Origin of the sequence: Streptomyces sp. NPDC102270 (genome assembly GCF_044766405.1) — a bacterium.
Classification (GTDB): Bacteria; Actinomycetota; Actinomycetes; order Streptomycetales; family Streptomycetaceae; genus Streptomyces.
In genome coordinates this window covers 222,360-270,986 of record NZ_JBIWLX010000003.1, presented here as the reverse complement: position 1 = coordinate 270,986, position 48,627 = coordinate 222,360, and the positions used below count along the sequence as shown (strand labels likewise).

Genomic DNA, 48,627 nt, shown 5'->3' with positions numbered 1-48,627 from the left:
CGCACTCACCGCCAGAACCCGGCGGCCGACGGATCACCTCCTACGACACGCGCGCCGAACCGGAGCGGTTACGGGGACAGAGGCCCGGCCCACCCGACCACGCCGCCACCCCCGAGAGCCGGTCAAACTGCGGGCCCCCGGGCGGCAGCCGCTGTTCGCACTCACCGCCAGAATGCGGCGGCCGACGGATCACCTCCTACGACACGCGCCCCGAACCGGAGCAGTTGTGGTGCGACGTGCGGCCCGCTCGGCCGGGTCAGCTGACTGTCTGCGACACGGTGATGGCGGCCACGGGGCAGGCGCGGGCGGCCTCCCGGACCATGGGGTCGCCGCCACCGTCCGCCCTGCCGGGCAGGAGCGTGCTGAAGCCGTCGTCGTCCTGGGTGAAGACGCCCGGGGCGGCCAGCGCGCACTGGCCCGCCCCGATACAGGCGTCCTTGTCGATGTCGATGTGCATCGCCGGAGCCTCCTACCAGGTCACGGGGAGTTCCAGCATCCCCTGGATGGTGTCGCCGGGTTTGAAGGGGATCTTCTCGGCGGGGGCGGCGAGTCGCAGGGTGGGCAGCCGGTCGAAGAGGGTGCGCAGGGCGATCTCCAGTTCGGCGCGGGCCAGGTTCTGGCCGAGGCACTGGTGGATGCCGAAGCCGAACCCGATGTGGTGCCGGGCGGGCCGGTGCCAGTCGAGGGTGTCGGGGTCGGCGTAGACGTCCTCGTCGCGGTTGACGACCGAGGTCGAGAAGACGACGCCCTCACCGGCGCGGATCGTCGTCCCGGACATCTCGATGTCCTCCAGGGCCATCCGCAGCAGTCCGTCGGCGATCGACAGCATCCGCATGAGCTCCTCGACCGCGTTCGGGATCAGCGCGGGGTCGGTGCGCAACTCGGCCAGTTGTTCGGGGTGTTGGAGGAGGGTGAAGGTGCCGAGCGAGATCATGTTGGCGGTCGTCTCATGGCCGGCGACCAGCAGGATGATCGCCAGCGCGATCAGATCCTCACGGTTCAGCTCCCCGTCCCGCAGTTGCCCGTGGACGAGCTCGTCGAGCACGCCGTCGCCGGGCTCCGGTTGTCTCTGTTTCCGGTTGATCAGTTCGTCGACGTACTCCTCGAGTTGGTCGCGGGCGTCCATGACGTCGTCGGCCGTGGGGCCGCGCAGCAGGCGCCGGGACTGTCCTTCGAAGAAGTCGTGGTCGGTGTAGGGAACGCCGAGCAGGGCGCAGATCACGGTCGAGGGGACGGGCAGCGCGAAGGCGCTCACCAGTTCGGCGGGCGGCCCCAGGGCGATCATCGCGTCGATGCGTTCGTCGACGATCTCCTGGATGCGGGGGCGGAGTTCGGTGGCCCGGCGGAGCGTGAAAGCGGGGACCATCATGCGTCGCTGGACGCGGTGTTCGGGGTCGTCGACGCCCAGCAGCGCGGTCCTCCGGTTCCTGATCCCCGCGAAGCGTGCCGTGGGCGCGGGGAAGCCTTCGCGGGTGCGGTCGGTGGACAGCCGGGGGTCGGCGAGCAGGGCGCGCGCGGTGCCGTGTCCGGTGACCAGCCAGGCCGGACGGCCGTCGAAGAGGGTGATCCGGGACAGCGGGCGGGCGGCGCGCAGGGGGTCGTAGGCGGTGGGCGGGTGGTAGGGGCAGGTCCTGTCCTGGGGGAAGGCGACGGGTTCCGTTTCCGTCATGGAAGACCTCGCAGACGAAGGGTGCGTCGTGCAGATCTTCATTAGATGCCCCAGGCATCTATAGGGCGACGAGAAGTTCGGCCAGATCGGTGGCGGCGTCGATCTGGCCGGAGATCGTCGCCGTGGGGCGGGGAGGCGGAGGGCTGTGTTGGCGGCGGGGCGGCCGTGGCGTGGAACTTCGGCTGCCGCGGTTCGCCTGCCGACCTCGGTATCCGGCCACGCCGAGCCCGGAGGGTCCACTTCCCGGTGGCCATGAAACGCGCTCTGCCTCACCCGCGCGGCGACCGATTGCCCGACACGTAGTGCCGGTCGGGTCTCCCGGGGAACCCGTTGGGGATGATTCCCGTTCAGGACGGTGTTGAAATCACCTGCGGGAACCCGTAGCACACAGCGAGGAGACGACGACCATGCCTCTTGAGGGCGAGTACGAGCCCAGCCCGACCCAGTGGGTGCGCGAGCAGGTGGAGTTGTACGAGAGCTCCGGCGGCACCAAGGGGAACACGCTCATGGACACGGGGATGCCGGTCATCATCCTGACGACCCGTGGCGCGAAGAGCGGCAGTATCCGCAAGACGCCGCTGATGCGGGTCGAGCACGAGGGGCGTTACGCGGTGGTCGCCTCGCTGGGCGGCGCGCCCAAGCACCCGGTCTGGTACCACAACGTCAAGGCCGACCCGCATGTCGAACTCCAGGACGGCGCGGTCAAGCGGGACTTCGTCGCCCGCGAGATCACCGGCGCGGAGAAGGACGAGTGGTGGGAGCGGGCCGTCGCGGCGTACCCGCCGTACGCCGACTACCAGAAGAAGACGGACCGGGTGATTCCCGTCTTCGTTCTGGAGCCCGTCGACGGGGACTGACCCGCCTCGAAGAAATCTTCAGCCACTTCGCATGATCCGGCTCCGGCCGGGCACCCGTGCGTCAGGCCCCGCCGCGTTCCCCCGTCGCGGCGGGGCTTTCTCGTGCCTCCTCGGCCGGCCGGTCGGTCACGTCGAGGAAGATCTGGTCCGCCTCGGCCACGGTCCGGGAGACGGACCGCTTGATGCGTACGGCGACCTCCTCGACCCGCTCGCTGTCCAGGCCCGGCACCAGGTCGACCCGGGCGGCCACCAGGACCGAGTCCAGCCCCATCTTCATGGTGAACAGCGCCTCCACGCTGTCGATCTCGGGCTGCGCGTCCAGTACGGCCCGGATCTTGGCACTGGACTCCGGGTCGGCCGCCTCACCGATGAGCTGCCCCTTGGCCTCGCGGCCCAGCCGGTAGGCCACGTAGACGAGCAGCACGCCGATGGCCAGTGAGGCGGACGCCTCCCACACCACCTGCCCGGTGACCATGTGCAGCGCCATGCCGATCATGGCCAGCGTCACCCCGAGCACCGCCGTGCCGTCCTCGGCGACGACCGTGCGCAGCGCCGGGTCACGCATGCCCTGCGCGACCCCACCCTGCTTGTGCACCTGGTGCAGCGCCCGCAGCAGCGAGACTCCCTCGGCGAGGAGGGCCACGCCCAGCACGATGAGGCCGGCCACATAGCCGCTGAACGTCTCCTCGGCGCCGTTGCGCAGCGCCTCCACGCCCTGGAAGAAGGAGAAGCAGCCGCCCATCACGAAGATCCCGACCGCCGCGATCAGCGACCAGAAGAACCGCTCCTTGCCGTAGCCGAAGGGATGGCGCCGGTCGGCTGGGCGGCGGCTGCGGCGCAGCGCGGCCAGCAGGAAGACCTCGTTGAGGCTGTCCGCGACGGAGTGCGCCGCCTCCGACAGCAGCGCGGGCGAGCCCGCGAGGAGGCCGCCCACTGCCTTGGCCACGGCGATCACCAGGTTCGCCGCGAGTGCCACCAGTACGGTGACGCGTGTTTTCCGGTCCGCTTTGTCGTTCGTCGTTGTCCCGCTCACCCACGGCGACTGCCCGCCTACCGGGTACTCACACCGTGCCGATTCCGGAAAACGGGGAACGCGTCCAGGACAGGCGTCAGACAGGAGGAAGCATGGGCAGCGCCGACGACGGCAACAGCGCGTACGGCCACAAGGCGTTCAAGCGGTCCAAGAGCCACTTCGCGGACCGGGTCACCGCCGACGGCCGGGACGGCTGGCCGGTGGAGGCCGGCCGCTACCGCCTGGTGGTCAGCCGCGCGTGCCCCTGGGCGAGCCGGGCGGTGATCTCGCGACGACTGCTCGGGCTCGAGGACGCGCTCTCGATGGCGATCGCCGACCCGATCCAGGACGACCGCAGCTGGCGTTTCACCCTGGACCCGGACGGCCGCGACCCGGTGCTCGGCATCCGCTACCTCAGCGAGGCCTACGACAAGCGGGAGCATGGCTATCCCGGCGGGGTGAGTGTGCCCGCGCTCGTGGACATTCCCAGCGGAAAGCTCGTCACCAACGACTACCAGCAGCTCACCCTGGACCTCGCCACCGAGTGGACGGCCCTGCACCGGGAGGGAGCGCCCGATCTGTACCCGCGGGCGCTGCGCGACGAGATCGACACGGTGATGGCGGACGTCTACGAGGACGTCAACAACGGCGTGTACCGGGCGGGTTTCGCCAGCAGGCAGGAGGAGTACGAGGAGGCGTGCGCGGGCGTGTTCCGCCGGCTCGACCTGCTGACACCGCGGCTGGCTCGGCAGCGGTATCTGGTCGGGGACACCATCACCGAGGCGGACATCCGCCTGTTCACCACACTGGTGCGTTTCGACGCCGTCTACCACGGTCACTTCAAGTGCAACCGCTGGAAGCTGGCGGAGAACGAGGTGCTGTGGGCGTACGTCCGCGACCTCTACCAGACGCCGGGCTTCGGTGACACCGTCGATTTCGACCACATCAAGCGGCACTACTACCAGGTGCACACCGGTATCAACCCGACCGGCATCGTGCCGCTCGGGCCGGACCTGGCGGGCTGGCTGACGCCGCATCACCGTGAGGAGCTCGGCGGCCGTCCGTTCGGCGACGGGTCCCCGCCGGGCCCGGTGCCGACGGCCGAGGCGGTCCCGGCGCACCACCGACCCACCACTGAGCAAGGAGATTGACGTGGCAAAGAAGAAGAAGCTGCCCCTCGCCTACAAGCCTCTCGGCTTCGTACTCGGCTGGACGAGCGGAACGCTGGCGGGACTGGCCTTCCAGAAGACCTGGAAGGCCATCCGGCACGAGGACAACGCGCCCGACGCCCTGGACCGTGACCGCGGCTGGGGAGAGATCCTGCTGGCTGCGGCGGTCCAGGGCGCCATCTTCGCCGTGGTTCGCAGCGCGGTGGACCGCGCGGGCGCCACAGCCATCGAACGCTCCACCGGAGTCTGGCCGGCCGACGACAAGGGCGGCCGCGACTGACTCAGCCCTGCTTGGGCGCGGTCGGGGTGACCAGGCGCACGGTGAAGGAGTGTCCGGCGGGGTCGGCGTAGCCGCGTTCCTCGAACGGCCCCGCCACGTCCTTCGTCTCCAGCGGACGCCCGCCGAGCTCCACCACCTTGCGTTCGACCGCGTCCAGGTCCTCCACCACGAAGTCGATGTGGGCCTGGAGGGAGTTCTCGGGGCGGGGCCAGCTCGGCGGTGTGGCGTTCACGTCACGGCGGAACGCCAGCCGGAAGCCGTCGGCTCCCCTGATTTCCACGCGGTTCGCAGTCGCGTCGGTCTGCTCGGCCGCCAGCAGCTCCTTGTAGAACACGGCGAGCTTCTCGGGCTCGGCACAGTCGAGCACGACGACCCCCGCTTTCACCAGTGCCATGTCTCCTCCGAAGGGTATGGCCACGGGGTGTTGGCGCCCCGCGGCCCTACCTTGCGGATATCCCGGCACGGCCGATTCAGTCGGCGACCCGCCACTGTCCGTCCCGCATCAGCTCACGCCCGGTGAGCTCGTCGGCCTCCCGCCAGGCCTGCACCCGCCGCGGGCGGACGCGGAAGTACAGGTAGGGCGTGGTGAGCTGTCGGGGGTCGAAGCCGGTCCGCTCGGCGAACCGGTCCCCCTCCTCCTGGCTCAACTCGGCCTGGGTGATGGTCTCGACGGTCCCTTCGATCATCGCGACGTCCCGGGTGGGCCCGAGACCGAGCCGTACTCTGCCGGTCGCCTTAAGGTTCCGTCCGGTGGGGCTGGCGGCCGGGGTGGCGAGGAGGAGGGTGGAGCCGTCCCAGAGGAACGAGAGCGGGACGAGGTACGGCACCCCCGAGGCGTCGTCCGGGGCCGTGGCGACCCAGACGTCCTGATCGTGCTCCAGTCGGTGCAGGGTGTCCTGCTTGCGCTGCTTGGCGGGACGTGGCGACTGCTCGGCCATCGGTGTGCGTCCTCCTGCTGGCTGCCGGATCATCAACTGACGGTGTCAGTCTGGCCGTTCAAACCGGTTTCCACCTCCGCCTCTCGACCTGGGACGTGCCGCAGCGTCACGGTGTGGGCCCCGAATCCCTGGCGCTCGTAGAAGCGGATCGCCTCGGCGTTGGCCGCGTAGGCGGCGACTTCCGCCTGCACGGCGCCCTGCGCCCCGGCCCAGGCCAGGAACTCCTCCACCAGGCGGGCACCGAGCCGCGCGCGCCGCTGGGCCGGGCGGACGTACAGGCCGTTCAGCATGGCCGACTTCACCGGCCGCACGGCCGTGGGCTCGGTCAGGGATCCGGTCAGGTGTCCGACCACGTCGCCGTCGTGCTCCACCACCAGAACGAGCCGTGCCGGGTCGGCCAGGGCCGCCGTGAACGAGGCGGCTCCGTGCTCGCGCGGCCAGCCGGCGTCGACGCTCGGGTCCCTGGTTCCGGCGTCCTCGGCGAACAGACCCGCGCTGGAGGCAACCAGCCCCGGGACGTCGTCGGGGCGGGCGCGGCGGACGGTCAGGGCTTCCTCGGTGGTCATGGCGCTCACGCTAGCGTTCGGCACCGACAGGGCGACTTCCTGGACGGATGTCCAGCTATAGTGGGCACCTGTCCAAGAAGTGGGGAAAGCTGATGGAGATCCTGGCGAACGTGCTGGTCGGTCTGGTGGCGGCGCTGCATGTGTACATCCTGGTGATGGAGATGTTCCTGTGGCAGAAGAAGCCGGGGATGTCCTTCCACGGGTTCGACCGGGAGATGGCCCGGGCCACCGCCCCGTTGGCCGCCAATCAGGGGCTCTACAACGGGTTCCTCGCGGCGGGGCTGGTGTGGGGGCTCGTCGCCGGGGATCCGACGGGGTTCCGGGCGCAGGTGTTCTTCCTCGCGTGCGTGATCGTCGCCGGCGTGTACGGCGCCGTCACCGCCAACGTCCGGATCCTCGCCGCCCAGGCGTTGCCCGGCGCTCTCGCCCTGACCGCCGTCCTCGTGGCGCAGTGACCCGCCCCGCCCCCGAGGACCCGCGGGCGGCCCGCACCCGGGCGCGGCTGCGGGAGGCGCTGCTCGCGGAGTGCGCCGAGCGGCCGCTGGAGGAGGTCGGCGTGGCCGCGCTGGTCCGGCGGGCCGGGGTCGGCCGGGCCACCTTCTACGTGCACTACGACGGCCTGGAGGGGCTCGCCGTCGACGCGTGCGCTGATGTCGTACGGGATGCCGTGGAGGCGCTGCACGCTTGGCGCGGGCGGCCCGACCCGGTGCACGCGCCGCCCGCGCTCGGGGAGTTCTTCGCCTCGCTCGCCCCGCACGCCGCCCTGTACCGGTCCCTGCTCGCCCCGGGCGGCGGCGGACCGCTCGGCGCGGTCCTGCACCGGGATCTGAGGGCCTACAGCCTGCGGGAGCGGGAGCTCGCCGGGGCCGCCGACGCCCCGCTGGTCGCCTCCGCGGTCGCGGCCACCTTCGCCGGTGTCCTCGCCGACTGGCTGCACGGCCTGCTCGACGCCACCGCCGCCGAAATCGCCGACCAGGCGTGGCAGTTGCTGGTCGCCCTGCACGCCAGCCGGTGAACTCGCCTCACTTGCAGGCCACATGCTGCTTGAGCAGGGGCCATGCCTCGACGCCGTCAGGTGTGCGGACGTACGCCGTTCCGCGGTCACCGGTCAGCCACAACTCCCGGTCCTCGTAGCGGTATCCGGTGTCGTGGGCGTTCACCGGCAGGGCGACCGAGCCGTCGTAGGCCGCGGTGAGCATGCCGGGTTCGAGCAGGCCCTGCGGGTCACGGCCGTACCTGCGCCCGCCGAGGTCGAGGAAGTGCACCTTCCGCCAGCCGCAGTGGTCGTCCCCCGCACCGCTGCTCACCACGGTGGTCGGCACCCGCCGGCCCGCGCGGTCGGTCCAGATCTCGTAACCGTGGGAGGCGGTCCAGCCGGCCGGGAGTTCGGACGGGTCGCAGGACGCGCTGGTCTCCGGGCCCCAACCGGGCCTGTCCTCCTGCTCCTTGGCGACCACGACCGCCACCTTGGTCCGGCCGTCGACGTCGTAGGAGTACAGCAGGCGGTCCGCCTCCCGGCGCTCGACGCGGTAGCCGGATCGGGGGTCGCCCGGGTCGAACAGGTCGAAGTACAGCTTCAGCCCTTCCTCCGGGCTGTCCCCGCCGTCGTCCCTGCTCCAGCCGTCGGGGCCGTTGCCGTTGTGGATCTCCCCGGCGCACTCCAGGGCCCGGCCCGCGGCCCCGGAGGCGAGCCGCAACGCCTGCGGTGTGTGCTCGTCGAGTTCTTTCGTGGGAAGGTCCATCGGCCCGTCGTAGGGCCTGGCCGGTGCGGTGCCCTCGACCACCACGCCCTCCCTGGACTCGCACCCCACGACCGTCATGGCCACGGCCGCCAGCACCGCCCACAGCCCTCTGCGCATTCCCGCCCCCTGCACCCCGCCCGCCTTCATGATCCTTCGACGCCGGGGCGGCCGGGAACGTTCAGCGCGCCGCCGTCTGGAACGTGCGCCGGTACACCTGCGGTGACACGCCGATCGCCGCGTGCAGGTGCTGGCGCAGGGACGCGCCCGTGGCGAAGCCGACGCGGCCGGCGATCTGGTCGACCGACAGATCGCTGGACTCCAGGAGGTGCCGGGCCCGGGCGACGCGCTGCTGGATGAGCCAGCGGCCGGGGCTCATGCCCACCTCGTCGTTGAAGCGGCGGGCAAAGGTGCGCAGGCTCATCCGGGCGTGGGCGGCCAGGTCGCCCAGGGTCAGGGGCTCGTCCAGGCGTTCCAGCGCCCAGGAGCGGGTCCCGGCCGTGCTCGCCGCGCCCTGTTCCGGGACCGGCTGCTCGATGTACTGGGCCTGGCCACCGTCCCGGAACGGTGGGACCACACAGCGGCGGGCGACGGTGTTGGCGAGTTCGCTGCCGTGGTCCTTGCGGACGAGGTGCAGGCAGACGTCCACGCCGGAGGCGGCCCCGGCCGAGGTGAGAATACGGCCGTCGTCGACGAAGAGCACGTCGGGGTCGAGGTCGACGTGCGGGTATGTGATCCGGAACACGTCCGCGAGCTGCCAGTGGGTCGTCGCCCGGCGGCCTTCCAGGAGACCGGCCGCGGCGAGGACGAAGGCGCCCGTGCAGATGGAGACGATCCGGGCGTCGGGGCGGACGTACGCGAGGGCCTCACGCACCTCCTCCGGGAGCTCGGCGGGCATCCGCTCGGGCGAGACGGGCGCGATCACCACGGTGTCAGCGGTGGCGAGGATCTCGGGTCCGTGCTCGACGCCGATGGTGAAGTCGGCGTTGCTGCGCACCGGTCGGCCGTCGACCGTGCAGGTCATCACCTCGTACCGGCCGTCGGCGGCGCCGAGGATCCGGCTGGGGATGCCCAGCTCGAAGGGGTACACGCCGTCCAGGGCCAGCACCACGACCCGCTCGGTCCGCTCCACATGTCGCATGGCACGATCCTATCGAAGCTTGGCAATCGTGCCATTTCCCGAACGGGCGGGGCCGGGCAGGCTGGACGACCATGAGCACTGTGAACACCATGCGAGCCATCAGCCAGGACATCCTCGGCGGTCCCGAGGTCCTCAAGGAGATCGAGGTCGAACGCCCCGAGCCGCGGCCCAACCAGGTACTGGTCCGGGTGCGGGCGGCCGGTCTGAACCCGACCGACTGGAAGCACCGCGCCACCGGTGGTTTCCTCGGCGAGCCGCCGTTCGTCCTCGGCTGGGACGTCTCCGGCGTGGTCGAGGCGGTCGGCATCGGCGTCGCCACCTTCGAGCCCGGCGACGAGGTCTTCGGCATGCTGCCCTACCCGTGGGGCCACGGTTCGCACGCCGAGTACGTGATCGCGCCGGTGCGGGCCCTCACGCACAAGCCGGCGTCGATCGACCACACCCAGGCGGGCGCGCTGCCCCTCGTGTCGCTGACCGCGTGGCAGGCGCTGGTGGAGAACGCCGAACTGCGGCCCGGGCAGCGGGTGTTGATCCACGCGGCGGCCGGCGGGGTGGGTCATGTGGCCGTGCAGATCGCCAAGGCGCGGGGCGCGTATGTGATCGGTACCGCGAGCGCGGGCAAGCACGACTTCCTGCGCGAGCTGGGCGCAGACGAGGTGATCGACTACCGGGACACGGACTTCGCCGAGGCGGTGAAGGACGTCGACGTCGTACTGGACACGCTGGGCGGCGAGACGTCCGTGCGTTCGCTGCGGGTGCTGCGGCCGGGCGGGATCGTGGTGTCGATCATCCCGGTCGGCTCGGACGAGTTCGGCGAGGAGGCCGAGCGGCTCGGCGTCAGGGCCGTGCGGATGCTCGTCGACGCGGACCGCGCCGGGATGAACGCGATCGTGGACCTGGTGGAGAAGGGCGAGCTGCGGGCCACGATCGCGGGCACGTTCCCGTTGGCCGATGCCGCCGAGGCCCACAGGCTCGGCGACACCGGCCGTACCACCGGGAAGCTGGTCCTGGTGGTCGACTGACGGACCCCTCAGAACGTCAGCACGGGCTTGATCGCCTTGCCGGCGCGCATGTCCCGTACCGCCTGGTCGATGTCCGCGAACGGATAGGCGCTGATCAGGCGGTGCAGCGGGAGGCGCCCCTCCTTCACCAGGCGGACCAGGGCGGGGATGAAGCTCTGTGTCTCGGCGTCGCCGAGGGTGAGTCCGACGACCCGCTTGCCGCCGAGCAGCCCGTTGACGTCCAGGGAGACCTCGGTGCCGAACGGCGGGGCGCCGACGACGACCAGCGTGCCGCGCGCGCCGAGCGCGTCGACGCCCTGGCGCAGGACGCTCACGTTGCCCGTGGTCTCCACGATGCCGTCCGCGCCCTGCCCGCCGGTGATCGCGGCGAGCGCCTCGCCGAGGTCCTCCGCGTCGGCGTCGACGGTGTGGGTGGCACCCAACTCCTTTGCCAGGGCGAGTCGTTCGCCGAACCGGTCGACGGCGACGATCGTCGTGGCGGGGGTGAGGGCGGCGGCCATGACCGCGGACAGGCCCACCGCTCCGGCGCCGAGCACGACGATCGTGGCACCGGTGACCGGCTTCAGTACGTTCCACACGGCGCCGACGCCGGTCTGGACACCGCAGCCGAGCGGGGCGATGGACTCCAGCGGCACGTCAGGGTCGACCTTGACGAGGCTGCGCTCGTCGACCAGGGCGCGCTCGGCGAACGAGGACTGGCCGAAGAAGTGTCCGCCGAGCGGCTCACCGTCGCGGCTGATGGTGCTGGTGCCGTCGGCCCGGCGGCCGCCGAGGAGGTTCAGCGGCAGCCAGGTGGCGCAGTAGGCGGGGTGGCCGCCGTCGCAGTTGCGGCAGTCGCCGCAGGACGTGAACGACAGCACGACATGGTCGCCGGGAGATACGCCGGTGACGGCCGAGCCGACCGCCTCGACGACTCCCGCGCCCTCGTGCCCGAGGACGCCGGGCAGCGGGAAGGGCAGTCCGCCGCTCGCCACGCCGAGGTCGGTGTGGCACAGGCCGGTGGCGACCATGCGGACGAGGGCCTCACGGGGGCCGGGCTCGTCGAGGATGACGTCGGAGAGGGTGAAGGGTGCGCCGCCGGACTCGACGACCGCGGCACGGGTGGTGAGGGACATCGCGGGAACTCCTTGGTAGTGCTCAGTCGAGCGAGACGACGACGGACTTGACCCTGGTGTAGGCGTCGAGCGCCTCGGGGCCGTACTCGCGGCCGTAGCCGGAGTCCTTGACCCCTCCGAAGGGCACCGCGGGATCGAGCATCGCCCAGTCGTTGACCCAGACGATGCCCGCCTGGAGGCGGTCGGCGACCCGGTGCGCGCGGGCCAGGTTGGTCGTCTGCACGCCCGAAGCCAGTCCGTACGGCGTGGAGTTGGCGAGGGCGACGGCCTCGTCCTCGGTGTCGAAGGGCTGCACGGTCAGGACCGGACCGAAGATCTCCTCCTGCACGACCCGGGAGTCGTTGGAGAGGTCGGCGATCACGGTGGGCTTGTAGTAGAAGCCCCCGTCGAGGTCGAGGCGTTCACCGCCGCAGACGATCCGGCCGCCCTCCTTGCGGGCCAGGTCGACGTACTCCTCGACCTTCTTCAGGTGCTTCTCCCCCGCCATCGGACCCACGACGGTCCCGGGGTCGCGCGGGTCGCCGACCGGCACGCCGGGCACGGCGTCGGCGAGGATGCCGAGCAGGGTGCTGTGGACCGAGCGGGCCACGAGCAGGCGCGGACCACCCATGCAGAACTGGCCGGTGTTGAAGACGAACGCCTTGATGATCGCGCCGACCGCCTTCTCCAGGTCGGCGTCCTCGAAGACGATGTTGGCCGCGTTGCCGCCGAGCTCCATGGTGACGGGCTTGAGCGCCTCGCCCGCCGTCGCCGCCACGTGCCGGCCGATCGCGGTGGAGCCGGTGAAGGCGACCTTGTCGACCCCGCGGTGGCGCAGCAGGGCCTCGCCGGCCACCGGCCCGGCGCCGGTGACCACGTTGACGACACCGTCCGGGACGCCGGCCCGCTGGAACAGTCCGGCCATGTAGAGGGCGCTGAGCGGGGTCTCGTCGGCCGGCTTGTGCACGACCGTGTTGCCGGCGGCGAGCGCGGGACCGATCTTGGAACCGGCGAGGATCAGCGGGAAGTTGAACGGGGTGATCGCGGCGACCACGCCGAGCGGCTCGCGCTTGGTGTACGCGAGGGCGTTCATGGGCGTGTTGCGGACGGAGCCGTCCAGGGAGTGGGCGAGGGCCGCGAAGTGCTCGTAGTCGTTGGCCGCGTTGGTCACGTCCACCGCGTGGCACAGCGAGATCGGCTTGCCGACGTCCAGGCTCTCCAACTGGGCGAGTTCGTCGGCGTTCTCGCGGATCAGCTCGGCGACCCGGTGCAGGATCCGGCCCCGCTCGCGACCGCTGAGGCCGGACCAGGCGCCGTCGTCGAAGGTCTCCCGGGCGGCGCGCACGGCCGCGTCCACGTCGGCGGCTCCGGCCTCCGCGACGGTGGTGACGACCGCGCCCCGGGACGGGTCGACCACCTCGGTGCGCGCACCGTCGGCGGCCTCACGCCACTGGCCGCCCACAAACAGCCGTCCGGGTTCGATCTCGATGGGGGACATCGCGGCTCCTCAGCTTCGTCGCCAAGATTTCAACAAACAGGATTCCTGTTGGTTCGCAGTCTCTTTACAGACAGGTTTCCTGTCAATGGTCTAGCCTGAACCCATGCTCGACACACAGCTGACCAAGGCGCCCCCGTCACTCCTCTACATGGTGAAACAGGTGGAGCTCGTCGTCCGTTCCCATCTGGACGACCTGGTCAGACCCTCCGGGATCACCGCCCTTCAGTACACGGCCCTCACGGTGCTGGAGCGGCACGACGGACTGTCGGCGGCGCAACTGGCCCGGGACTCCTTCGTCACCGCCCAGTCGATCGCCGATCTGGTGCGCTCCCTGGAGACCCGCGGACTGGTGCGCCGGGAGCGCAATCCGAAGAACCGGCGCGAACTGCTGATCCTGCTGACCGAGGAGGGGCGCGCGCTGCTCGCCCAGCACGAGGGTCCCGTGCGGGAGCTGGAGGAGCGGATGGTGCGGGACCTCACCGCGCACCAGACCGAGCAGTTCCGTCAAGCACTGACCAGGGCCTGGCACGCCCTGTCGTGAGCCGGGCGCGAGCCCCGCGTGAACCCGGTGCGAACCGACGGTCGCAATTCGAAGACATATGTCAATCGAACATGCTCAAATTCGCTCCACCGAGGGTAACTTGCAGTGCGGGGAACGGATTCGCGCGCCCCCGGGCACGGTCGGTTGGAGGCGATGTCGTCGTGCAGCAGGAACCCGCACCGCCGTCCCGGCATCTGCGCATCCACCAGGACCGCGGTCACACCGTGCTGGAGTTCCGCGGGGAGATCGACATCGCCGCGACCGTGGAGCTTCTCCCCCATATGGACCAGGTCACGGGGCAGCCCGACGCGCAGCTCGTCATCGACCTCAGTCGCGTGGAGTTCTTCGACTGCTCCGGCCTGCGGCTGCTGTACCGGGCCCGCGCGCGCGTGCTCGACAACCACGGCAGCCTGCTCCTGGTCTGCACGCACCCGCTCACGCTGCGGATCATCAAGGTGACCGGCCTGGCCCGGCTGCTGCCCCCGCTGCCGTCGCTGGACGCGGCCCTGGGCCAGCCCGAGACGACGTCCGAGACGTTATGACCGTCCGCTACTCAATGATCGTCCGCTACTCACTGCGGGGCGAGTCGAACAGGGCGCTGACGGACTCGCCGTTGTGAATGCGCCGTACGGCCTCGGCGAGCGCCGGGGCGATGGACAGGATCCGCAACTTGTCGGTGCGTTCCTCGACGGGGACCGGCACGGTGTTGGTGCACACGATCTCCAGTACGTCGGGCTGCTCGCCGATCCTCTTGAGGGCACCGTCGGCGAAGAGCCCGTGCGTGCACGCGACCCGGATGGAGCGCGGGCCCAGCTCGCGCAGCCTGTCGAGCAGTTCCAGGACCGTGCTGCCCTTGGCGATCTCGTCGTCCAGCACGATGACGTCCCGTCCGGCGACCTCGCCGATGACGTCGCTGATGCTGACCCGGTCGTCGGCGAACCGCTGCTTGGCACCCGCGGCCACCTGCGCGCCGATGAGCCGGGCGAAGGCGGCCGCCTCCTTGGCGTTGCCGAGGTCCGGGGAGACCACGGTGGTGCGGGTCAGGTCGTACTGCCGGAAGTGCGCGGCCAGCTCCCGCAGGGCGTGCAGATGGTCGACGGGCACCGAGAAGAAGCCGTGCACCTGCGGGGAGTGCAGGGTCATGGCGAGAACACGGCTCGCGCCGGCCGACACCATCAGGTCGGCGACGAGGCGTCCGCCCAGTGAGATGCGGGGCGCGTCCTTCTTGTCGGAGCGGGCGTAGGAGTAGTGCGGCATGACCACGGTGATCCGGCGCGCGGAGGCACCACGGGCCGCGTCGCACATCAGCAGCAGCTCCACCAGGTGCTCCTGGACCGGCCTGACCAGCGGCTGGACGAGGAAGACGTCCCGCTCCCGGCAGTTGGCCTGAAGCTGCACCTCCAGGCAGTCGTTGGCGAACCGGCTGACCCGGGTGGGACTGAGCGGCACCCCCAGATGCGCGCAGACCTCAGCCGCCAGCTCGGGGTGGGCGCTACCGCTGAACACGGCGATGTCTCGCACGGACCTGCTCCTATGATGATCATCTCGGGTTGCCCGGCTCATGCTACTGGCCCGCCCGCCGACCGCCCGGCCGGCGAAATTGGGTTGCGGTGCCCCGACCGGCGGATGCCATCATGGCCAGGTCCGAGTTCCCTCACGTCAGGATCCCTCGCATGCGCCGACTCCTCGAATCGACCCAGCGCCCCCTTCGGCCCACGGTTCTCGAGGACTCGACCGCGTATGCACACCCTGAACATCGGAATTCTGGCCCACGTCGACGCCGGTAAGACCAGCCTCACCGAGCGGCTGCTGTTCCAGCACGGCGCGATCGACCGGCTGGGCAGCGTCGACACCGGTGACACCCGCACCGACGACGGTGCGATCGAGCGGCAGCGCGGCATCACCATCCGCTCCGCGGTCGCCTCGTTCACCGTCGGTGACACCCGGATCAACCTCATCGACACCCCGGGGCACTCGGACTTCATCGCGGAGGTCGAGCGCGCCCTGGAGGTCCTCGACGGGGCGGTCCTGCTGCTGTCCGCCGTGGAGGGCGTACAGGCACAGACCCGGGTGCTGATGCGGACCCTGCGCAGGCTACGGCTGCCCACGCTGATCTTCGTCAACAAGATCGACCGGTCCGGTGCCCGCGACGAGGGCCTGCTCGCCGACATCCGGCGCAGGCTGACGCCGTACGTCGCCCCGCTCACCAAGGTGACGGGCATCGGCACATCCGCCGCCGGAGTGACCGCCCTGCCCGGGGACAGCGGGCTGGCCGAGGCCCTCGCCGAGGTCGACCCGGACATCCTGACGGCGGTCGTGGACGGCCCCGCGCCCACCCCGGACGACCTGCGCGGGGTCCTCGCCGCCCGCACCGCCGACGGCTCCTTCCACCCGGTGTTCTTCGGTTCCGCCCTCGGCGGCCAGGGCGTGCGCGACCTGGTCGAGGGCGTGATCCGGCTGATCCCGGCCGGCCCTGCGACACGAGACGGCGAACCGCGCGGCGCGGTGTTCGCCGTACGCCCCGGACCCGGCGGTGAGCGCACCGCGTATCTGCGGCTGTACGACGGCGAGGTGACGGAGCGTCAGCGGCTGACGTTTCTCAGGCGCGAGGCCGACGGCGCGACCAGCCGGGTCTCCGGGCGGGTGACGCACCTGAACGGACCCCTCACCGCCGGAACCATCGCGGCGCTGACCTTCTCCGCCGGCCTCCGCGTGGGCGACCGCCTCGGTGCACTCACCGACCGCGCGCCGCAGTTCGCTCCCCCGACCCTGGAGACCCTGGTCACCGCCCGCCACCCCGGTCAGGCGGTCCGGCTGCGCTCGGCCCTGCTGGCCCTCGCCGACCAGGACCCCCTGATCCACGTGCGCCCCGCGTCCGCGGGCGCCACCTCGCTGCTCCTGTACGGCGAGGTGCAGATGGAGGTGCTCGCGGCGACCCTCGCCCAGGACTTCGGTGTCGAGGCGGACTTCGAGCCGGGCCGGGTGCGGTACCTGGAGCGGCCGCGCGGCACCGGGGAAGCGTGCGAGGAGTGTCCCTGGCATCTGGGGACCCGTTACTGGGCGACGATCGGACTGCGGGTCGAGCCGGGTGAGCGCGGCTCCGGTGGGGTCTTCGCGTACGAGACCGAACTCGGCGCGCTCCCCCGGGCGTTCCACCAGGCCATCGAGGAGACCGTCCACGCGAGCATGGGCACCGGTCTGAGCGGCGCGGCGGTGACGGACTACCGGGTCACCCTCGTCCGCTCCGGATTCGTCGGGCCCCTCAGCACCGCCGCCGACTTCCGCGGGCTCACGCCGATCGTGCTGCGCCGCGCCCTGGAGCGGGCGGGGACCCGGCTGTTCGAGCCGTACCACGCGTTCGAGGCGGAGGTGCCGCTGGACGCACTGGCTGCGGTCACCGGGCAACTCGCCGCCTGTGGAGCCGAGTTCACGGGCACCACGGGTGGGGCCACGGCATGGGTGATCACCGGCGGGCTCCCGGCGCGGCGGGTGCGGGAGATCGAGCTGCGGCTTCCCGGGCTCACCCGCGGGGAAGGAGTGTGGTGGTCCAGGCCGTCGGGCGACCGTGAACTCAAGCCTCACCAGTAGCACTCACCACGACACCGGCAACCGGCGCGGTCCCCGTGTCATCTGTCCCTCCCGCCAGTCGATCGTCTCCGGCGTGAACTCGGCCCGCAGCCCCGGGAACCGGACCGCGAGCCGGTGCAGGGCCAGCCCCAGCTCCAGGCGGGCCAGCCATGCGCCAAGACAGTGGTGGGGACCGGCGCCGAACACCACGCTCGGTGTCGTCAGCGGGGCGAACAGGTCGGTCTCCTCGGGCCGCGGAAAGACATCCGGGTCTCTGTTCGCCGCGTTGGTCTGCACGGCGACCACGGCCCCCGCCGGGATCGTCACCCCGCCGACCTCGACCTCCTCTACGGCCCGGCGGATCAGCCCGGGCAGCACCCTGCCCTCACTCAGCGGGATCGTGCGCAGCAGCTGTTCGACGGCGGTCTCGGCCGACTCCTGGCTCTCGGCGAGACCGGGCCAGGCCTGCCGCCCATCGGTGAGGAGGTGGACGACGATGTTGCCGAGGGCGGTCATGGTCGTCTCGTGACCGGCGACGACCAGGCCCAGGACCAGCATGACCAGACGGGGCTCGTCGATGCCCTGGTCGTCGCCGGCGCCGACCAGGGCGCTCACCAGGTCGTCGCCCGGCTCCTTGCGCCGCTCGGCGATCAGTCCCGCGCAGAAGTGGCCGAACTCCCGCATGGCGGCGCCGACTTCCTCGGCGGTGTGCGCGCCGCCGGACAGGGCGTGGTCGGCCCAGTCGCGGATGCGCTCCCAGTCGGCGTGCTCCAGGCCCATCAGCCGGGAGATCACCGAGACGGGCAGCCGGCGGGTGAACCCCTCGACGATGTCGGCGGGCTGCGGCTGCCGTGCGAGGTCGTCGAGGAGGGTCTCCACCACGGAGGCCGTCCAGGGCCGCCAGCGGGCGATCGCGCGCGGGGTGAAGGCCCGCTGGACGGTACCCCGCAGCAATTGATGGGGCGGCCCGTCCTGGTTGAGGAGGCCGTCCGGGGAGTCCAGCAGGTTCGGTACGAGGAGCAGCGGCGGGGCGTCCTCGTCCCTGAGGGACTTCCGGTTGAATCGGGGGTCCATGAGCACCTGGCGCACGTCGGCGTAGCGGGTGACGAGCCATACCGGGGTGCCGGTGGCCAGGGTGGTGAGCCGGGGCGGGCCGTTCTCGGGCAGGGGGATACGGTGCATGGGACAAAGGGTCCGGGACGTGCTGTCTGTGCTCATCCAGGTCTCCAGACACGCCGGTACGCGGAGTTCCCCACGCTAGTGCGCCCCGGTGTGTCCCGTCAGTGTCCCAATCGGCCAACAAGACGGTCTCCCAGGGCTTTTGGGGGTCATCCGTGGGCATCCGTGCAGTAGGAAGGAGGGCCGTCGCATGACGACTCCCATCAGGCGAGTGTCCAGGCGCATGCCCGGCTGGGCGAAGATACTGACCGCCGTCGTGGTGGTGCTCGTGGTGTTCTTCGCCGGGATCCGGTTCAGCGTGCTCCCTGGCCTCAAGGACCTGTTCGGCACGGAGACCCACGACCGTTCGGGTCCCGCACTTCTGGAGTCCATCCAGGACATCAGCCGTTACGACGCCGCCTCCGGCAATTTCCAGGTCGTGGTGGACCTGGAGAAGGACACCAAGTTCCTGCCCGACGCGATCCGCGGCTCCCGCACCCTGTACGTGGGGGCGGGCGCCGTCGACGCCTACGTCGACCTCGGCAAGGTCGCCAAGAACGACGTGACGGTCAACGAGGACCGCACGGCCGCCACGCTCCATCTGCCGCACGCGCAGCTCGGCAAGGCCACGCTGGACGCCGACCGCTCCTACGCGGTCTCCAAACAGCGCGGTCTGCTCGACCGGCTCGGCGACTTCTTCTCCGACAACCCGAACAGCGAACAGGCCGTGCAGAAGCTCGCGGTGAAGCACATCACCGAGGCGGCGAAGGAGAGCGAGCTGACCAAACGGGCCGAGACCAACACCACCAACATGCTCAAGGGACTGCTGAACTCGCTCGGCTTCAAGAAGGTCGAGGTCACCTACGGCACCTGATCAGCCGCCGAGCATGCCCGGCAGGGTGAGGGCGCCGAGCACGGTGGTGCCGACCAGCACCCACGCCACGTAGTCGCCGATGTGCCCGGACTGCAGGCGCCGTAGCCACAGCGCCCGGTCCGGTGCGGCGAACGGCTCGGGGCGGGTGACGGCGAGGAGAGCGAGGACCCCGGCCAGCAGGGTCGACACCAGGCCCAGCAGGACTCCGGCCGGGGTCCAATGCACGGAGGTGAACACGCCTGCGGATCCGGTCTCGTTCACGGAGTGCGCGACCACCCTGGCGAAACCGGGGGCCACGCCGACGGCGACGGCTGCGGCGAGCAGCACGGCGGGCACCGCCGTCATGGTGTCCGGGATCCGGCTGAGCCGGTGCCGGGTCTCGGGCCGCTCCCCGGAGCCGGTCGTCTCGTACCCGGAACCGACCTCGGGGCGGGGGCCCAGGCCCAGGAACACCCGAGCGGCGACCCGCAGCACGGCCGCCGCGGTCACCGCGCTCGCCGCCACGTAGAGCACGGTGAGCGGGCCTCCCACGGCTTCCTCCGTAACCGACTTGCCGAGTGCCGTGCCGAAGGGCGGCAGGCCGGCGAGGCCGAGGGCGCCGAGGACGAACAGCACCGCGACGCCCTTGAGTTCACGGGCCCTGCCGTGCAGCGCGTGCTCGTCGACACTGCCGTAGCGGTCGAGGAGAATGCCGGTGCAGGCGAACAGGGCCGCCTTCACTCCGGCGTGGCCGAGGACGTACAGGGCGATACCGTCGTCGGCCTCCGGCTTCAGGACGCCGATGCCGATGAGGAAGAGCCCGGTGTGGGCGACCGTCGAGTAGGCCAGCAGCCGTTTGATGTGCCGCTGGTACCAGCACATCACCGCGCCGATCACGGCCGTCAGCGCGCCCAGCGTCACCAGGGCCCGCTCGAACTCGGGAGCCGGGACGCCGCCGGGACCGGAGAAGACCGTGCCGTAGACGCGCCAGACACCGAAGGTGCCGAGTTCGACCATGACACCCGACAGCAGCATGCACACCGGGGTGGGGGCGACGGCGTGCGCGTCGGGCAGCCAGAAGTGGAAGGGGACGGCGGCCGACTTGACCAGCAGTGCGGTCATGACCAGGACGAACGCGGCGAGGACCAGGGCGTCGGGGCGTCCGTGCGCGTCCAGTCCCCGGCCGATCGGGTGCATTCCCAGCTCGCCGGTGCGCGCGTACAGCAGTCCGATGCCCATGAGCATGGCGTACGCGCCGAGCGAGGTGACGACGGCGAACGTCAGCGCGCCCTGCACGGCCCTGGCCTCCTCGACCCGGTGGCCGGTCAGGGCGTACGCCACGACGCTCATCAGCTCGAACCACACGAACGCGTTGAACAGGTCGCCCGCGATCGCGAACCCGCACATGCCGCCCTGGAACAGCAGCAGGAGCGCGGGGAAGGACCCGGCGTGGCCGCTGGGCGGTTCGTCGAAATAGTGCCAGGAGTACGCCAGTGCCGCCAGGGTGAGCAGGGAGGCGAGCGCGGCCATGCCGAGGCCGGCCCCGTCGCCGATCAGGACGATGCCGACGCTCTGTCCCTGCACGGGGACCCAGCCGCCGGCCCACTCCAGGAAGGGCGGCGAGGAGTTCAGCAGGAGGACGAGGGCGAGGCCGGCCGTACCGGCGGAGACCGCGCAGCCGACGGTCTCGGCGACCGGGCGGGGCACCAGGCGGCCGCCGGCGACGAGCAGGGCGGCCCCGAGCAGCGGTACGGCCACCAGCAGGGGCAGCAGGTCGTCCATCAGCCGCGCAGCTCGGAGAGTTCGTCGGGGTCGACCGTGCCGTGCCGTTTGGAGATCTGCACGACGAGGGCGAGCAGCAGGGCGGTGACGGTGGCGCCGACGACGACGTCGGTCAGCGTCAGGGCCTGGACGACCGGGTCGACGACGGGGCGCGAGCCGGGTTTCAGGTCGGAGAAGACGGGGGCGGTGGCGTGGTCGCGGTAGCCGACGGCCAGCAGCAGGACGTAGGTACCGGCCTGGCACACGGACAGGCAGCCGACGGCGTGGATCAGGTTGCGGCTGGTGGCGAGGCCGTAGCAGCCGGCCAGGAAGACCCATCCGGCCACCAGATAGGGAAAGACATCCATCACTTCGCGTTCCCCTCCTCGATCTCGACGGTCTGGTCCAGGAAGCGGGCGAGCAGGACGACGACCGCGCAGGCGACCTCCATGCCGACGGCCGCGTTCAGCAGGGGGACGGTGCCGCCGGAGGACAGCGTGTTGAAGGTGCCGTACGGCAGCACGGTGTTGGCGAGGAAGGCCGAGCCGCCGATCAGTCCGGCGAGGCCGGTGACGACGTAGGCGGAGGTGGCGATCGCGTCGCCGGTCTCGTACAGGCCGACCGGCCTGACCCGTTCCAGGGCCCGGTAGTCGGCGCCCAGGTAGAGCAGGTGCAGAGAGGTCGCGGCGACGACCCCGCCCTGGAAGCCGCCGCCGGGGCTGAGCTGCCCGTGGGCGATCACGTAGAGGCCGGTGAGGAGGGCCACGGGGAGCACGAGGAGGGCGTAGCGGCGGACGGGGCGGGCCAGCTTCTCGGCGGCGGCGCGGGCGCGGTGTTCGTCGTGGGTCTGCCGCAGCAGGATCACGCAGCCGATGACGGCGGCGAAGAGGATGGTCATCTCGCCGAGGGTGTCGAAGGCGCGCTGGTCGAAGTTGACGGAGGCGATGACGTTGGCGGTGCGCCGGGCCAGGGAGGCGTGGACGGCCCGGTCGCCGTAGGGGTGGTGGTCGCCGCCGAAGGCGGGCAGGTCGAGGGCGGCGGCCACGAAGAGGGCGGCCAGGCCCGCGCCGCCCACCGCCAGGAGCCACAGCCGGGCGCGGCGGCTCACCGGCGGTGTCCTTCCTTCTTTCCGCGCCGCCTGACCTTGTGGACGGCGAGCAGCAGCAACAGCGGGGTGAGGGCGGAGCCCACGGCCAGCTGCGACAGGGCCACGTCGGGTGCCTGGAGCACGGTGAACAGGACTGCGAGGACCAGGCCGAGCACGGACAGGACCAGGGCCTGGCGTACGGGGTCGCGGACGGCCACCGCCGCGGTCGCGGACACGGCGACCAGGAGCAGCGCGACGACGATCACCGCGTCAGCCACGGCGGACCCCCGGGAACGCGCCGGACAGGGCGCGGGAGGCGACGACGTTCCCGCCGATCAGCAGGGCCCCGACGACCAGGAGCTTGGCCGTCGCCCGGCTCGGGCCGGTGGCCGCGCACAGCGCGGTGACGACCACCGCGCCGACCGCGGCGGCCGCGTAGGTCAGGCCCCAGGCGCTCGGCGGGTCCTCGGCCAGTTCGTCGGCGAGCAGCCGGGCGAAGACGAGGGTGCCGACCGGGCCCAGCAGGGCGAGGACCAGGGCGAGATCGACGTAGGAGGGGCGGTCGTAGCCCTGGGAGAGCAGCAGGAGGGCGGGGCAGGCGAAGGCGGTGCACAGGTTCTGTGCCACGACCCGGCGTCCGAGCGGCCCGGTGGCGACGCCCCACACGGTGGCGCCCACTCCCCCGCCGAGGACGACGGTCGCCGCGAGGATCCAGCCGTTCACCGTCCGGTCACCGCCCGTCGGGCGGCCCGGGCGGCGAGCGCGCCGAGGCCGGCGACGGCCGCGCCGACCGCGAGTTCGAGGGTGTCCACGGTGCTGATGAACATGAGCCAGAGCACGGCGAGCGCGGTCCACCAGCCGAGGAGTTCGGCTGTGGCGAGGAGTGTCGTACGCCCGGTCGTAGGCCCGGTCATGCGCCACCTCCTCGCAGCCGCGGCCTGGGGAACGTTCGTCGCGCGCCATCCAAACACCGGTCCGAGGGCGTGCGGGGGCGACGCGCGCGGTACTCCAGCCCGCGTGCCCCGACCGTACGAAGGGAAACCGGAGGCCGACCGGTGTGCGGCGGCATCCTCGGACCGTTCAGGGGTAAGCGCCTTTCGACACTGGGAAGTTCGAGAGTGGAGGATCCAATGGCCTGGGCGCCGTCACGTTCGCGAGCGGGGTCAGACACCGGCACCGCCAAGAACGAGCGCGCGGTGAAGCCCGCCCGCCCCCGGCGAGATCCGCTCTCCCTCGTGGTCCGTTTCGTGGCGATGGTGTTCGCGTTCGTGTTCATGGTGGCGTTCGCCGTCGTCCTGGCCCGGCTCACGCTCGAACCCTCACCGGCGTCGGTGGATCTGACGCACACCAACCTGCATCCGGGCGCCTCCCTCAAGGCTTATCTGAACCAGCCCGAGCTGCGGGACGCCTTCAAGCAGATCGGCGGGAACATCCTGCTGGGCATCCCGTTCGGCATCCTGGTTCCGATCATCGCCCCGAAGACCCGCGGGCTGCTGCGGATCGCGCTGCTGACTGCCTTCGTGATGCTGCTCGTCGAGTTCGCGCAGGGCGCCCTCGTGGAAGGCCGGGCCTTCGACATCGACGACGTCATCCTCAACACCTCCGGCGCTCTGATCGGCTATCTGCTGCTGGGCAGGCGGCTGAGCCGGGCGGTGCACAAGAAGCCGCGGGACAAGTCGGCGAAGAAGGCGTAAGGGATCCGGGGTTCGCTCAACTTCTGGTCTGTACCAGAGTATTGACTGGTGCTTAGTTCACTCCTTAAATCAAGAGGCGACACCATCCCCCCCACCCCGGAGGAAGAGCCGTGGCCGCCTCACGCCTGCTGCGCAGATGTCTCCTCGCCGCACTGTCCGCCGTGCTGATCTCGTCCGGTACCGCCCAGGCGGACCCGCCCACCGTCGTCGCCGCCGCGGTGACGTTCTCCGACACCTTCGACGGGCCCGCCGGAGCCGCGGTCGACTCCTCGAAGTGGCAGATCGAGACCGGCGACAACGTCAACAACCACGAGCGGCAGTACTACACCTCGGGCAACAAGAACGCCGCCCTCGACGGGCAGGGCCATCTGGTGATCACGGCCCGGCGCGAGAACCCCGCGAACTACCAGTGCTGGTACGGCACCTGCCAGTACACCTCGGCCCGGCTGAACACCTCCGGGAAGTTCACCGCACAGTACGGACACGTCGAGGCGCGGATGAAGATCCCGCGTGGGCAGGGCATGTGGCCGGCGTTCTGGATGCTCGGCACCCCGGTCAACTGGCCGGCCTCGGGGGAGATCGACATCATGGAGAATGTCGGCTTCGAGCCCTCGACCGTCCACGGCACGATCCACGGCCCCGGCTACTCCGGCTCGGGCGGCATCGGCGCCGGCTACTCCCTGCCGAACGGCCAGGCCTTCGCGGACGCCTTCCACACCTTCGCCGTCGACTGGGCACCCGACTCGATCACCTGGTCGGTCGACGGGGCCGTCTACCAGCGGCGCACCCCCGCCGACCTGGGCGGCCGCACCTGGGTTTTCAACAAGCCCTTCTTCCTGATCCTCAACCTCGCGGTCGGCGGCTACTGGCCCGGTGACCCGGACGGCTCCACCACCTTCCCGCAGCAGCTCGTGGTGGACCACGTGTCGGTGACCACCGGCGAGGCGCCAACGGGGGCGGCGATCCGGGGCCTCGCGGGCAAGTGCGTGGACGTCGCCGGGGCGAACCCCGCGAACGGGACCGCCGTACAGCTCTACGACTGCAACGGCAGCGCCGCCCAGCAGTGGGCCGTCGGTTCGGACGGCACGATCCGCGCGCTCGGCAAGTGCCTGGACGTCACGGGCGGCGGCACCGCGGACGGGACGGCGGTCCAGCTCTACGACTGCAACGGCTCCGGGGCCCAGCGGTGGACCGTCACGGGCGCCCGCGACATCGTCAACCCGCAGGCCGACAAGTGCCTCGACGTGACCGGCAACAACTCGGCCAACGGCACCCGGCTGCAGCTGTGGACCTGCACGGGCGGCGCCAACCAGAAGTGGACGGTCGGCTGAGCCGACGGGTCAGTGCCGGGTCCAGGTGAACTTGTCGCCGCCCACCCAGCGGACCACGTCCGGGTCGTCCAGGTCGTGGACCGTGATACCGAAGGCGGCGGCCGCCTCCAGGACGTCGGTGACGGCCCTCGCCTCGCCGACCACCTCCCCGTCGATCTCCACGATCCGGAACGGCGGTGTGGTCGGCTGGACCCCGAGCACGATGATCCGCGGGGTGGCGATGTGCGGGCTCGCGATTTCGGTCATGGTTCGAGCGTAGAACGCATCCCGCGGCGGGGAGAGGCGTGCGTCACCCGCCGAGGAGCTCGAGGACCGCCGCCTCGACCGCGCCCTGGGTGGCCGGCCGCCCGAAGTCCCGTGCTCGCCCAGCCGGGTGAGGGCGGGGGCGACGGTCCTCCCCTGCTCGAACAGCTCGAAGACCCGCGGGTCGATGTACGAGGCCCGGCACACCGCCGGCGTGTTGCCCAGGTGGTGGCTGACCTCGCGCACGCTCCTGGCCATCTGCCGGCGGCGGGCCGTCGGGGTGGTCCGGGCCTCCTCGGCGGTGACGGCGAGGGCGACCGCGGCCAGGACCGTGGCGTGCCAGGTCCGGAAGTCCTTGGCGGTGATGTCGGTGCCGGACAGCCGGCGCAGCGCCTCGTTCAGGTCGGCGCCGTGCAGATCGTGCCAGGCGCCCCGCTCCCAGTGGGCGAGCAGTCGGTCCCCGCCGCTCCTGCGGCGGTCGAGCGCGCGTACGACGGTCAGGGCGTCCTCGTCGACCAGCGCGCGGACCAGCTCGATGCCGCCCTTGGCCGGGTAGGCGAAGGTGAGCTCGTCGCGGCCGCAGGTGACGTGCTCGCGGAGCGTGGTCGTCAGGCCGTAGGTCTCCGTCTGGCGGGTGTGCCGGTCGCTGCCGATCCGGAAGAAGCCGAGGTCGAGCAGGCGCACCGCGCAGGCCGTGACCCGGGGGCGGCTCAGGCCGCGCCCCGCGAGGTCCTCCGCGACCCGCTCGCGCAGCGTGGGCAGGGCGCGGGCCACCTCCCGCACGTGCTCGTGCTTGGCCTGCTCCTGCTGGGCGCGGAACCGCTCGTGGTACAGGTACTGGCGGCGTCCGGCGGCGCCGGTGCCCACGGCCTGGAGGTGCCCGTTGGGCCAGGGGCAGATCCACACCTCGCGCCAGGCGGGCGGGAGGTCAGGGCGCGGATGCGGGCGAGCACGTCCGGGTCCGTGACCGGCTTGCCCTCGGGGTTTCGGTAACGGAAACCCCGGCCGCAGCGGACCCGGGTGAAGCCTGGACGCTCGCAGGAACTGGTGCGCAGTCTCAAGGGCGCCGCCATTCGTCGTCGCCGAGGTGCGAGCCGGCCTGCGGGCCCATGCGGAGCATCCCGCCGTCGACACTCCAGGACGCACCGGTGACGTAGGTGGCCTCGGGGCCGGCCAGGAAGGCGATCACGGCGGCGACCTCGCGTGCGTCACCCGGGCGGCCGAGCGGGACACCGGGACGCTTCTCGGTGTGGACGTCGGTGTCCTTCTGGCCCGTCATCGGGGTGGCGATCTCGCCGGGCGCGACCGCGTTGACGGTGATGCCGTGCTCGGCGAGTTCCAGGGCCATCACCTGGGTGAGCAGTCCCAGGCCGCCCTTGGCCGCGCAGTACGGGGCCGCGCCGACCCGCGGCTGGTGCTCGTGCACGGAGGTCACATTGACGATCCGGCCGCCGTCGCCCTGCCGGATCATGTGCCGGGCCGCCCGCTGACCGCACAGGAACGGTCCCAGCAGATCGACGTCGAGGACCTCGCGGACCGTGTCGAGCTCCAGGTCGAGGAAGGGCGTCATGGTGCCGGTGCCCGCGTTGTTGACCAGGACGTCGAGGCGGCCCAGCCGGTCGCACAGCTCGTCGACGGTGTCCGCGGCGGCGGGCAGCCGGGTGAGGTCCATCCGCGCCACCTCGGCGCGTCGGCCGAGGGCGCGGACCTCCTCGGCGGTCTCCTCGGCGCCCTCGAGGTCGGTGTGCCAGGTGATGCCGACGTCCATCCCCGCCCGGGCCAGCCGGACGGCGGTGGCCCTGCCGATGCCGGAATCGGCTCCGGTGATCACGGCCGCCTTGGTGTCGGGTGCGGTGGGGGCGGACATCTCAGCCTCCTCGTAGGGCGGGGGTCTCGTCGGGCACGACGAGGCGGTTGCCGGACGACCGGGGCCCGGGGTCCGAGATCCGGGGGACGTCCGGCGAGGCATCGCAGTACCCGGCGCGCTGCCCGACAAACCGCTCGTCCGTCGTGCGGCGCCCGGGCGCCTGGGGAACTCTGGAGGAGCCGGGCAACTCTGGAGGAGGTGGCGATGGATCCCGTCGAGGCCCTGGAACGGATCGCCTTCCTGCTGGAGCGGTCCCTGGCACCGACGTACCGCGTCCGTGCCTTCCGTACGGCGGCCCGGGTACTGACCGAGCTGCCCGCGGACGAGGTGCGCGAGCGCGCGGAGGCCGGGTCGCTGGAGTCACTCAAGGGCATCGGCCCGAAGACGGCCCAGGTGGTGCGCGAGGCGCTGGCCGGAGGCGTACCCGGCTATCTGCAGAAGCTGGAGGAGGAGTCGGCAGCGCCCCGGGCCAGGGGCGGCGAGAAGCTGCGGGCGCTCCTGCGCGGCGACTGCCATCTGCACTCCGACTGGTCGGACGGCGGCAGCCCGATCGAGGAGATGGGCCGGACCGCGGCGGAGCTCGGCCACGAATGGGCGGTGCTGACCGACCACTCGCCACGGCTGACCGTGGCCCGGGGGCTGTCACCGGAGCGGCTGCGGGAGCAACTCGACGTGGTGGCGGCACTCAACGAGACCTGGGCGCCCTTCCGGCTGCTCACCGGCATCGAGTGCGACATCCTCGACGACGGCTCCCTGGACCAGGAACCCGAACTCCTGGACCGCCTGGACGTCGTGGTCGTGTCCGTGCACTCCAAGCTGCGCATGGACGCCCGTTCGATGACCCGGCGCATGGTGGCCGCCGTGCGCGACCCGCACGCGAACATCCTCGGGCACTGCACGGGACGGCTGGTGACCGGGCGCGGCCGGCCCGAGTCGCAGTTCGACGCGGACGAGGTGTTCGCCGCGTGCGCGGAGTCGGGCACGGCGGTGGAGATCAACAGCCGCCCGGAGCGCCTCGACCCGCCGCGCCGGCTGCTGCGCCGGGCGGTCGAGGCGGGCGTGCTGTTCTCCGTCGACACCGACGCGCACGCGCCCGGCCAGCTCGACTGGCAGATCCTCGGCTGCGCGCGGGCGGAGGAGTGCGAGGTGCCGGCCGAGCGGATCGTGACCACCTGGAACCTCGGGGAACTGCTGGCCTGGTCCCGGGAAGGCCGGGTACCGGACCGAGTGGCGGGCCCTTGAGGTGGTACCCGTGCGGCACGACAGGACAAGGAGCGGTACATGGAACGGGCTGCAGTGTTCGACGTCGACGGCACCCTGGTCGACACCAACCACCTGCATGTGACGACCTGGTGGGAGGCGCTGCGGCAGGCGGGCCACCAGGTGCCGATGCACGCCGTCCACCGGGCCATCGGGCTCGGTTCCGACGACCTCGTGGCGCATCTTTTGGGCGAGGACCGAGACAAGGACCAGGACGCCGAGCTGAGCGCCGCCCACAAGGCGCTCTACGGGCAGTACTTCGACCGGCTGCCCGCCCTCCAGGACGCCGGCCGGTTGCTGCGGCATCTGGACCGCGAGGGCTGGCGGGTCGTCCTCGCCACCTCGGCGGGCGGGGCGGAACTGTCCGCGCTGCGCCGGGCGATCGCCGCCGACGACGCGATCATGGCCACCGCCAGCGCAGACGACGTCGAGGAGGGCAAGCCCGCCCCCGAGCCCGTCGAGCACGCGCTGGAACTGGCGGGGGTGCCCGCCGAACGCGCGGTCTTCGTCGGCGACACCGTCTGGGACATGCAGGCCGGCAGCCGGGCGGGCGTCCGCTGTGTCGGCGTCCTGTGCGGCGGAATCCCCCGCGCCGACCTGGAGGAGGCGGGTGCGCAGGCGATCTACGACGATCCGGCCCACCTGCTGGCGTCCCTGGCGGACAGTCCCCTGGCATGACGTGCCGGACGACCGGAACCCATAGCAGATGACTGGTGTGACGGAAGCTCTACGTCGACAGCCCCGCCCGACGCACGCGATACGGCAGGGGGCACATGCCTTCGGCCGGGCGGCCCGTGCCGCCTTCCGTGGCCCGGGGCGGGAGCGCGATCTGCTCGTGCAGTCGCTCAAGGCCTCGGCCGCCGCGATCCTCGCCTGGCTCGTGGCCGGTGTGTGGATGGGCGATCCGATGGCCCTGATGGCGCCCTGGGTGGCGGTGGTGCTCGTGCAGGCCACCGTGTTCAGCTCGCTGATGCAGGCCGTACGGCAGCTGGCGGCGATCTGCTGCGGGGCCGTACTGGCGTCGGTGGCGCTGGCCGTGACCGGGAGCACGCTGGGCGCCGTGGCACTGTCCGTGCCGCTGCTGGTGCTCCTCGCGAACTGGCCGCGCTTCGGCGACCAGGGGATCTACGGCGCGACCACCGCGCTGTTCACCCTCTCCACCAGCACGGTCGGGGTGGCGGAGGTCGGCCACCGGGTGGGACAGGCCGCGCTCGGCGCGGTCATCGGCCTCGCCGTGAACGCGTTCGTGCTTCCGCCGATCCATCTGCGGGACGTGCGGGCGAACCTCGCGGCGCTGGCCCGGGAGGCGGGCGATGTCCTGCACACCCTGGCCGGTGATCTGCGGGACGGTGAGTGGGACGTGCAGGGCTGGTCGCATGCCTCGGCCCGGCTGGAGCGCCGGCTGGGGGCACTGCGGTCCGCCCGCGGCTGGAGTCGGGAGAGCCTGCGTCTGACGGCCGGTCCGCGGCGTGCCGTACGGCGGCTTCCCGCGTCGATTCCCCCGGAGCAGGACGACGAGCGCTGGAGCCGCGTCACCGGTCACATCCGCGCGCTCACCCGTACCCTGGTCGTCGCCGCCGACGAGGACCGCGCCCCCGTCGCGCCCGCCGGGCCGGTACTGGACGCGTACGCCGACCTCCTCCAGCTGATCGGCGACGCCTGCCACGCGGAGAGCGAACGGCTGCTGGCGACCGGCGGTGAGGATCGTCCCGACGACCATGCCGAGGCGGCGATGCGGGAGCTGCGCGGTCAGCTCCAGGACGGGCTGCGAGAGCACGCCGGGCAGGGGGCGGAGGGCACGACGGTGCTGGGGACCCTGCTGCTGCAGGCCGAGAACCTGTGGAGCGAGACCGTTCCGACCGGTCGGAACGGGTGACGCGGCTCACCCCGGGGCGGGCCGCAGGGCGGAACACCAGCGGGTGGTTGCCCGTTGAACAGACCGTGGGTACGGATGGGACAGTGTCCCCGGGCCTCACCCTTTGCCCACAGGGACGATCGTTCGGCTGAAGCCCTGTGGCGCCTTTCGCCGAGAGGCGACCGCCATCCGTGCCCACCCCTTGACCGCCCCGACCGTGATTCCCCCGTCCGGTCGGGGCTTCCTTTTGTCCCGGCTTGACTTCGAGAGCACTCCAATTCGTAGCGTTCCCGTCATGAGCACTGCACAGCACAAGATCGGTTCGGGGTTCGGCGCCCACAGCACGGCCGACGACGTCCTCGCGGGCGTCGACCTGTCCGGCAAGCTCGCGATCGTCACCGGCGGCTACTCGGGGCTCGGTCTGGAGACCACCCGGGCGCTCACCAAGGCGGGCGCGCGGGTCGTCGTCCCGGCCCGGCGTCCCGACACCGCCTGGAAGGCCCTGGCCGGCATCGACCGTGTCGAAGTGGACGAACTCGACCTGGGTGACCTGGACAGCGTGCGGGCCTTCGCCGAGCGGTTCCTCGACTCGGGCCGCACGGTCGACCTCGTCATCGACAACGCCGGGATCATGGCCTGCCCGGAGACCAGGGTCGGGCCGGGCTGGGAGGCGCAGTTCGCGACCAACCACCTCGGGCACTTCGCGCTGGTCAACCGGTTGTGGCCGGCCATCGAGCCCGGCGGCGCCCGCGTGGTCTCGGTGTCCTCACGTGCCCACCACTTCTCCGGCATGCGCTGGGACGACGTCCACTGGCGGACCGGCTACGACAAGTGGCAGGCGTACGGCCAGGCGAAGACGGCGAACGTCCTGTTCGCCGTCCACCTCGACAAGCTCGGCGCCGATCGCGGGGTGCGGGCGTTCTCGCTCCACCCGGGCGGCATCCTCACCCCCTTGCAGCGTCACCTCCCCAAGGCGGAGATGGTGGAGCGCGGCTGGATCGACGAGCAGGGCAACGTGCTCAACCCCTCGGGCTTCAAGAGCCCGGAGCAGGGCGCGGCCACGCAGGTGTGGGCGGCGACCTCGCCCCAGCTCGCGGGAATGGGCGGCGTCTACCTGGAGGACTGCGACATCGCCGAGGGCGCCGTCGACGGCGACGAGAGCGGCGGCGTCAGGGCGTGGGCGACCGACCCGGACCAGGCGGAGCGCCTGTGGACGCTGTCGGCGGAGCTCACGGGCGTGAACGCGTTCGCCTGACGCTTCGCGGGACCTGCCTCGCACGCGTAGGCCGGCTCGCTGCGGCCGGCCGGGCAGTTGCCCACGCCCCTGAGAGCGAGAGGCGCAGGGCAACCCCGCACCAGGGCCCAGGCCGAGGCCGCTGGGCTCCGGGGACGGTCGGTGCGTCACGGGGGGACTCGGGGCCCTGGTCTCTGCGGATCTCCGCGCCGTCGCCAGGCGCTACCGCGCGTCGAGTTCCTTCGTTGCGTACAGCGCGGCAGGCGCCCCCGTCTCCAGGGCCCAGTAGCGGTCGCCGTAGGACCAGTGCCACCACTCGGTCGGGTAGTTGACCAGGCCCGCCGCGCTCAGCGCCTCGCCCAGCAGGGCCCGGTTGGTCCTCGCCTGGTCGGTGATGTTGGCGGCGCCCGTGTAGCAGGCGCCGTCGCTGTCCTCCGGGTTGGCGTTCATCGCGGTGCCCAGGTCGAGTTCGCGGCCGTCGGCGTCGGCGAGGGTGAGGTCGACGGCCGCGCCGGCGCTGTGCGGGGCTATCCCGGGCGGGGAGACATAGCGGCTGGCCGCGGTGTGGATCCGGTCCGCGTTCCAGTCGGGGTGGGCGGCGCGCAGTTCACCGGCGTACGTCTCGAAGTAGTGCCGCTGCAGCGCGGGCGGCCGGTATCCCTCCACGAAGAGCAGGCCCAGGCCGCCGGGCAGCAGGGCCTGCGCCCGGAGCAGCCGGTCGAGGACACCCTGGCGCAGATACACCTCGGCGCCCAGGGAGTCCTCGTTCTTGCGGTCGTCGACGAGGAGGTGGCCGCGGACGTCCACGAGAGGCTCCCCGTTCTCCTCGACGGGGACGGCGGCGACACGGGCGTCGGACATCAGGATGATCTCACTCATGCCGTGATCCTCTCGTGGCCGCGGACCGTGCCGTGCACCTGCCACACACCTGCCGCACACCGCGTGCATCGCCGGAGGCCGGGTACTCGGGCGGCTCCCCGCCCCAGCGGACCGAAGGAGCCGAAGTGAGCACTTCAACCGGCAGCAGGATCGTGGTCACGGGCGCCACCGGCAACGTGGGAACCAGCGTGGTGCGCCTTCTCTCGGAGGATCCGGAGGTCGGCTCCGTACGGGGCCTGGCCCGGCGGATCCCGGACTGGTCGCTCCCGCGAACGGAGTGGTCCGCGGTCGACCTGTCATCGGAACAGACCGATCTGGTCGAGGAGTTCACGGGCGCCGACGCGGTGATCCACCTGGCGTGGGCGTTCCAGCCGACGCACGACCCCGCGGCGACCTGGCGCACCAACGTCCTCGGCTCGATCCGGGTGTTCGAGGCGGTGGCGGCGGCCAAGGTGCCGACGCTGGTGCACGCGTCGTCCGTGGGCGCCTACTCCCCCGGCCCGAAGGACCACGCGGTCGACGAGTCGTGGCCGACGCACGGCTGGCCGGACGCCGCGTACTGCCGGGAGAAGGCGTATCTGGAGCGCGCCCTGGACACCTTCGAGCGCGACCACCCCGCCGTCCGGGTCGTACGGATGCGCCCGGCGTTCCTCTTCAAGCGGGAGTCGGCGAGTGAGCAGCGCCGTATCTTCGGCGGCCGCTTCCTGCCGGGCCAGCTGGCCCGGCCCGACCTGCTGCCCTTCCTGCCCGACATCCCCGGCCTGCGCGTGCAGGCGCTGCACACCGACGACGCCGCCAAGGCCTACGCGCTGGCGGTGCGCTCGGACGTGCGGGGCGCCTTCAACCTGGCGGCCGAGCCGACGGTCGACGCCGAGCTGCTGGCCGGGATGCTCGACGCCCGTCCCGTACGGCTGCCGCGCACCGCGGCCCGCTCGGCGATCGCGGCCGCGTGGGGCCTGCATCTGCTGCCCGCGTCCCCGCATCTGTTCGACGCGGTCCTGCGGCTGCCGCTGATGGACTGCACGCGTGCGCGTACGGAACTCGGCTGGCATCCGGAGCACACCGCGACCGAGGTCCTGGAGGAGTTCCTGCACGGGATGCAGCAGGGTGCGGGGGCACGGACGGAGCCGATGAAGGGCCGCAAGGTGGGCTGAGACCCGGCGGGCCCACGAGTCGGCCGCCGGCCGGCGCTCAGCCGGAGGACTCCTCGGCTCCCGGGTGCTCGGGGTGCACGGTGTCCGACCGCTGCTCCCCCTGCCGGCCGGTCCCCGCCTCGTCGGTGTCCGGGACGTCCTCGGACTCGTCGGTGCCGGGCTCCCCGCCCGGGACGGTGGCGACCTCCCAGGGGTCCTCGCCCTCGCCCGCCTGCTGGTCCGGCAGGTCCCGCGGGACGGGGTCCCCGTTCTCGCCCGGTCCTTCGTTGCGGTGGTCCACGGCATCCTCCCTGGCGTGTTGCTGGCGGGAGCGCGAGTACCTCCGCGCAGCTCGGCGAAACGTCAGTGCGGTGCGCGCTCCTCCAGGGCGGTCCGCCAGGCCGGTGCCGGGCCCTCGGGAGCCGGTTCGGGGCGCCGGCCGCCGCGGGCGAAGAAGTCGGCGAGCGGGAGGATGGCCGCGCCGACGGTGACCGCGTCGGGCCCGAGGCGACCGAGGTCGACGGTGACCTTCCCGGCCGGGTACCGCAGCGCGTACGCCGTCGCGTGGCGCCGTACGGCGGGCAGGAACCGGTCGCCGAGCTGGAGCCCGGCCCAGCCGCCGACGATGATCCGCTCGGGCTGGAAGAGGTTGATCAGGTCGGACAGGCCGGCGCCCAGATACTCGGCGGTCTCCTCCAGGACGGCGAGCGCCACGGGGTCGGCCGGGGTGCCCTCGGCCGGGTGGGCGGCGGTGAGCATGGCGGTCAGCGCGGTCTCCTCGTCGGTGCCCTCGGGCGGGCGGCCGCCCGCCTCCCGCCAGCGCTCCAGCAGCGACTCGGCACCCGCGTAGGCCTCCAGGCAGCCGAGGGCCCCGCAGCGGCAGCGGCGCCCCCTGACCCGTACGGTCAGATGCCCCCACTCGACCGCCCGGCCGTGTTCCACCTCGGGCGTCACCAGACAGGCGCCGACACCGGAGCCGAAGAGGACCACGACGGCGCTGCGGGCACCGCGCCCCCCGCCGAACCACATCTCGGCCTGGCCGAGGGTCTTGGCGCCGTTGTCGATGAAGTACCGGACGCTGCCGGGCAGCGGGGAGCCGGTGCGCAGCAGTGCCTCCAGCGGGACGGCGTCCCAGCCGATGGTCTGTCCGTGCACGACGGCCCCGCTCTCGGGGGTGTGGGCGACGATGCCGGGCACTCCGATGCCGACGCCGAGCAGCGCTTCGGGCTCGACGGCGGCGCTGGCGAGCACTTCGGTGATGCCGTCGCGGATGTGCCCGACGATGGCCTCGACGTCGTAGCCGTGCTGGGTCAACGGGCGTTCGGCGCGCGCGAGTTCGGTGAGGGTGAGGTCGAACAGCTCGACGCGCACCCGGGTCTCGCCGACGTCGACGCCGATCATGTGGCCGCTGCCGGGCGCCACCCGCAGCAGGGTGCGGGGGCGTCCGCCGTCGGAGTCGACGCTTCCCGCCTCCTCCAGCAGGCCGTCGGCCACCAGGTCGGCGACGACGTTGCTGACGGAGCCGGAGCTGAGCCCGGTGACGGGCCCGAGTTCGAAGCGGCTGAGGGGTCCGTCGAAGTAGAGGCGCTGCAGTACGGCCGTGCGGTTGGCGCGTCTGAGATCGCGTACGGTGCGTCTGTTCAAGGGAGTTCAGGCTCCTGTGACCCGGGCGAGGGCCTCGATCTCGTCGAGGGCGGCGACGAGTTCCGGGGCCACCGCCGACTGGACCCAGCGTTCCTTCTCGTCGTCGACCGCCCGCGGGACTGTCTCGGTGAGCATGATCAGGTAGAGGTAGGCACGGTACAGGGCGAGGCGCACCCGGGCCGTGACGTCGAACTCGGCCTGCCCGCCCGCCTCCCGGTACCCCGCGAGGAACGCCTCGTCCTTCTTGATGTCCCCGAGCAGCGCCAGGGAGGCGAAGTCGGCGAGGGGGTCGCCCCAGAACATCCGCTCCCCGTCGATGAGCCCGCCGATGCGCGGCTCCCCGCCGGCCGGGCGGTGCAGCAGGATGTTCCCGTCCCACAGGTCGAAGTGGACCAGCGCGGGGACCGTGACCTCGTCGAGAGCGGGATATCCGGCCCGGAGCGTGCCCTCCACCTCCTCGACGGAGCGGGGAAGTCGCGCCCCGTAGTCCCGGGCGTCGTCCAGGATGGCCTCGATCATGGCGGTGAACGCGGTCCGCCAGTCACGGGCGAGCGGGCCGAGGGCTCGGGAGGGATAGCCGAAGCCCGGCCCGGTCACCGTGTGCAGCCGGGCCACCTGACGGCCCAACTCCCTTCGCAGCGGCCCCCGTTCGGCTTCGGACACCGACCGGTCCCAGGGGTCGCCGGGACAGGCCGTCATCAGCAGATGGGGTACGAGGGTGTGGTTGCCGACGGCCACCACGTGGGGTGCCGTGACCTCGGCCACGGCGGCTCCGCGGTAGAACTCCGCCTCGGAGACGAGGAGTTCACGCTCGTAGCGCAGGCCCGGAACGGTGGTCGCGGGCGGGACCTTGAGGACGTACCGGGTGCCGTCGGTGAGGAGGAGCTCCTCGACGGTGTTGTAGGTTCCGCCGCTCAGAGGCCGGACCCCGGCAAGGCGGCCGGGGTCGAGGCCCGCGTCCTCCAGCACCTGCCGAGCCCATTCCCAGGAGTCCACCAACGTCCCGCCCCCTTCTCTCCGCTCGGCAGCCGTCCGGTCGGCGTCGGGCGTGTGTTCCCGGAACAGGGTACGGAACGCGTCCCGCGCACCGGGGGCCATTCGCGGGCCTACGCGCTCGGGGTGCTCACCACGGGCGTCCGGCCCCCCGCCGACTCCCCTCCGTGAGCCGTCCCCTCCGGCGCGCCGAAGCGGGCCAGCGTGTGCCACACCATCTTCAGGTGCTGGAGTTCGTAGCGGCCCGTCCTCGCGGCGTCGCCGATGATGCGCGGGTCGACCAGTCCGTCCTCGGCGATGCTCGCGCCCAGGTCGGCGTACTCCTGCCCGCGGTAGTCGGCGTGGCGGTGCAGTTCGGCGACGGTGATCCGGTGGCCGGGGTGCCACTCGACGGGGACGGGCAGCAGGTGTGCCGCCGCCTCGACCGGCGTGTTCCGGTAGCTCGCGTCCAGGACGAGGGCCGCCACATCGCGGGCCAGGTCCACGCCGCCGTGCACCTGGGCCTCGATGTAGTCGTCGAGGGCGTCCTGCTGGTCCGCCTCCGCGAGGGCGATCAGGGACATGCCGGCGGCGACGCCGAAGTGGACCGGCTCGGCGGCGGTGTCGGGGTAGCAGAAGGTGGCGCGGGCGAGGGCTTCGCCGGTCAGCCGGAAGTGCGAGGAGCCGAACCGCGGGGCGGCGCCCGCCACTTGACGGCGGAAGTTCAGGGCGCCGTACACGGGCCGCTCGTGCGCGCTCGCGTCGTCGTAGGCGCCGCCGAAGATCCGGCTCTCCCAGCGCCACCGGTCGCCGCCGGGGTGCGCGGTCAGCCCGCCGTTGCTCGTGCCGGTGACGAACTGCGAGTGGTAGACGCCGTCCTGGGCCAGCGCCTCCAGGAGGGGCAGGCCGCGTGCCAGGCGGTCGGGGTGGAAGTTCAGCGTGATGCGCACGTCCGGGGCGACAGCCGGCCCCTCGGACACGGCCGCCACATGGTTCAGCGCCGCCCGCGCTCGTGCCGACCCCACTGGATCCACCGGCGTCACTTCCCCCTGACTCACCCACGACTCACCCCATGATCACCCGGCGAGGAGGGCGCCCGCATGTCATTTGCCGAACTCCGGTCCGGCCGAGAGCACGATCTTGCCGCGGTTGGCACGCTCCTCCAGCCGCTCGTGCGCGGTCCGCGCCTCTTCCAGGGGTACGACGGTCTCGATCGGCACGCGATAGCCGCCGGCGGCCACTCGGTCGGCCAGTTCCCGCAGGTCGGGGCGGGCGTCGTAACCGTGGATCTGGAGGTTGGTGAGCTGGAAGCCGAGGATCGAGGCGTTCTTGGGATAGAAGTCGCGGGTGTCGACGGTGCTCGGTTCCAGGGCGACGTTGGCAAGGGCCACGACCCGGCCGCCGTGGCCCACTTCCCGAAGGCTACGCCCGAATGCCCGGCCGCCGACGGTGTCCAGGACGACGTCGGCGCCCCGGCCGTCGGTGAGCCGGAGCACCTCCTCGACCTCGGCGTCGTCGGGATGGGCGGAGGTGTCGACGGTGACGGCGGCGCCGAACTCCCCCGCCCAGGCGGCCTTCTCGGCCGAGCCTGCGAGGGCGATGACCCGCGCCCCCGCCTCGGCGGCGATCTGCACGGCGGCGGTGCCGACACCGCTCGCCGCCGCCTTCACCAGCACGGTGTCGTCCTTGGAGACCCGGGCGAGGTGCCGCACGCAGTACCAGGCACTGAGCCAGGCGATCGGCAGGGCGGCCGCCCGGGCGAGGTCCACGCCGTCGGGGAGCACGACGACCTGGGTGGCGGACACCGTCGCCAACTCGGCGTAGAAACCTGATGACTTGCCGCCGTCCAGGGCCATGACCCGCTGTCCCGGCGCGAAGCCGGTCACCCCCTCCCCCACCTCCACGACGACCCCGGCGGCCTCGGCACCCGGGATGAGCGGCGGGCGTCCGGCGCGGTGGTAGAGGCCGGCGCGGAGCAGGGCGTCCGCCCGGTTCACCCCGGCCGCGGCGACCCGCATCAGCACCTCTCCAGGGCCGGGCACCGGGTCGGGGACGTCGACCGGCACCAGTACCTCCGGTCCGCCGAACCTGTCGATCCGCACCGCACGCATACCGCACCTGCTCTCTGCCCGGCCACCCGAGCGACTGACACCGATTGAAGAGGTGTCGCAAAGTGGTGCCACCATCCGACACCTCCTCAACCGGTGTCAAGAGGACCGATGCACCGACTCGACACCTCATGAACCGGTGTACGCTCGACGCATGACCGGCAGCCCCGCCCCCGCCGACCCGGCACTCGCGTTCCCGTTCATCGGCGGCCGCCCCTGCCTGGACTTCGCGGCCACCCTCGGCAAACGGCACGCGACGCCGCTGGAGCGACTCCCCGACACCGCGGCCCTCGCGCGCTGGTTCACGGAGGCGGAGCTGGCCACCGACGCGCCCGCGGTGCGGGTCACCGCCCGGGATCTGACGGACGCCCGCCTCCTGCGCGAGTCCGTGTACGGCCTGGTCCGCGCCGCGATGGCCGGCCGGGAAGCCGACCCGGCCGACGTGGAGCGGGTCAACGCGGTCGCCGCCCAACCGGACCTCGCGCCCCAGCTGGGTCCGGTCCGCTGGGCGGCGCGCAGTCCGGCCCGCGCGGCCCTGGCGACGGTGGCACGGGACGCCGTACTCCTGGTGCGGGGCCCGCTCCTGGAGCGGGTCAAGGAGTGCGAGAACCCGGACTGCTCCCTGCTGTTCCTGGACGACTCGCAGGCCCGCCGCCGCCGTTGGTGCTCGATGGACCGCTGCGGCAATCTCGCGAAGATCGCCGGTTACCGGTCCCGCAGCCGGGCAGCCGCCACCCGTTGAGGGTGGGTCCTGAAGGTGGATCCGATGTCTTGGGTGCGGGCCTCGGGGTAGGCGGTGCCGATCCGGCGGGCCGGGCGGGCCTCGCGGAGCCAGGTGGGAGTCTTCCCCCACAATGGGTGCACTCCTCGCGGACAGCCACCGTCCGCACGGAGTGCACCGAACGCTTATGTGGAAGAGGAACACACTGAGGATGCGAGATGTACGTGAGTTGAGGGTGTCCCTGGTGCGCTCTGTGAAGCGGCGCCGGGACCCCGTGGTCGTGCAGACGCTGCGGTCGGCGGCCGCGGCGACGATCGCGTACGTGATCGCGCTGCGGCTCAGCCCCGAGGCGGCCCCGCTCACCGCGCCCCTGACCGCGTTGCTCGTCGTCCAGGTCACCCTGTACTCCACGCTCACCACCGGCGTCCGCCGCGTGAACTCGGTGGTGACCGGCGTTCTCGTCGCCATCGCCTTCAGTCTGCTGGTGGGTCTGACCTGGTGGAGCCTGGGCCTGCTCATCGTGGCCTCGCTGGTGGTAGGACGGCTGGTGCGGGTCGAGGAGTTCGTGCCCGAGGTGGCGATCAGCGCGATGCTGGTGCTCGGGGTGACGACGGTCGGGGACACCGCCTGGGCGCGCGTGGTGGAGACGCTGATCGGCGCGGTCGTCGGCCTCGCCTGCAATCTGCTGCTCGCTCCCCCGGTGTGGGTGGACGAGGCGGGCGAGTCGATCGAGGGGCTGGCCCGCCGGCTGCGGAAGCTGATGCTGCGGATGGGAGAGGAGGCCGCGGGCCGTACCCCCGTGGAGCTGGCGACGGCCCGGCTGTACGAGGCGCGCGAGCTCGACCACGACATCGTCGAGGTGGACGCGGCCCTCCGGCAGGCCGAGGACAGTCTCAAACTGAACCCCAGGGTGAAGGAGGGCCTGCTGCACCGGGTGGTGCTGCGTACCGGCCTGGACACCCTGGAGATCTGCACGGTCGTGCTGCGGGTCCTCGCGCGCACCCTCACCGACCTCGCGAAGGAACGCGACCCCCTCGCCGACGAGCCGTACCCGGTCGACGAGGAACCGGCTCCCGAGCCGCTGTTCGGGCCGGAGACCGGTCGGGCCGTGGAGCAGCTGCTGTCCGAGATCGGTGATGCGGTGGTCAGCTTCGCGGTCCTGGTCACCACTCACGTCAGTGTGAGCGCCGAGTCCGCCGAGGCCCGGCTCACCGCCGAGCTGCGCCAGGCCACGACGACCCGCGACAAAATGGCCCAGCTCCTGCTGGAGGAGGTTCAGCGCGACTCCCGCCACTGGCAGCTGCACGGGGCGGTTCTCACCGAGGTCAACCGCATCCTCGACGAGCTGGACACCGAGCACCGCTCCCGCCGTCTGCTGGAGGAGCTGGACCGTGCCTCCCGTGAGCAGCGCGAGCGGATGCCGCACCTGACCCGGCTGCAGGAACGCTGGCGCCGGAACCGCCCGGCCCTCTCCCGTCGTTCAAGGTGACACAGGCACAACGGACCATCACAGGGGGCGGCCGATGACCGACACGGGCGTACGGATCGACGGGAACACACTGCGGCTGCCGGGCGGTGCGGCGGTGCGTTTCGTCCGCACCCTGCGGCTGCCCGAGACGGGCACCCATCCGCTGCCGCCGGGGCTCGGCGAGTTCCCGGTGCGCCGCGTCTCCGACTACCCGGACACCGTGCCTGAGCAGTGGCGGGCCCGAGGTGGGGTGATGCTGCCGGTGTATCTGCGGGAGGCCATGTGGCTGAGCTTCGGGGGCACCACCGAGCCCGCCGCGCTCCAGGTCGGGGTGGGCAAGGTGTGCGCGGTCTCCGGGAAACCGTGGAGCGACCGCCTCGCCCGTGATCCGCAGAACTACGTGGTCCTGCCCCGCCAGCCGTGGCTGGACGGCATCAACTCCGGCAAGGGGACGGTCCGCCAGTTCGTCGCGGTGCCGCTCGGTCTCGGCGCGACCGTCGAGGGGCAGGTCACCGGCGAGGAGGTCTGGGGCGGCGTACAGCTGCAGTCCTTCCCGCTGGCCGAGGAGCGGCTGGCCGAGTGGCGGGAGGCACAGCGGCGGCTACAGTCGGTGAGCAGGCCCGCCATGAGCTACGGCGCCGCCGTACCCATGGCGATGGCCGCGCCCGCCGCTCCGGCGGGGGGCCCGCCCAGCGCCCCGTCGATGGGACTCGGCGTCGGCGGTTCCATGCGCCAGGAGGTCTACCGGGACGACCGGCCGCTGTCGGACTGGGCGGACACACCGGCCGGGCGGGTCTTCGTGCACCTGGTGACACCGCCCGAGTGGCGCCGCATCACCGGCGAGGCTCCCCCGCCGTCGCCCGTGGACCGCGCGGCATACACCGCTGCGGGGCTGCCCTGGTTCGACTACTACGACCAGGACGCGGAGGACCTCGCCCCGACGGACCCGCTGGAGGGCGTGAAGCCGGTCGGTGACTGGCTCGGGGACGATCACGAGCCCTGGCAGCCGCCGGGATCGCACCAGGTCAAGAAGCTGGGGGACGCGCCGGGCAAGCCGGTGGAGGACGGCGACTGGTAGCGGGCGGCCGGGCTCGGGTTGCACCGGCCGGGCGATCCGGGTGAAGGTGGCTGTCCAGGCCGAGACGACCGATCACCAGGGGTGCGCAGGAATGGGCAGTGCGAACGGCGGCTGGAGCAGGCGCCGGTTCGTCGGCGCCCTCGCGGGAGCGGGCTCGGGCCTCGTCGGCTGCTCGACGTCGTCCAAACCGTCGTCGGCAGCGGCGCCCTCGCAGGCTCCCGGCTCCCCCGGGACCGTCTCACCGAGCCCGGCGAAAACGCCGTCCGCTGCGGCCCCGACCGGTCTCCGCCCCCTCTACCTCGGCACCTACACCTCCGCCGAGGGCGGCGGCACCGGCATCGGCGTCGCCGCCTACGACGCCGGGAGCGGCCGGGTCACCGGCAAGGGCACGATCACCGGTGTCACCAACCCGTCGTATCTCGCACCGCACCCCGACGGCCGCACGCTGTACGCGGTCGCCGAGCAGGACGCCGGTGCCGTGACCGCCGTACGCCTGTCCGACCGCAAGGTCCTGGGGAGCCGGAGCACCGGTGGGGCGGGGCCGTGTCATCTGTCGGTGCATCCGGGCGGGCGCTGGCTGCTCAGCGCGAACTACGGCTCCGGCAGTGTGGCCGTGCATCCGATCGACTCCTCGGGAGCCCTCGGTGGACTCAGGGACTCGATCACGCACTCCAGTCCGGCGCCGGGGCCCGGCCAGGAAGGACCGCACGCCCACCAGTTCCTCACCGGTCCCGACGGGAACCATGTGCTCTCCGTCGACCTGGGCACCGACACCGTCTACAGCTATCGCCTGAACGAACGCACCGGCGCCCTCACGGAGGTCTCGCGGGCGCAGACCCGGCCGGGTGCCGGACCGCGCCATCTCACCTTCCATCCCGGGGGCCGGTACGCCTATCTGGCCAACGAGGTCGACAACACGGTGGCGGTCTGCGCCTACGACCCCGGGAGCGGCCGTCTCTCCGTCGGGGCGCCGCAGTCCACGGGGACGGGTTCGGGCACGAACTACCCGGCGCAGTTCCTGGTCACCGCGAACGGCTCGTACGCCTATCTCGCAAACCGGGGCCACAACAGCCTCACGCGGTACGCGGTGGAGGCGGACGGCGCCCGGCTGCGGCTGCTCGACACCGTGCCGGTGGACGGCGACTTCCCGCGCCAGATCGCGTTCTCCCCGGACGGCGGGCTGCTGTTCGCGGCGAATCAGAGGTCCGGCACCGTCAGCGTCTTCCACGTGGACACGGCGAGCGGTGCTCTGCGTCTCGCAGGCAAGCCGTTCGCCTCACCCGTCGCCGTCTGTGCGCTGCCGCTGTAGGGCACGCGGGCAGGACGCCGCGCTCGCCCGGGTCAGCAGGGCGTGCATGCGCTCCGTCAGCTGGGCCACGTCGTCGGCGGGCGCGTGGAAGGGCAGACGTACGTCGCCGTGGGCGCGGGCGCGCTCGACGCGCAGGGTCAGTCCGTGCCGGTCGACGGCGAGGGGCTGGACGCGGACCACGCCGTGCAGCGTGTCCGGATCGACGAGCCGGGTGAGCCGTTCGACGGCGTCCGGGTGGCAGTCGGCGAGGTGGGTGAGCAGCCGGGCCTCGGCCGTGGCGAGCGGGTCGGGCTCGGCGGCGGCGAACTCGTCGAGGTCGACGACCACGGCGCCGGAGGGGCGGCGCAGCACGACGCGCGTGGCCTTGAGCTCCAGCCGGCGGTCCCCTGGGAGGAACCAGCCGGCGATCCACAACCGGGTGCGGATACGGCTGCGCACGGGGACGGGTGCCACGTCGGCGAACTCCAGGACGGCGGACGGCTCCCCGCGGGGCGCGCAGATCGCGGCCGCGATCAGGGTGCTGTCCTCGGGCACGTCCAGCGTCACCCGCCCGTCCTCGGTGACGGTGTGCGCGCCGACCAACTCCTCGCGGCCGCCCTCGGCGGTCACCGCGCAGGACCACGAGGCGGCCAGCACCGACCGGGCGTGTTCCGCCGCGGACGGCGCGGCCGTCCACGTCTGGCTGTCACCCATCGCTTCCTCCTTAGGTAAGGCTTGCCTAACCTAGCGAAGATCGGCGATGAAGCCAACCCGGGACAGATGACGGACGTGCGAATTCCGGTCAGGGCCTGAGAACACCCAGCAGTGCCCGTGCGCACAGGTCGCGCACCTGCTCCCGGGACAGGTCCGCGCCCCGCAGCCACTCCAGGCAGACGGCCGTGGTGAAGGCCAGCCAGCCGCGGACGGCCAGCTGAAGGTCGGGGCGCTCCTTCGCCGGCTCACCGAACTCCGGGTCCGCCGCAAGCGCCGCGAGGATCTGCCGCTCCTGTGCGGCCAGCGCCCGCTGATAGACCCGGCGCACGGCCTGGTCCCCGGCGGCGTCGGCGCGATGGAAGGCCCGGAAGCCGTGCGCGTGGGCGTGGACGTATTGCAGATAGGTGTCCAGCCCCGCCGTCAGCTGCTCGCGGACCGGGACGCCGGGCACAGCCGCGGTCATGGCCAGCATGCGCTCGCTCTCGCGCTCGACGACCGCGGCGAAGAAGTCCCGCTTCGTCGGGAAGTAGTGGTAGAGCAACCCCCGCGAGACGCCGGCGATCTCGGCGACCTGCTCGATCCACACGTCGTCGTACGGGCTCTCCGAGAAGAGCCTCGCCCCCACCGAAAGGAGCTGCTCCCGGCGCTCCTCGGTGCTGAGCCTGCGGCGCGTGCGCCCGCCCTGCTTCCCGGCCATGCCCGCACTTTACTTGACGCCGGTTCAACAACGGGATCAGACTGAGGCGCGTTATTGAACCCACGTACAACGCGCTCAACTGCCGCTGGATCGAAGGAGATCTCGTCATGGCGGAGACGACGGACACGCGGCCGACGGGATTTCGCAGTGCCGAGCTGGGCTGGCCGGAGCTGGACCGCATTCCGCATCCGCCGCGTCGGCTCCCCCTGCTCGGTGACGTGCTGGGCGTCAACCGGGCCACCCCGCTCCAGGACTCGCTGCGCTTCGCCCGCCGGTTGGGGCCGATCTACCGGCGCAAGGCGTTCAACCGAGAGTTCGTGTTCGTCTGGGGCGCCGAGCTGGTCGCGGACCTGGCGGACGAGTCGCGGTTCGCCAAACACGTGGGCCTCGGGGTGGCCAATCTGCGGCCGGTCGCCGGCGACGGGCTGTTCACCGCCTACAACCACGAGCCCAACTGGCAGCTGGCGCACGACATTCTGGCACCGGGCTTCAGCCGGGAGGCGATGGAGGCCTACCACCCGATCATGCTGGCCGTCGCCGGGCGGCTCACGGACCACTGGGACCACGAGCAGGCTGCGGGCCGGTCGGTCGACGTGCCCGGGGACATGACCAAGCTGACCCTGGAGACCATCGCGCGCACCGGGTTCGGCCATGACTTCGGCTCCTTCGAGCGGGACCGGCCGCATCCCTTCGTGACGGCCATGGTGGGCACCCTGACCTATGCGCAGCGCCTCAACTCCGTGCCCTTCCCGGCTCTGCTACGGCGTGCCGCGCGGCGCAACGCGGACGACATCGCCTACCTCAACCGCATGGTCGACGACCTGGTCCGGGCCCGGCGCGCGGCGGCCGGGGACGGTGACCTGCTGGACCGGATGCTGGAGACGGCCCATCCGGAGACCGGTGAGCGACTGTCGCCTCAGAACGTCCGCCGGCAGGTCATCACCTTCCTGGTGGCCGGCCACGAGACCACGTCGGGCGCGCTCTCCTTCGCCCTGCACTACCTCTCCCGCCACCCCGAGGTCGCGGCTCGCGCACGTGCCGAGGTGGACCGGGTCTGGGGCTCCACCGACATGCCGGGGTACGACCAGGTGGCGAAGCTGCGGTATGTGCGCCGGGTGCTGGACGAGTCGCTGCGGCTGTGGCCGACGGCGCCCGCGTTCGCCCGGGAGGCCGTCGAGGACACCGTGCTGGCCGGACAGCACCCGATGCGGCGGGGTGCGTGGACGCTGGTGCTCACGCCGATGCTGCAGCGCGATCCCGAGGTGTGGGGCGCCGACGCCGAGCGGTTCGATCCGGACCGCTTCGACCCCAAGGCCGTACGCGCGCGTCCCCCGCATGTCTTCAAGCCGTTCGGCACCGGGGCCCGGGCCTGCATAGGGCGGCAGTTCGCGCTCCACGAGGCCACGCTGGTGCTCGGTCTGCTGCTGCGCCGCTACGAGCTGCGGGCCGACCCCGGCTACCGGCTCAGCGTGACCGAGCGGCTGACGCTGATGCCGGAGGGGCTGCGGCTGCACCTGGAACGGCGGACGGGCGGTGGTGCTACGGCCGCCCCCGTGGCGGAATCCGACGAGGACCGGGCCGCCTCGGAGTCACGCTGCCCAGTGTCCGGGGCGGGTGACTGACTCCGGCAGCCGGGTCCCGGCGCTGCCCCGGGCCGCGTTCACTTGCGGCTGGGTGAGGAAGAACGCGCCGGTCAGGTCCGCGTCCGTGAGGTCGGCGTCGCGCAGGTCGGCCCCGATCAGATCCGCGCCGCGCAGGTCGGCGCCGGTGAGGTCGGCCGCGATGAGGTAGGCGCCGCGGAGACTGGCCCCGCGCAGGTCGGCGCCCTTGAGCCGGGCGCCCATCAGGTCGGCGCCCCGGCGGTTCTTCTTCTTGCCGCCGATCCCTGCCCGGACGAGGTCACTGGTCCGCAGGAGGAGGACGTTGACCTCCTGCCGGTGCGCGGGGACGTCCAGTGCGGCGAGTTCCTCGGCGGTGCCCCGGGTGAGCGCCTCGGTCCGCTCCAGCATGCGGCGCAGGTCGGCGTGGACCGGGCGGGCGGCGGGCAGGGTGAGCGCCTCGGTGAGGTACCAGAGCAGTTCGTGGAGCTGGCGCACGACCGGGAAGACGTCGAACATCCGGCGGGCGTCCTCACGCGGGGCCTGACGCCAGTCCCGGCCGCCGAAGGTGACCTGCGAGACCTTCTGCCCGGCGCCGAAGCAGTCGTAGACCGTGCATCCGGTGAAGCCCTCGTCCCTCAGCCTCGCGTGGATACCGCACCGGTGGTCGTCACGCAGATTGGTGCAGGGCTTGCCGGCCGGCTTGTCGCGGGCGAAGTCGGCGGAGGCGGTGAAGGGCAGGGCGACACAGCACAGGCCGAAGCACCGCGCGCAGTCACCGCTGAGGTCGATCAACTGTTCTTGCATCACGGAAAGCCTAACGGCCCCCGCCGGCCGTCCCGTCTGACGGGAACTCACCGATGGCCTTCCGGCGATGTGGGGGTCTCCTCATCCAACGGAAAACAAGTTCGGCTACCACAGAGATACCGGCCGAACGAGGCAGGAGCCGAACGCATCGAGGAGACGTCGTGTGCAGCCACCAGCCCCCGTGCCCCAGCGTCGACAGCCCCGACCACCACACCGCGGTCATTGTCTCGGCCCATCCCGAACAGGGCTGGAGCCTGCTGTGCGACGGCACCATCGTCTTCGACGACACCGGTGAGCTCCTGCCGGACGGACGCGTCGTGAGCCCACACCGCACGCCCGGCGCGCTGGCCACGGCCTGAGTCAGTACCGTTGCGCCTTCGTCAGCCTGGGCGTCAGCGCCGGTTCGGCAGGCTTGCGGCTGATGGCGACCGGCTGCACCTTCTCCCCCGGCTTCAGGTCCTCCGCGCCGACGTACCGGGTCTCCACCACCTTGCCCGACGCGTCGAGGAAGTCGACCTGGACGGCGTACGAGGCTGTCTTGTCGGTCTTGTTGGTGATGGTGACGACGACGGCGAGCAGGCCGCCCGTCTCGGAGCGCGGCTTGCCGGTCATGGTGACCTCGGACATGGCGTTGCCCTGTCCGTCGACCTTGGCGAGCTCGGTCCGCGCGGCCTTGTTGGCGCGTTCCGTCTCGGCGGAGACGGAGGCCTCGAAGGAGGAGGCGGCCGCCGAGGCGGACGCGGCCCGCTCGGAGGCCTGGGCCCGCACCGAGGCCTTGACGGACTCGAGCGCGGAGGCCGCGTTGCCGGAGAAGGAGGCCGTGTCCGGGGCGGACGGCGTCACGGAGGACGACGAGGAGCCCCCGGAGCCGTCGTCGCACGCCGTCAGCGTGAGCGTGCTCGCGGCGGCCAGGGCCACGGCGAGGGCGGCGATCCGGGACCGTCCGTGGGGTGACGGTGTGCTCATCGACTGATGTCCTCTCGACTCCGGCGTCGACACTTGGGCGAAATGAACCCTATGCCGGAATTAAGAGCGAGGCATGTCGTCGCCCACCCACGGACCACCCACGGACCACCCGGGCTGTCAGGCCTCGTCGCGGGCGAGGGCGAGCAGCCGGTCCAGCACGCGGGGGCCGCCCGCGCGGACGCCGTCGTGCTCGAACTCGTCCGTCACCCAGGTGCGCAGACCGCGGATCGCCCGGGCGGTCTCCAGGGAGTGGGCCGTGTCGACGTACATGTCGTCGTGGTAGACGGCGGCGGCGACCGGGACCTCGTTGGCGGCGAGGCGGGCCGGGTCGTACAGGGGCTGCCAGCCGGTGCGGGCGGCGAGGAGTTCGGCCGTCTCGCGCAGCGGCCGCAGGGCCGGGTCGCAGTCGAACAGCCAGGGGTGGATGGACTCCCCGGTGAACAGCAGCGGCTCGTCGCCGGCGAGGGACTTGGCCGCGTCGAACTGCGGGAACTCGGCGCGCACCCGTTCGGCCGACCAGGCGGTGGGCCGCTCGTCCTGGCCGTAGGTGGCCTCGTGGACGAGGGCGTACAGCGGGTGGGCAGCGTACGAGAGGAGGCCCTGGACCTCTTCCTGGAACGCGTCGGAGAGTTCCGGGCCCCGCGGCGTGCGGACGAAGGCGTGCTCCAGGAGGTAGTGCAGGCGGTGGCTGCCCTCGCCGCCGCCGAGGAGGATGCCGAGCGACTGGAAGGCCTCGACGGTCAGCCGGTATCCGTTCGGCAGGGTCACGTCGTGGGTGAGGAGGTGGTCGGCGATACGGCGGGCCCGCTCGACGTCCTGCGGATAGCGGGCGTAGTGCGCGGCGACCTTGCGCTCCACGCGCGGGTAGGCGGCCCGGTAGACGTCGTCGGCGTGGGCGTCGAGGGAGGGCAGGCCGCCGGTGATGACGGCGGCGGCGAGGCCCTCGGGGGCGAGGGACAGATAGGTCGTCGCGCAGAAGCCGCCGAAGCTCTGGCCGAGGACGGTCCAGGGGGCGCCGCCGGTCACCTGGGCGCGGATCGCCTCGCAGTCGCGGACGATGGAGTCGGCGCGGAAGCGGGCCAGATAGTCGGCCTGTTCGGCGGGGCCGCCGCGCAGCG

54 protein-coding genes and 1 pseudogene (1 of these 55 cut by a window edge) are annotated in these 48,627 nt (G+C 72.1%); 23 read left to right on the top strand and 32 right to left on the bottom strand.

Annotated elements, in window-relative coordinates; all coding sequences use genetic code 11:
* Positions 1-256 precede the first annotated feature (256 nt).
* Entirely contained in the window at positions 257-457 is a 201-nt protein-coding gene (locus ACIRP7_RS06660) for a ferredoxin (RefSeq protein WP_403654728.1), read from the bottom strand.
* Between the two features lie 12 nt (positions 458-469).
* On the bottom strand, positions 470-1,669 hold the full coding sequence (locus ACIRP7_RS06655; protein WP_403654726.1) for a cytochrome P450: 1,200 nt from the start codon (positions 1,667-1,669) through the stop codon (positions 470-472).
* Positions 1,670-2,076: 407 nt separating this feature from the next.
* On the opposite strand from ACIRP7_RS06655, the gene ACIRP7_RS06650 reads away from it, so the two are divergent.
* A complete protein-coding gene (locus ACIRP7_RS06650; protein WP_352384845.1) occupies positions 2,077-2,526 on the top strand; it encodes a nitroreductase family deazaflavin-dependent oxidoreductase in 450 nt (149 codons plus the stop codon).
* Positions 2,527-2,587: 61 nt separating this feature from the next.
* On the opposite strand, the gene ACIRP7_RS06645 is transcribed toward ACIRP7_RS06650, so the two are convergent.
* On the bottom strand, positions 2,588-3,559 hold the full coding sequence (locus ACIRP7_RS06645) for a cation diffusion facilitator family transporter (protein ID WP_403654723.1): 972 nt from the start codon (positions 3,557-3,559) through the stop codon (positions 2,588-2,590).
* A 92-nt stretch (positions 3,560-3,651) separates the two neighbouring features.
* Between ACIRP7_RS06645 and ACIRP7_RS06640 the strand changes: the two genes are divergently transcribed.
* Together ACIRP7_RS06640 and ACIRP7_RS06635 are read left to right on the top strand one after the other, a co-directional pair.
* Positions 3,652-4,689: a glutathione S-transferase family protein gene (locus ACIRP7_RS06640; protein ID WP_403654721.1), complete on the top strand. Its 1,038-nt coding sequence runs from the start codon at positions 3,652-3,654 to the stop codon at positions 4,687-4,689.
* A gap of 1 nt (position 4,690) precedes the next feature.
* On the top strand, positions 4,691-4,987 hold the full coding sequence (locus ACIRP7_RS06635; RefSeq protein WP_007386584.1) for a DUF4235 domain-containing protein: 297 nt from the start codon (positions 4,691-4,693) through the stop codon (positions 4,985-4,987).
* 1 nt (position 4,988) lies between these two features.
* Here the strand turns inward: ACIRP7_RS06635 and ACIRP7_RS06630 are convergent, their stop codons facing one another.
* The 3 genes from ACIRP7_RS06630 to ACIRP7_RS06620 all read right to left on the bottom strand — a co-directional run bounded on the left by ACIRP7_RS06630 (position 4,989) and on the right by ACIRP7_RS06620 (position 6,491).
* Positions 4,989-5,381: a VOC family protein gene (locus ACIRP7_RS06630; protein WP_403654719.1), complete on the bottom strand. Its 393-nt coding sequence runs from the start codon at positions 5,379-5,381 to the stop codon at positions 4,989-4,991.
* A gap of 76 nt (positions 5,382-5,457) precedes the next feature.
* Positions 5,458-5,925 (bottom strand): pyridoxamine 5'-phosphate oxidase family protein, encoded by a 468-nt coding sequence (locus ACIRP7_RS06625; RefSeq protein WP_403654717.1) that lies wholly within the window; start codon positions 5,923-5,925, stop codon positions 5,458-5,460.
* Between the two features lie 32 nt (positions 5,926-5,957).
* Complete coding sequence (locus tag ACIRP7_RS06620) at positions 5,958-6,491, bottom strand: GNAT family N-acetyltransferase (protein ID WP_403654715.1); 534 nt, start codon at positions 6,489-6,491, stop codon at positions 5,958-5,960.
* Positions 6,492-6,583: 92 nt separating this feature from the next.
* Here ACIRP7_RS06620 and ACIRP7_RS06615 point away from each other — a divergent pair, with 92 nt between their 5' ends.
* Positions 6,584-6,946, top strand: coding sequence for a DUF1304 domain-containing protein (locus ACIRP7_RS06615; protein ID WP_403655134.1), 363 nt, complete (start codon positions 6,584-6,586; stop codon positions 6,944-6,946).
* Positions 6,943-7,506: a TetR/AcrR family transcriptional regulator gene (locus ACIRP7_RS06610; protein ID WP_403654713.1), complete on the top strand. Its 564-nt coding sequence runs from the start codon at positions 6,943-6,945 to the stop codon at positions 7,504-7,506. Before ACIRP7_RS06615 ends, ACIRP7_RS06610 begins: the two co-directional genes overlap by 4 nt.
* 7 nt (positions 7,507-7,513) lie before the next feature.
* On the opposite strand, the gene ACIRP7_RS06605 is transcribed toward ACIRP7_RS06610, so the two are convergent.
* Together ACIRP7_RS06605 and ACIRP7_RS06600 are read right to left on the bottom strand one after the other, a co-directional pair.
* Positions 7,514-8,350 carry a hypothetical protein gene (locus ACIRP7_RS06605; RefSeq protein ID WP_403654711.1) on the bottom strand — a complete coding sequence of 279 codons (837 nt, stop codon included), beginning with the start codon at positions 8,348-8,350 and terminating at the stop codon, positions 7,514-7,516.
* A 61-nt stretch (positions 8,351-8,411) separates the two neighbouring features.
* Positions 8,412-9,371, bottom strand: coding sequence for a GlxA family transcriptional regulator (locus ACIRP7_RS06600; protein ID WP_403654709.1), 960 nt, complete (start codon positions 9,369-9,371; stop codon positions 8,412-8,414).
* A gap of 71 nt (positions 9,372-9,442) precedes the next feature.
* Between ACIRP7_RS06600 and ACIRP7_RS06595 the strand changes: the two genes are divergently transcribed.
* Entirely contained in the window at positions 9,443-10,393 is a 951-nt protein-coding gene (locus tag ACIRP7_RS06595) for an NADP-dependent oxidoreductase (protein ID WP_403654707.1), read from the top strand.
* An 8-nt stretch (positions 10,394-10,401) separates the two neighbouring features.
* Here ACIRP7_RS06595 and ACIRP7_RS06590 read toward each other — a convergent pair whose 3' ends face one another.
* Together ACIRP7_RS06590 and ACIRP7_RS06585 are read right to left on the bottom strand one after the other, a co-directional pair.
* The gene (locus ACIRP7_RS06590; protein ID WP_403654705.1) at positions 10,402-11,508 is read right to left on the bottom strand and encodes an NAD(P)-dependent alcohol dehydrogenase; all 1,107 of its coding nucleotides are present in this window, start codon (positions 11,506-11,508) and stop codon (positions 10,402-10,404) included.
* Between the two features lie 22 nt (positions 11,509-11,530).
* Complete coding sequence (locus tag ACIRP7_RS06585; RefSeq protein WP_403654703.1) at positions 11,531-12,985, bottom strand: aldehyde dehydrogenase family protein; 1,455 nt, start codon at positions 12,983-12,985, stop codon at positions 11,531-11,533.
* A 103-nt stretch (positions 12,986-13,088) separates the two neighbouring features.
* On the opposite strand from ACIRP7_RS06585, the gene ACIRP7_RS06580 reads away from it, so the two are divergent.
* Positions 13,089-13,526 (top strand): MarR family transcriptional regulator, encoded by a 438-nt coding sequence (locus ACIRP7_RS06580; protein WP_352384822.1) that lies wholly within the window; start codon positions 13,089-13,091, stop codon positions 13,524-13,526.
* Between the two features lie 161 nt (positions 13,527-13,687).
* Complete coding sequence (locus ACIRP7_RS06575; RefSeq protein ID WP_403654701.1) at positions 13,688-14,068, top strand: anti-sigma factor antagonist; 381 nt, start codon at positions 13,688-13,690, stop codon at positions 14,066-14,068.
* 25 nt (positions 14,069-14,093) lie between these two features.
* Here ACIRP7_RS06575 and ACIRP7_RS06570 read toward each other — a convergent pair whose 3' ends face one another.
* A complete protein-coding gene (locus ACIRP7_RS06570) occupies positions 14,094-15,047 on the bottom strand; it encodes a ribose-phosphate pyrophosphokinase (RefSeq protein WP_352384818.1) in 954 nt (317 codons plus the stop codon).
* Positions 15,048-15,266: 219 nt separating this feature from the next.
* Between ACIRP7_RS06570 and otr(A) the strand changes: the two genes are divergently transcribed.
* Positions 15,267-17,114 (top strand): tetracycline resistance ribosomal protection protein Otr(A), encoded by a 1,848-nt coding sequence (otr(A), locus tag ACIRP7_RS06565; protein ID WP_403654699.1) that lies wholly within the window; start codon positions 15,267-15,269, stop codon positions 17,112-17,114.
* Between the two features lie 3 nt (positions 17,115-17,117).
* Here the strand turns inward: otr(A) and ACIRP7_RS06560 are convergent, their stop codons facing one another.
* Positions 17,118-18,311, bottom strand: a complete 1,194-nt coding sequence (locus tag ACIRP7_RS06560) for a cytochrome P450 (protein ID WP_403654697.1) — start codon at positions 18,309-18,311, stop codon at positions 17,118-17,120.
* Between the two features lie 151 nt (positions 18,312-18,462).
* Between ACIRP7_RS06560 and ACIRP7_RS06555 the strand changes: the two genes are divergently transcribed.
* Complete coding sequence (locus ACIRP7_RS06555; protein WP_352384812.1) at positions 18,463-19,125, top strand: DUF4230 domain-containing protein; 663 nt, start codon at positions 18,463-18,465, stop codon at positions 19,123-19,125.
* Here the strand turns inward: ACIRP7_RS06555 and ACIRP7_RS06550 are convergent, their stop codons facing one another.
* The 6 genes from ACIRP7_RS06550 to ACIRP7_RS06525 are packed head-to-tail and all read right to left on the bottom strand — an operon-like array spanning position 19,126 to position 22,866.
* Entirely contained in the window at positions 19,126-20,886 is a 1,761-nt protein-coding gene (locus ACIRP7_RS06550; RefSeq protein ID WP_403654694.1) for a complex I subunit 5 family protein, read from the bottom strand. It abuts the gene before it with no gap.
* Positions 20,886-21,233 (bottom strand): sodium:proton antiporter, encoded by a 348-nt coding sequence (locus ACIRP7_RS06545; protein ID WP_403655132.1) that lies wholly within the window; start codon positions 21,231-21,233, stop codon positions 20,886-20,888. The genes ACIRP7_RS06550 and ACIRP7_RS06545 overlap by 1 nt, the downstream gene beginning before the upstream one ends.
* The gene (locus tag ACIRP7_RS06540) at positions 21,233-21,973 is read right to left on the bottom strand and encodes an MnhB domain-containing protein (RefSeq protein WP_403654692.1); all 741 of its coding nucleotides are present in this window, start codon (positions 21,971-21,973) and stop codon (positions 21,233-21,235) included. Before ACIRP7_RS06540 ends, ACIRP7_RS06545 begins: the two co-directional genes overlap by 1 nt.
* Positions 21,970-22,230 carry a hydrogenase subunit MbhD domain-containing protein gene (locus ACIRP7_RS06535; protein ID WP_403654690.1) on the bottom strand — a complete coding sequence of 87 codons (261 nt, stop codon included), beginning with the start codon at positions 22,228-22,230 and terminating at the stop codon, positions 21,970-21,972. The genes ACIRP7_RS06540 and ACIRP7_RS06535 overlap by 4 nt, the downstream gene beginning before the upstream one ends.
* Complete coding sequence (locus tag ACIRP7_RS06530; protein ID WP_403654688.1) at positions 22,223-22,675, bottom strand: monovalent cation/H+ antiporter complex subunit F; 453 nt, start codon at positions 22,673-22,675, stop codon at positions 22,223-22,225. Before ACIRP7_RS06530 ends, ACIRP7_RS06535 begins: the two co-directional genes overlap by 8 nt.
* On the bottom strand, positions 22,672-22,866 hold the full coding sequence (locus ACIRP7_RS06525; RefSeq protein WP_403654686.1) for a hypothetical protein: 195 nt from the start codon (positions 22,864-22,866) through the stop codon (positions 22,672-22,674). Before ACIRP7_RS06525 ends, ACIRP7_RS06530 begins: the two co-directional genes overlap by 4 nt.
* 216 nt (positions 22,867-23,082) lie before the next feature.
* On the opposite strand from ACIRP7_RS06525, the gene ACIRP7_RS06520 reads away from it, so the two are divergent.
* Together ACIRP7_RS06520 and ACIRP7_RS06515 are read left to right on the top strand one after the other, a co-directional pair.
* The gene (locus tag ACIRP7_RS06520) at positions 23,083-23,646 is read left to right on the top strand and encodes a VanZ family protein (protein WP_403654684.1); all 564 of its coding nucleotides are present in this window, start codon (positions 23,083-23,085) and stop codon (positions 23,644-23,646) included.
* 110 nt (positions 23,647-23,756) lie between these two features.
* Positions 23,757-24,977 carry an RICIN domain-containing protein gene (locus tag ACIRP7_RS06515; protein WP_403654682.1) on the top strand — a complete coding sequence of 407 codons (1,221 nt, stop codon included), beginning with the start codon at positions 23,757-23,759 and terminating at the stop codon, positions 24,975-24,977.
* Positions 24,978-24,986: 9 nt separating this feature from the next.
* Here ACIRP7_RS06515 and ACIRP7_RS06510 read toward each other — a convergent pair whose 3' ends face one another.
* The 3 genes and pseudogenes from ACIRP7_RS06510 to ACIRP7_RS06500 form a co-directional block, all read right to left on the bottom strand.
* Positions 24,987-25,223 carry a hypothetical protein gene (locus ACIRP7_RS06510; protein WP_057613237.1) on the bottom strand — a complete coding sequence of 79 codons (237 nt, stop codon included), beginning with the start codon at positions 25,221-25,223 and terminating at the stop codon, positions 24,987-24,989.
* Positions 25,224-25,266: 43 nt separating this feature from the next.
* Positions 25,267-26,281, bottom strand: a pseudogene (locus ACIRP7_RS06505) (DNA topoisomerase IB).
* Entirely contained in the window at positions 26,278-27,087 is an 810-nt protein-coding gene (locus tag ACIRP7_RS06500; RefSeq protein ID WP_403654680.1) for an SDR family oxidoreductase, read from the bottom strand. Before ACIRP7_RS06500 ends, ACIRP7_RS06505 begins: the two are co-directional and overlap by 4 nt.
* 204 nt (positions 27,088-27,291) lie before the next feature.
* On the opposite strand from ACIRP7_RS06500, the gene ACIRP7_RS06495 reads away from it, so the two are divergent.
* The 4 genes from ACIRP7_RS06495 to ACIRP7_RS06480 all read left to right on the top strand — a co-directional run bounded on the left by ACIRP7_RS06495 (position 27,292) and on the right by ACIRP7_RS06480 (position 31,457).
* Positions 27,292-28,329 (top strand): PHP domain-containing protein, encoded by a 1,038-nt coding sequence (locus ACIRP7_RS06495; protein WP_403654678.1) that lies wholly within the window; start codon positions 27,292-27,294, stop codon positions 28,327-28,329.
* Between the two features lie 39 nt (positions 28,330-28,368).
* Positions 28,369-29,025 carry an HAD family hydrolase gene (locus ACIRP7_RS06490; protein ID WP_403654676.1) on the top strand — a complete coding sequence of 219 codons (657 nt, stop codon included), beginning with the start codon at positions 28,369-28,371 and terminating at the stop codon, positions 29,023-29,025.
* Positions 29,026-29,053: 28 nt separating this feature from the next.
* Complete coding sequence (locus tag ACIRP7_RS06485; RefSeq protein ID WP_403654674.1) at positions 29,054-30,223, top strand: aromatic acid exporter family protein; 1,170 nt, start codon at positions 29,054-29,056, stop codon at positions 30,221-30,223.
* A 274-nt stretch (positions 30,224-30,497) separates the two neighbouring features.
* Complete coding sequence (locus ACIRP7_RS06480; RefSeq protein WP_403654672.1) at positions 30,498-31,457, top strand: SDR family NAD(P)-dependent oxidoreductase; 960 nt, start codon at positions 30,498-30,500, stop codon at positions 31,455-31,457.
* Positions 31,458-31,658: 201 nt separating this feature from the next.
* Here ACIRP7_RS06480 and ACIRP7_RS06475 read toward each other — a convergent pair whose 3' ends face one another.
* Positions 31,659-32,315: a M15 family metallopeptidase gene (locus ACIRP7_RS06475; protein ID WP_403654670.1), complete on the bottom strand. Its 657-nt coding sequence runs from the start codon at positions 32,313-32,315 to the stop codon at positions 31,659-31,661.
* A 125-nt stretch (positions 32,316-32,440) separates the two neighbouring features.
* Between ACIRP7_RS06475 and ACIRP7_RS06470 the strand changes: the two genes are divergently transcribed.
* On the top strand, positions 32,441-33,469 hold the full coding sequence (locus ACIRP7_RS06470; protein WP_393597393.1) for an SDR family oxidoreductase: 1,029 nt from the start codon (positions 32,441-32,443) through the stop codon (positions 33,467-33,469).
* Positions 33,470-33,506: 37 nt separating this feature from the next.
* On the opposite strand, the gene ACIRP7_RS06465 is transcribed toward ACIRP7_RS06470, so the two are convergent.
* The 5 genes from ACIRP7_RS06465 to ACIRP7_RS06445 form a co-directional block, all read right to left on the bottom strand.
* Positions 33,507-33,749: a hypothetical protein gene (locus tag ACIRP7_RS06465; protein ID WP_403654668.1), complete on the bottom strand. Its 243-nt coding sequence runs from the start codon at positions 33,747-33,749 to the stop codon at positions 33,507-33,509.
* Between the two features lie 62 nt (positions 33,750-33,811).
* A complete protein-coding gene (locus ACIRP7_RS06460) occupies positions 33,812-35,092 on the bottom strand; it encodes an ROK family protein (protein WP_403654666.1) in 1,281 nt (426 codons plus the stop codon).
* Between the two features lie 6 nt (positions 35,093-35,098).
* A complete protein-coding gene (locus ACIRP7_RS06455; RefSeq protein ID WP_403654664.1) occupies positions 35,099-36,091 on the bottom strand; it encodes a phosphotransferase family protein in 993 nt (330 codons plus the stop codon).
* A 107-nt stretch (positions 36,092-36,198) separates the two neighbouring features.
* Positions 36,199-37,053, bottom strand: a complete 855-nt coding sequence (locus tag ACIRP7_RS06450) for a DUF3626 domain-containing protein (protein ID WP_403655130.1) — start codon at positions 37,051-37,053, stop codon at positions 36,199-36,201.
* A gap of 114 nt (positions 37,054-37,167) precedes the next feature.
* Positions 37,168-38,175 (bottom strand): zinc-binding alcohol dehydrogenase family protein, encoded by a 1,008-nt coding sequence (locus tag ACIRP7_RS06445; RefSeq protein ID WP_403654662.1) that lies wholly within the window; start codon positions 38,173-38,175, stop codon positions 37,168-37,170.
* 151 nt (positions 38,176-38,326) lie between these two features.
* Here ACIRP7_RS06445 and ACIRP7_RS06440 point away from each other — a divergent pair, with 151 nt between their 5' ends.
* From ACIRP7_RS06440 to ACIRP7_RS06425, 4 genes are all read left to right on the top strand, one after another.
* Positions 38,327-38,914 (top strand): CGNR zinc finger domain-containing protein, encoded by a 588-nt coding sequence (locus ACIRP7_RS06440; protein WP_403654660.1) that lies wholly within the window; start codon positions 38,327-38,329, stop codon positions 38,912-38,914.
* A 190-nt stretch (positions 38,915-39,104) separates the two neighbouring features.
* Complete coding sequence (locus ACIRP7_RS06435) at positions 39,105-40,382, top strand: aromatic acid exporter family protein (protein WP_403654658.1); 1,278 nt, start codon at positions 39,105-39,107, stop codon at positions 40,380-40,382.
* Positions 40,383-40,416: 34 nt separating this feature from the next.
* Positions 40,417-41,439 (top strand): hypothetical protein, encoded by a 1,023-nt coding sequence (locus tag ACIRP7_RS06430; protein WP_403654656.1) that lies wholly within the window; start codon positions 40,417-40,419, stop codon positions 41,437-41,439.
* A gap of 91 nt (positions 41,440-41,530) precedes the next feature.
* Positions 41,531-42,748 (top strand): beta-propeller fold lactonase family protein, encoded by a 1,218-nt coding sequence (locus ACIRP7_RS06425; protein WP_403654654.1) that lies wholly within the window; start codon positions 41,531-41,533, stop codon positions 42,746-42,748.
* Here the strand turns inward: ACIRP7_RS06425 and ACIRP7_RS06420 are convergent.
* Together ACIRP7_RS06420 and ACIRP7_RS06415 are read right to left on the bottom strand one after the other, a co-directional pair.
* A complete protein-coding gene (locus ACIRP7_RS06420) occupies positions 42,716-43,441 on the bottom strand; it encodes a DUF2470 domain-containing protein (protein ID WP_403654652.1) in 726 nt (241 codons plus the stop codon). The two genes, ACIRP7_RS06425 and ACIRP7_RS06420, sit on opposite strands and share 33 nt — an antisense overlap.
* Positions 43,442-43,529: 88 nt before the next feature.
* On the bottom strand, positions 43,530-44,138 hold the full coding sequence (locus tag ACIRP7_RS06415) for a TetR/AcrR family transcriptional regulator (protein ID WP_403654650.1): 609 nt from the start codon (positions 44,136-44,138) through the stop codon (positions 43,530-43,532).
* 107 nt (positions 44,139-44,245) lie between these two features.
* Between ACIRP7_RS06415 and ACIRP7_RS06410 the strand changes: the two genes are divergently transcribed.
* Positions 44,246-45,760 (top strand): cytochrome P450, encoded by a 1,515-nt coding sequence (locus ACIRP7_RS06410; RefSeq protein ID WP_403654648.1) that lies wholly within the window; start codon positions 44,246-44,248, stop codon positions 45,758-45,760.
* Here the strand turns inward: ACIRP7_RS06410 and ACIRP7_RS06405 are convergent.
* Positions 45,728-46,543: a pentapeptide repeat-containing protein gene (locus ACIRP7_RS06405; protein ID WP_403654646.1), complete on the bottom strand. Its 816-nt coding sequence runs from the start codon at positions 46,541-46,543 to the stop codon at positions 45,728-45,730. The two genes, ACIRP7_RS06410 and ACIRP7_RS06405, sit on opposite strands and share 33 nt — an antisense overlap.
* A gap of 161 nt (positions 46,544-46,704) precedes the next feature.
* Between ACIRP7_RS06405 and ACIRP7_RS06400 the strand changes: the two genes are divergently transcribed.
* Entirely contained in the window at positions 46,705-46,902 is a 198-nt protein-coding gene (locus tag ACIRP7_RS06400) for a DUF5999 family protein (protein ID WP_403654644.1), read from the top strand.
* A gap of 1 nt (position 46,903) precedes the next feature.
* Here ACIRP7_RS06400 and ACIRP7_RS06395 read toward each other — a convergent pair whose 3' ends face one another.
* Both ACIRP7_RS06395 and ACIRP7_RS06390 read right to left on the bottom strand, forming a co-directional pair.
* The gene (locus ACIRP7_RS06395) at positions 46,904-47,509 is read right to left on the bottom strand and encodes an FxLYD domain-containing protein (RefSeq protein ID WP_403654642.1); all 606 of its coding nucleotides are present in this window, start codon (positions 47,507-47,509) and stop codon (positions 46,904-46,906) included.
* Positions 47,510-47,626: 117 nt separating this feature from the next.
* Positions 47,627-48,627 carry the 3' portion of an alpha/beta fold hydrolase gene (locus ACIRP7_RS06390; protein WP_403654640.1) on the bottom strand. The gene runs 301 nt beyond the window's last position, so 1,001 of the gene's 1,302 nt are visible here — the last part of the coding sequence; its start codon lies off the right edge, out of view; it ends in the stop codon at positions 47,627-47,629.

Bases quoted from the DNA above. Each gene is read 5' to 3' on its own strand.
- ACIRP7_RS06660 (WP_403654728.1), bottom strand. From the start codon at position 457: ATGCACATCGACATCGACAAGGACGCCTGTATCGGGGCGGGCCAGTGC.
- ACIRP7_RS06655 (WP_403654726.1), bottom strand. From the start codon at position 1,669: ATGACGGAAACGGAACCCGTCGCCTTCCCCCAGGACAGGACCTGCCCC.
- ACIRP7_RS06650 (WP_352384845.1), top strand. From the start codon at position 2,077: ATGCCTCTTGAGGGCGAGTACGAGCCCAGCCCGACCCAGTGGGTGCGC.
- ACIRP7_RS06640 (WP_403654721.1), top strand. From the start codon at position 3,652: ATGGGCAGCGCCGACGACGGCAACAGCGCGTACGGCCACAAGGCGTTC.
- ACIRP7_RS06630 (WP_403654719.1), bottom strand. From the start codon at position 5,381: ATGGCACTGGTGAAAGCGGGGGTCGTCGTGCTCGACTGTGCCGAGCCC.
- ACIRP7_RS06625 (WP_403654717.1), bottom strand. From the start codon at position 5,925: ATGGCCGAGCAGTCGCCACGTCCCGCCAAGCAGCGCAAGCAGGACACC.
- ACIRP7_RS06620 (WP_403654715.1), bottom strand. From the start codon at position 6,491: ATGACCACCGAGGAAGCCCTGACCGTCCGCCGCGCCCGCCCCGACGAC.
- ACIRP7_RS06615 (WP_403655134.1), top strand. From the start codon at position 6,584: ATGGAGATCCTGGCGAACGTGCTGGTCGGTCTGGTGGCGGCGCTGCAT.
- ACIRP7_RS06605 (WP_403654711.1), bottom strand. From the start codon at position 8,350: ATGCGCAGAGGGCTGTGGGCGGTGCTGGCGGCCGTGGCCATGACGGTC.
- ACIRP7_RS06600 (WP_403654709.1), bottom strand. From the start codon at position 9,371: ATGCGACATGTGGAGCGGACCGAGCGGGTCGTGGTGCTGGCCCTGGAC.
- ACIRP7_RS06595 (WP_403654707.1), top strand. From the start codon at position 9,443: ATGAGCACTGTGAACACCATGCGAGCCATCAGCCAGGACATCCTCGGC.
- ACIRP7_RS06590 (WP_403654705.1), bottom strand. From the start codon at position 11,508: ATGTCCCTCACCACCCGTGCCGCGGTCGTCGAGTCCGGCGGCGCACCC.
- ACIRP7_RS06585 (WP_403654703.1), bottom strand. From the start codon at position 12,985: ATGTCCCCCATCGAGATCGAACCCGGACGGCTGTTTGTGGGCGGCCAG.
- ACIRP7_RS06580 (WP_352384822.1), top strand. From the start codon at position 13,089: ATGCTCGACACACAGCTGACCAAGGCGCCCCCGTCACTCCTCTACATG.
- ACIRP7_RS06560 (WP_403654697.1), bottom strand. From the start codon at position 18,311: ATGAGCACAGACAGCACGTCCCGGACCCTTTGTCCCATGCACCGTATC.
- ACIRP7_RS06555 (WP_352384812.1), top strand. From the start codon at position 18,463: ATGACGACTCCCATCAGGCGAGTGTCCAGGCGCATGCCCGGCTGGGCG.
- ACIRP7_RS06550 (WP_403654694.1), bottom strand. From the start codon at position 20,886: ATGGACGACCTGCTGCCCCTGCTGGTGGCCGTACCGCTGCTCGGGGCC.
- ACIRP7_RS06545 (WP_403655132.1), bottom strand. From the start codon at position 21,233: ATGGATGTCTTTCCCTATCTGGTGGCCGGATGGGTCTTCCTGGCCGGC.
- ACIRP7_RS06525 (WP_403654686.1), bottom strand. From the start codon at position 22,866: ATGACCGGGCCTACGACCGGGCGTACGACACTCCTCGCCACAGCCGAA.
- ACIRP7_RS06520 (WP_403654684.1), top strand. From the start codon at position 23,083: ATGGCCTGGGCGCCGTCACGTTCGCGAGCGGGGTCAGACACCGGCACC.
- ACIRP7_RS06510 (WP_057613237.1), bottom strand. From the start codon at position 25,223: ATGACCGAAATCGCGAGCCCGCACATCGCCACCCCGCGGATCATCGTG.
- ACIRP7_RS06500 (WP_403654680.1), bottom strand. From the start codon at position 27,087: ATGTCCGCCCCCACCGCACCCGACACCAAGGCGGCCGTGATCACCGGA.
- ACIRP7_RS06495 (WP_403654678.1), top strand. From the start codon at position 27,292: ATGGATCCCGTCGAGGCCCTGGAACGGATCGCCTTCCTGCTGGAGCGG.
- ACIRP7_RS06490 (WP_403654676.1), top strand. From the start codon at position 28,369: ATGGAACGGGCTGCAGTGTTCGACGTCGACGGCACCCTGGTCGACACC.
- ACIRP7_RS06485 (WP_403654674.1), top strand. From the start codon at position 29,054: ATGACTGGTGTGACGGAAGCTCTACGTCGACAGCCCCGCCCGACGCAC.
- ACIRP7_RS06480 (WP_403654672.1), top strand. From the start codon at position 30,498: ATGAGCACTGCACAGCACAAGATCGGTTCGGGGTTCGGCGCCCACAGC.
- ACIRP7_RS06475 (WP_403654670.1), bottom strand. From the start codon at position 32,315: ATGAGTGAGATCATCCTGATGTCCGACGCCCGTGTCGCCGCCGTCCCC.
- ACIRP7_RS06445 (WP_403654662.1), bottom strand. From the start codon at position 38,175: ATGCGTGCGGTGCGGATCGACAGGTTCGGCGGACCGGAGGTACTGGTG.
- ACIRP7_RS06440 (WP_403654660.1), top strand. From the start codon at position 38,327: ATGACCGGCAGCCCCGCCCCCGCCGACCCGGCACTCGCGTTCCCGTTC.
- ACIRP7_RS06435 (WP_403654658.1), top strand. From the start codon at position 39,105: ATGCGAGATGTACGTGAGTTGAGGGTGTCCCTGGTGCGCTCTGTGAAG.
- ACIRP7_RS06430 (WP_403654656.1), top strand. From the start codon at position 40,417: ATGACCGACACGGGCGTACGGATCGACGGGAACACACTGCGGCTGCCG.
- ACIRP7_RS06425 (WP_403654654.1), top strand. From the start codon at position 41,531: ATGGGCAGTGCGAACGGCGGCTGGAGCAGGCGCCGGTTCGTCGGCGCC.
- ACIRP7_RS06420 (WP_403654652.1), bottom strand. From the start codon at position 43,441: ATGGGTGACAGCCAGACGTGGACGGCCGCGCCGTCCGCGGCGGAACAC.
- ACIRP7_RS06415 (WP_403654650.1), bottom strand. From the start codon at position 44,138: ATGGCCGGGAAGCAGGGCGGGCGCACGCGCCGCAGGCTCAGCACCGAG.
- ACIRP7_RS06410 (WP_403654648.1), top strand. From the start codon at position 44,246: ATGGCGGAGACGACGGACACGCGGCCGACGGGATTTCGCAGTGCCGAG.
- ACIRP7_RS06405 (WP_403654646.1), bottom strand. From the start codon at position 46,543: ATGCAAGAACAGTTGATCGACCTCAGCGGTGACTGCGCGCGGTGCTTC.
- ACIRP7_RS06395 (WP_403654642.1), bottom strand. From the start codon at position 47,509: ATGAGCACACCGTCACCCCACGGACGGTCCCGGATCGCCGCCCTCGCC.